Genomic DNA, 55396 nt, shown 5'->3' on the forward strand with positions numbered 1-55396 from the left:
ACGGCCAGCCGCTTTGTCGAGGCGATCCGCGCGGCCGGCCTGCTGCCGGGCGCGCGCAACCACGTACACTTGTCTGCCAGCCGTGAAACGGCCGTGGCCGTGGGCGCGCGCCACGGCAAGCCCGTCGTGCTGACGGTGGCTGCGGCCGCCATGCAGGCGCAGGGCCACGTGTTTTATGTGTCGGATAATGGCGTGTGGCTGACGCAGGCCGTGCCGCAGGCGTTCATCGGTTTTTCCTGAAGGCTGCTACGGTTGATGTACACGGGCGTAGTTGCAAGGCGCCTGTGTAGCGCTTTGTGAATAACACCAGGCAGGCGCGGTGTGCATCTTATAGTTCTTAGCTGAATGAAATATCGTCAGCTTGCCTTCCGTACAGATGTTTTTGACGCAAGGCCGCGATCTGTATCACAGCAGGAATCGTCACACGATATGCTGCACTTGCAATATCCACAGCTGTCCAAGCGCCGGTAATTGCCCACCCTATTGGCCCTGTTAGAACTGCAACACTCCGGGTCAAAGCGGCGTTTCCGGCAAAGCTGAGCCCGCGTCCAATCATTGCTTTCAGAATAGCATTAACAATGACCAGCGTCAGTTGGTAGGATTTGAATCCGCCTGCACGGAAAACGGCTTGAAACACGCCCAGCATGGATTCTGGTGTGAAAAGATGAATATTCTTCATGCCCACGGATTCTGCAAGCTTGCGCAACTCATCGGCCGGCATTTTGTCAAGTGCATCCTTTAAAACTTTCAGTAAAAGATTGTTTTCAATGACTTCGACAGAAGAGTCCTTGTTATAGTTGACTTTCATTTTGTCACATACGTCAATCAGTATCTCGCGATATTCGACTCCCTTGCCACCTCGGAACAAGGTCACGAAAGTATTTGCGCCAAAACACTGAATTTCAGCTGCGATCAGTTCCCAGTATTGATGATGATCTGGGTGATGTTTTTTAAACAATTCCGTGCCAGTCAGCTCTTCTGTTAGTCTAGCTGAGCCATCCTTGTCATGCGTCAGACACGAGACCAGATCGTTAAGGTCGACAGAATCAATTTTTTCGAGAAATTCCAGATCTGGATCATACCGATATGCCATAATTTTCCTTGTCAAAAAATGTCGATATGTGTAAAGCTATTCGTTGCGTAGGTAGACCAATAATCTGTAAACTGTCACCCGTTGCAACCCGGTATTTTACCTTGATAAATACTCTTGGGAGTATGCTTATCTCTACTTATTGATGCTGCCATTTTGTAGCGCTTACCTTGGGTAAGAAAATTACTGCTCAACGGACTTGAATTTATGAAAACCCCGAAAAGAAAGACATCATCCGGCAATCGATCAGATGCCATCGCGGAAGAGGTGCCATTGCAGGAGGATGCCGTACTCGTTATTGCAGACCAGTTCGATCATGCTCTTATCACTATTCAGTCCAGCGAGCAATTTTCCGTATTTGAGCAGGTTTTACGTGGTGGTATCTCAACGGGAGCGGCCACGGCTGCTCGCCTTGGCAGTATGCTTCAGGCATTGCCAGCGGTGCTTGCGGCGAAAGAAGTGAACGGCCGACAGTTAATGGAAGTTGTTGTGAATGGTGATCTGGTCCGCGCTTCTGATGGCAAAGGTTTCCGGGCTTTTACCATGGGTGGCAAAGGTGTAAGTGAGCATGCGCGACTGTTTACTACTGAAAAAATGCAGAACATGGTCAATGCCGGAGCCGTTTGGCAGATCGCATCTGTCGTGGTGGCGCAAAAACATCTTGCCGATATAAGCAAGAAGCTCGATAAGATTGGCGAAGGTGTCGAGCATCTCTCACGATTCTTGGACCAGGAGCGCACGTCACAGATACGGGGCACTTACCGTTATCTTGATCAGGCACGCCTTGCCTTGGAAGCAGGGGAAATTCCGGCAAGCGTAAGAACCGAACTTGAACGATGCGAAAGAGATCTACTTTCGATAAGCAATCATATGTACATGCAATTAATACAGGGCTTCGAAAAAGCGGTTCCGCACGCTGAAACAGTTGGAACAGAAGAACTGGCATTAAATATTTCCAAAAAAATCAGAGAGCAGGAAGATTTGCTACAACATCTGGCACTGTGCATCCGTACTCGCATCTGCGCTTGGCATGTTTTTTCCCTCTTTCCAGGAGAGCCAAAACTCAAGGAAGCCCGACATGCCGATCTTCAACAAGCGATTGAGGATTTCGGCGGATTGGCCCCCAGATTAAGCGCGTCGCTCAGCCTGGAAATTAAAAATATATCTTCGTTGTTTAATTCGCAAAATACACTCAAACGCAGGCGCGATGCCTTGAGCAAACAATTGGCCGATATGGTTTTGAAAATCAGACAGAGTCAGGCCGTTGTAAAAAATGCCGTTGATGAAAGTGCCGGACTTTTACTCAAGCACGATGAGCCGGTTCGTCTTCTTTTTCAGTATCAAGACGGTATTTTGGAGGGAGTAAGGCAATTGGATGTACAGGAAGCCAAGCTAGCTGGTGGCTCGTGATGATATAGCTGCACCGCCTGGCTTTCTTTTAAATCTCTAGTTTGCGTCCCGCCATCCATTGCACGATGGCGGGGTCGCGGTGGAAAAAGAAGCTGCTGGTACCCGTTTCCAGGGTGGCGATGGCGGCCATATCCGCCTCGTCCAGGTCAAAATGGTCAATCGCCAAATTTTCCGCCATGCGCTCGCGGCGCACGGTCTTTGCCAGCACGCCGATGGTGTGCCAGGAGTCGTGCATGTCGCCGAATGGCTGATGGATGAGGAACAGGTCCAGATAATCGAGCCGCAAGCGCCGCAGCGACTGCGCGATGGCGTCGCGCGTGCGCTCGTACCCCGTATCCTGCACCCACAGCTTGCTGGTGACGAACAGCTGTTCGCGCGCCACGCCGCCTTGCTGGATACCCTGGCCGATGGCCGCCTCGTTCATATAGGACGCCGCCGTGTCGATCAGGCAAGTAGCCCGCGGCGATGGCGTCGATCACGCTGCGCTCGCATTCGGCCGGATCGCGGATCTGGAAGACGCCGTAGCCGGCGACGGGCATGCTGATGTCGTTGTTCACGGTGACGTGGTGCATGACTAGCTCCTTCGGTAACTGACAGGAGCTACTCTAAGCCGCAATCGACTCTGTGATAAGCCGTTGAAATCGGCATGGTCTTATTAGCTGCGCTAATGAATCGGGCGCGCTCATGCGCTGATGAGCTTGATGTCGGCTATCCGTTCCACCAGCCACACGCACGCCACCAGGGCAATCGCCAGCGATCCCACGGTCAGCACCTGCCGGTACAGCCAGGTCTTGCGCAGCAGCCAGGCGACGGGTAAAAAGGCGGCGACGATGGCCAGCTGGCCGATTTCCACGCCGACGTTGAAGCCCAGCAGGCTGGCCAGCAGCGAGCCCTGCGGCAAGCCCAGGTCGCGCAGCACGCTGGCAAAGCCGAAACCGTGGATCAGGCCGAAGGCGAAGGCGGCCACGGGGCGCTTGCCCTGGAACAGGGGCAGCAGGTTGTTCAGCGCGGCCAGGATCACGGAGGCGGCGATGGCCGACTCCACCCAGCGCGAGGGCAGCGACACCACGGACAGGCTGGCCAGGCTCAGGGTGATGGAATGGGCGAGCGTGAACGCCGTGACGACTTTCAGCACGTCAAGGAAGGCCGCCTTCAGACCCTGCTGCTGTTCGCGCAAGCCGGGCAGCAGCACGGCCGGCAGCAGCAGCGACAGCAAAAACAGGATATGGTCGTAGCCGATCCAGATATGCCAGATGCCGTGTTTGACGTAGGCGCCGAACTGCGCCAGGCGGTCGGGCGCGGCCAGGGAGATGGTCTGGCGCGGGCTGTCCGGGTCGAAGATGGCCGTTTGCGTGGTGCCGTCGCTGTTAATCTTGAGCAACCCCTTGTGCTGCGGGTCGAGGTCGGCGAACAGGGTGTAGCCGATGTGTAAATTCGCCAGCGTGCCGCCCGGGCAAGTGGCCTGGAAGCGCAGCACGCTGTAGGCGCCGTCCGTGTGATGGTCGATCAGCTGTTCGACGGCTTGCAATGGGCAGGTGCCCTGGTCGCCGGCCACCTGCAGGCGCCGCAGCGCGTAGGCGGCAATGGCCGCGTGGCGCGCGCGGATTTCATCCCAGGTCAGCGCGCCGTCGCCATTGCCATCGAGGCCGATGGCGAAATCGAGGTCGCGCAGGGCGATATCCCATTGGCCTTCGATCCGCTGGCCGTGAATTGTCAAGCTCAGATAACTGTCGCTGGGTTTGTGGGCTTGCGCGGGGGCCAGCCAGGCGCACAGCAGCAGGATGAACAAACAGCGCTTTACAGCACACATCACAGTACCCCCGCTTTCCTGATAACACTGATTTTTTGCCCACCCTGCGGCCCCAGCTGCCTGACGAGCCGCTGCAGGGCCGCGTCTTCCACGCCATTCGCAGCGATCCAGGCCAGCACCGCTTGCGCGGCCCCGTCATTGCGGGCGGCCAGGGCCGCTTCGAGCACGATGCGCATGTCGGGCACTTCCTTCTGGATGGCCCAGTTCTGCTGCGCCAGTCGCAGGGCCGCCGGCGCATCCTGTTGCAAGAACAGGGCGAAACGCGCTTGTTCGCGCTGGTGCACGGTGTCGCCGCGCTGCATGGCGGCGGTAAAACGGGCCGACAGTTCCGCTTTGGCCGCCTGGAAGGCCGTCTGCCGGTCGGGCAGCGATTGCAGGGCCAGCGCGTAGCGCAGCAGCAGGGCGTCGATGCGCTGCAGGTCTTGCAATAACTTGACGACGTCCTGCGGGCGCTGCCGGTCGAGCAGGAAATCCGCGTAGGCGCCCAGCAGGTAGCTGTCGCGCGGCTGCCGCGCCAGCGCCGTCTTGTAGCGCGCTTCGGCCAGCGTGCTCTCGCCGCGCCGCGTGGCCATTTCCGCCAGCAGGGTGGCGGCCCAGCTTTCCAGCTCGGGCGCCGCGCCGGCACTCCTTTGCAACGTCAGGTCCAGCAAACGCTCGCTGGCGGCGGCACGGCCCGTGACGCTGGCGATATTCGCAATACAGGTGACGGTGACCAGCTGCGTGGTGAGCGCCGACAGCCGGGCGCAGGCCGCCGTGGCTTGCGGGTAATCGCCCTGTACGGTGAGCACGGTGGCGCGCGTCAGCCAGGCCTGGGCGTTGTGCGGCTGCTGCGCGATGACGGCATCGAGGTCTTGCAGGGCTGGACCGAACTGGTGGGTGCTTTGCAATATGGTGGCGCGCAGCAGGCGCACGGGCAGGGGCGGCGCCGCCTGCCGCCACCAGGGCGCCAAGGCCGCCTGTGCGTAGCCCAGGTAGCGCGGGTCCGTTTCGCTGCGCGCCAGGGCGATGTAGCGCTGCGCCAGGCCGGTTGCCAGCGCCAGGTCTTGCGGCGCGGCATTCAATTGCTGGCGCAGGCCGCGCAACTCGCTCTGCGTGGCGTCGGCGCGGCGCGGCAGCTGTTCGATGACGGCGCCGCCGTCTTTCGGCGTGTAGGGGGCGGCCAGGGCCAGCAGGGGCAGGCAGGCGCACAGCAGGGGGATCAGTGTTTTCATCATGGATGCCATCAACAGTTATTGATGTGGGCGCCGGAGAGCGGACTCCCCGGCGCCCGCAAGGGCCTTACAGCGGCACCGGTTCCGTGTCTTCCGGCGACGTCGCCATGATGGCGTCGATGGCGACGCCATCCTTGTCATCGCTGGTGGTCAGAATGACGTTGCTGACGGCCACATAAAACGCATCGAGCAAGACCACGGGGGGCGGCGTGGTGCCGCCGTTGCCGTTATCACCGTCGTGGCTGCTGCCGCCGCCACCGCAGCCGGCCAGCAGGGCCGCGAGCGCCAGGGCGCCGATCAGATAGAGCTTTTTCATCGCGTTCTCCTTGTTACTGCTGTGGCGAACCGGCCACGGGGGTTTTCAGGTAAGGGAAACCCGCCGTGAAGTAGGTTTCGTCGAGGAAAGCGCCATCCGTGAAGTGCAGGGCGCCGGCGGGCGCGTCGGCCGGGGCGCAGCCGATGTTCAAGGTGCACAGCTTGCCCATGGCCACGCGCAGCACCACGTCGACCACGTCGTCGCCGGGACGGCGGCCGTTCGGGAAGCCCGCGTTATCGCCATCGATCACCCCCAGGCGCTTTTGCGATCCCACGGCGGTGGGCGCGATGGAGGTATTCAGGCGCAGCATTTCAGAGGCGACGACCGTCGCTGGCTGGTTCACGCCCTTGATGCCCGTCAAGAAGGTGGCCACCAGGTCGTTGCGGGGGAAGTTGGTGGGCGCCTTGGCGCCTGCCGAGCCGAACAGTACTTCCACCAGCGCCGGCGCCGTCGGGTTGGTGACGTAGTCGGCAAACTGCGCGTCGCCGGACGGTTTGCTGGCGTTGAAGCGGTCCTTGTCCTTCAGGCCGATGACCAGTTCATTCACCAGCGGCATGCCAAGGCGCGACACTTGCACCCACGCGCCGCCTTCCTTCGACGCCGCGGTGCTGCCCGGTGCCGGGTTCAGCAGACGTCCCTGGCGCAGGCTGGCCGTGGTCCAGCCGCCGATGACGGGGTCGTTGCCGGCCGTCAGGCAGGCGGTCGGCACTTCCATTTCGATGGCCGTGACGTTTTTGCGTGCCAGGTCATCCCTGGCAGCCGATTCCGCATTCGCGGCAAACTCCGTGGCGGGCGCCTTGATGTTGATCAAGTCGAAGGTTTCGCCCAGGTTCACCACGAACGGGTCCTTGCGCTGGCCGACGAACATGCGCGCCGGCGTGGCGCAGCCGGGGATGTTGACCGTGTAGACGTGCTGCGCGGCATACGCGGCGTAGTTTGGGATGGACTTGGTGCCGATGTAGTCGACGGGCTTGTCGAAGGTCGTGCCGCCGCCCGTGGCGTTGGTCACGGCGCTGCGCGTGCCCGTGCGGCGGTCGCCACGCACCACCGTCACGCTGTAGGTTTCGCGCACGTTCAGGCCCGGCGGGTTGACGGAATCGATGGCGCCGCCATTGATGACGAGCGGAATCGACACTTTCTTGCCGCCCACGGTGAACTGGCCATCCTTGATGGTGTTGGTAAAGCGGAACTGGAAGGTGAGGTCTTCCTTGCCGTCGCCATTATTGTCGATGTGGATTTCGTACAAGGCGTTCGGGTCCATGGAGAAGTAGTTGGGCCCGCCGTAGGCGTCTTGCAGGGGAATATAGTCGGCCACCAGCGTGGTGTAGGCGCCGCGGCCCGCCTCATAGCTGCGGAACATATAAAAGTCGGTGCCGTCGACTTTGGGGTTTTGCGTGATGAACGGCGCTTCGCGGTGGCTGGAAGCGTAGGCCGCTGGCGCGATGGCCAGGGTGAAGAACAGGTTACCCAGGAGGGCGGCGCCCAGGGTGGTTTTTGACAGTGATAAAGACATTTCGATTCTCCCGATTTTGTTGGCGTTGACAGGCAAGTCCAAGGGAACAGCAGGCTGCCTGACTTATACGCACGACGGGAGAAAACGGATTCAGGTCTTTGACCAGGGCGGACCGGGTTTTACCAGGCCAGCACCTTTGGCCCGATGGCCGCGCCGATGGCGGTCGGCACCAGCATGCCCAGCACGTACCAGAAACCGACGAAGCTGGCCGCCAGCTCCGGGCAATGCAGGCAATACACGAGGGCCGCCATGGCGCCGGCGGCAAAACCGGCGGCGGCACCCGCCAGGCGCAGGCGCGTGGGCGCCAGCTGGCGCATCAGGCGCAGCACGGCGGCCAGGATGGGCAGCGAGAGCATGGCGATCAGCAAGGGGCAGCTGCGCCAGGTGGCGCCCCAGAACAGTTCGGCGCGCTGCTCGGGTGGCGCTTCCTGCACGATGATGGCGCCCAGGGTCCACATCAGCAGCAGGGGCAGGGCAAGCAGCAGGGGCAGGGCGCGCGTGCTGGCGCCCGGCAGGCACAGGCGGCGGCTGAGATGCCAGGCCGCCAGGCACAGGCACACGACAAAGCCCACCTTGATCCAGAAATCGGGCAGCAGGGCCAGCTGGTCCAGCTTGGGCCGCACGCCCAGCAGCATGGCCATCAAGGCCACGCTGGCCAGCAGGCCGGCGCCCAAGGTGCCAGCGGCGCGCCAGCGGGTGCCGGGCGGCGGCGCGGCGGCCACGTCGGGGCCGCTGGCCAGCATGGCGATCAGATCGTCGGTTTTCATGTTGCGCTTATCCTCAAGTTTGCAGCCAGTGCCTTCAAGCCGCGATGCACGGCCACTTTGACGCTGGCTTCCGAAATGGCCATGGCCGCGGCCGTGTCGCGCACGGACCAGCCGTCGAGCTTGGTATGCACGATGGCGTCGCGCTGCTGCGCCGGCAAGGTGGCCAGCAGCTTGCCCAGGTCGCGGCTGGCCTCGGCCGCCTCGGCATCGGCGCTGGAAAACAATTGCTGCGTGTCATCATCTTCGTCATACGGCAAGTGCTGCGCCTCGCGCCGCCCGTGCCGGCGCAGCCAGTCGATCATCTTGTAGCGCGCGATCGCATGGATCCACGACGTCAGCGGCACGCCCGTGTCATACGTCAATCGCTGGTTGTGGATGGCTAATAAACATTCCTGCACCAGGTCCTCCACTTCATCCGGCCAGCGCTGCAGGCGGCGCCGGAAAAACGCGCGCAAATGGCTGCTGCTTGCCTGCAAGAAACTGCGATACGCCGCCGCATCGCCATCGAGCCCGCGCAGCATCAAGCCATGCAGCCGCAATTCCGTGCCGTGCAACTGCTCGCTTACAGGTATTCGTTGCATGCAGGCCTTTGGTGACAGGCGTTGAAAAAAATAAATATCGAATTATTTGCTGGCGGCTGTAACCAATCCCCATGGTGCGGCGAATTGACAGGCAAGCACGTTTCTTAATTTAATATACCGGTGAAAGACCATGGACATCAAGCACCGCTTTGCAACACTGCTTTTACCCATGCTGAGCACGGCTGTGGCCGCCCCTGCCATGGCGCAGCTGGCGGCCGGCCAGCGCTGCGCCGTGCAGAGCGGTCCGCAGACGGCGGCGCTGGTGGAACTGTACAGCAGCGAAGGCTGCTCCAGCTGCCCGCCCGCCGACCAGCGCCTGAACGCCTTGCGCAAGGAGGCGGGGGCGGCCAGCCTGGTCGTGCCGCTGGCCCTGCACGTCACCTACTGGGACCAGATCGGCTGGGCGGACCCGCTGGCGCAACCGCAATTCGACGCGCGCCAGGCCGAACTGCTGCGCCACCAGCCGCGCCACGTGGCCTATACGCCGCAGTTTTTCGTGGGTGGCACGGAGTTGCGCGGCTGGGATACGCAGCTGCCGGCCGCCATCCGCCGCATCAACGCGACCACCGCGCCCGTCGCCATCGGCCTGTCCGCCACGCCGGCGCCGGGCGGAAAATTAGTGATTGAAGCCGATGCCAGCGCGCCGGACGCGCGCACCGGCGGCCAGCTGTATGTGGCCATCAGCGAAAGCGCCATCGTCTCGACCGTGCTGCGCGGCGAAAACCGGGGCGCCACCCTGCAGCACGACGCGGCCGTGCGTCTGTGGCTGGGGCCGGTTGCGCTGGCGCAAGGCCACGCGCGGCTGCGCCGCGAAGTGCACTTGCCCGCCAGTTGGCGCCCGGAAAACCTGCAAGTCGTCGCCTTCGTGCAGCGGGCCGACAGCAGCGCCATCTTGCAAGCCGTCAGCACGGCATCGTGCGCGAAGGGGGTGATGTGATGAACGGGCAAATGAGCGTGATCCACCCCGCCTGGCTGCGTCTGACGCACTGGCTCAACGCCGTGGCCGTGGTGGTGCTGGCCGCCAGCGGCTGGCGCATCTACAACGCGGCGCCATTCTTCCCCTTCGAGTTGCCGCGCGCGCTGACCCTGGGCGGCTGGCTGGGCGGTGCCCTGCAATGGCATTTCGCCGCCATGTGGCTGCTGGTGACGAATGGCTTGCTGTATCTGGTGATTAACATCGTCTCGGGACGGCTGCGGCGCCAGTTCTTTCCCCTGTCGCCGCGAGCGCTGCTGGCCGATTTCATCGCCGCGCTGAAAGGCAAGCTGGCCCATGCGGACCCGCGCCGCTACAACATGGTGCAGCGCGCCGCCTACCTGTTCGTCATGCTGGACTGCATCGTGCTGGTGCTGTCCGGTCTGGTGCTGTGGAAATCCGTGCAGTTTCCCATCTTGCGCGAACTGCTGGGCGGCTACGAGAGCGCGCGCAGGGTCCACTTCATCGCCATGGCGCTGCTGACGGGTTTTGTCGGCGTGCACCTGCTGATGGTGGCGCTGGTGCCGCGCACCCTGGTCGCCATGCTGCGGGGACGTTAAAGGAGACCATCATGAAAAAAACCATCCTCGTGCAAGCGCAGGGCCAGGCCATGCTGGCCGACGCCTTGCGCCAGATCAAACAGCCGTCGCGCCGGATGTTCCTGCAGCGCAGCCTGACCCTGGGCGGCCTGTCCTTGCTGACGGGCTGCAACGCCAGCGATCCGTCCAGCATCGAGACGGCGCTGACGGCCGTGTCGCGCTTCAACGACCGGGTGCAGGGCTGGCTGTTCGACCCGAACAAACTGGCGCCGACTTATCCCGACTCCATGATCAGGCGGCCGTTTCCCTTCAACGCCTATTACGGCGAGGATGAAGTGGAACAGGTCGACGGCGACGCCTGGCGCCTGGAACTGAGCGGCTTGATCGCCGACAAGAAGCCGTGGACCCTGCCGCAGCTGCGCGCCCTGCCGCAAGAAACGCAGGTGACGCGCCACATCTGCGTGGAAGGCTGGAGCGCCATCGGCAAGTGGGGCGGCGTGCCGTTTTCCCACTTCCTGAAGCGGGTTGGCGCCGACACGACAGCCAGATACGTGGGCTTCCAGTGCGCCGACGATTATTTCACGAGCATCGACATGGCCACGGCCCTGCATCCGCAAACCATCATGGCCTTGACCTACGACGGCCAGGAATTGCCACCGAAATATGGCTACCCGATGAAACTGCGCATGCCGACCAAGCTCGGTTACAAGAACCCCAAGCACATCCAGGCCATTTTTGTCACGAACACGTATCCGGGAGGGTATTGGGAGAATCAGGGCTACAACTGGTTCGGCGGTTCTTGAACACTTTTAGCAGCACCAGTAGCAAAACCAAGCAGCAGTATTTTGCAGTGCCGGGCACTTGCCCATTTAACCCAGAGACAAGGACATATCATGAAAACCACGATCACCACCTTCGCCGCCATCCTCGCTTCCGCCATCCTCATGTCGGGCGCCGCTTTCGCTCAGGATGCCATGAAGAAAGACGCCATGGCCAAGGACGCCTCGGCCGACGCCATGCACAAGGATGCGATGGACAAGGACGGCATGCACAAGCCGATGGCCAAGAAGCACATGAAGAAGGATCACATGGCCAAGGATGGCATGGCAAAAGACGCCATGGCGAAAGACGGCATGAAGAAGGATGAAATGAAGAAGGACGAGATGAAAAAGGATGCGATGGGCAAGTAAGGCCGGAGCAGATCGGGGCGTGGCGACTGCCGGTCACCACGCTGCCGGATCGATCACGCCGATGGCCATCAATGCGGGCTTGCAAAATAGATATCCCTGCATCAGGTCGATGCCCATCCCCTTCAGGCAATCGCGTTCGGCGACCGTTTCGATGCCCTCGGCCAGGACTTTAATGTTGAGTTCCTTGCAAATGGCGATGATGCCCTTGACGATCGCTTGCCTGGGGGCGCTGGCCTCGATGCCGCGTACCAGTTCCATGTCGATCTTGATGATGTGCGGCTGATATTCCGCCAGCAGGGTCAGTCCCGCGTAGCCGGCGCCGAAATCGTCGATGGCCGTCTGGAAGCCAAAGCGCCGGTACTCATGAAAAATGTTGACGAGGTGGGGCCGGTCGCGCACTTCTTCGCCCTCGGTCACCTCGAAGATAATGCGGCGGATGGGGAAGTTGTGCTCGCGCGCCGCCGCTAAAGTAGCCTGGATGCACGCTTCGGGGCGGTACACGGCATTCGGCAGAAAATTGATGGACAGATATTCCTCGATGCCCAGCCGGGCCGCGCCCTCGATGGCGCGCACGCGGCAGGCCTGGTCGAACACATAGCGGTTTTCGTCATTGACCTGCGACAAGACCGAGTAAGCCGACTCGCCATTGGGACCACGCACCAGTGCTTCATGGCCAAAGATCGAGCGCGTGGACAGGTCGACGATCGGTTGATAGGCAAAAGTGAAATCGAAGCCGAGTGGTCCGGCGTCCCGGCACTGGCTGCAGCCTGCCTTTTTCCCTGATGGGCCTGAGGTATCGGTGGAGGAGGTCATGCTTGCGCCGCTTCTGATGAAAAGTCTGCTCAGTTATACCACGGTATGGCGTCGGCGCAGCGTAAGTTGTGGCGCAACAACACAGAGGGAGGACCAAGTCAGGACTGGCAAGAAGCGGGCGGGGCGGCAAAGATGCTAATTTGCAATTTGTAGTAAGCTGATCGCCTCCTGATTTCCTGCATGCACAGTCATGACCGAACCGTCCGCCGCCGCGCTGTCCACCGAAGCAAACCCCTCCGACAAATCGATCCGCCGCCGCTCGCTGTTCGCCGCCTGCAGCGCGCATGCCGTGCATGACGGCTTGACGGACGTCATCTATGTGCTGCTGCCCATCTGGCAGGCGCAGTTTGCCATCAGTTACGCCATGGTGGGCCTGCTGCGCGGATCCTACTCGGGCATGATGGCCGGATTCCAGCTGTTGGCCAGCCGCATGGCCAGGCGCTGGGGACGCGAACGCATGCTGGTGGGCGGCACGGCGCTGGCCGGCATCGCTTACCTGATCGCGGGGCAGGCGGGCGGCCTGGCCGTGCTGCTGGTCGCCTTGCTGCTGGGCGGCCTGGGCGCCAGCACGCAGCATCCGTTGGCCTCGTCCATCGTCACCGACACGCACGAGGCGGGCGGCGGCGTGAAGGAGGCGCTGTCGCAATACAATTTCGCCGGCGATATCGGCAAGACCCTGATTCCTGCACTGATGGGTTTGCTGCTGCTCGTGTGCAGCTGGCAAACCGGCGTTTCCCTGCTGGGGCTGCTGGGCCTGGCGGCAGCCGGTTTGCTGTGGTGGCTGCTGCCCAAGCCCGGCGAACCGCAGGCCGGGGCGAAAAAGGCGGGCAAGACCATCACTGGCAGCGGCTCGAAAGGGGGCTTCCGCGCGCTGCTGGCCACGGGTACCCTGGACAGCGCCGTGCGCATGGGTTTTCTCACCTTTTTGCCATTTTTGCTGAAAAGCAAGGGAGCGGGCACGGCCGGCATCGGCGTGGCCTTGTCCCTGCTGTTCGTGGGCGGCGCCTTCGGCAAGCTGCTGTGCGGTTACCTGGGCGCGCGCATCGGCATGATGAAGACCGTGTGGCTGACGGAATCGATGACTTCCGTGCTGATCGTCGCCGCCCTGTGGCTGCCGCTGGCCGGCGTCATGGCCATGCTGCCCTTGCTGGGGCTGGCGCTGAACGGTACTTCGTCCGTGCTGTACGGCGTCGTGCCGGAACTGGCGGAGCCGGGCAAGCGCGAGCACGCGTTCGCCCTGTTCTACACGGGCACCATCGGCGGCGGGGCGCTGGCGCCCGTGCTGTTCGGTGCGCTGGGCGACCATACCAGCGTGCACACAGCCTTGCTGGTGCTGGCGGCCGTATTGCTGCTGACCTTGCCGTTGGCGTGGAAGGTGCAGCGGGGCCTGGCGCATGGCGGCGCCGCATGACAGGATACCTCGCATGAGTCTGCCATTGCCGCGCGATAAACACGATACGCAGAACGCGCAAGCCCTGACCGCCTTGCCATGGGAGGAAATCCGTCCCGCCATGCCGCAGATCCTCGAGTGGGTGCAGGATGCGAACTGGCCCGTGGCCGCCATCCTCCTGCCTTTTCTGGCCAGCATCGGCCCACGCCTGGCTCCGTATCTCAAGACGGTGCTGGCCAGTGACGATGAGCAATGGAAATATGTTGTTCTGCTGGGCATCGTGAGCCATTCCCCCAGGCTGGCTAGCGCCGTGGACGGCGAATTGACCCGCTTCGCCCTGGCGCCAACGGCTGGCGAGCTGGAAGAAGGCGTGGCCGAGGTGGCCCTGGAAATTTTGGCGCGCAGCGCTGCCGGTGCGGCGTGACTTGCCCGCCAGCACTCCCATCGTCTACACTCGCCGCATGAAAAATTTTGCAAAGCGGCGCGACCGCTACGACTTGTTCCGCGCGTTTGACAATCCCCTCGTCAACATCAATTTCCAGCTCGACGTGCCGGACTTCCGGCCGTACTGCAAGGCGCGGCAGATTCCCGTGTTTCACTTCTTTCTGTTTTGCCTGCTCAATACGGTCAGGGAGATCGACAACTTCATGTATCGCATCTGCCAGGGCGAAGTGATCAGGATCGACGATTTTCCCGCGTCCTACACCGTCATCAACGGCGACGAGAACCTCAATTACACGCGTTTCACGATGACGGACCAGCTTGACCTGTTCATCGCACGCAGCCTGGAAGCGAAACGCCTCGCCGAAGCCAGTTCCGCGCTGATCAACACGGGCGAGGGAGAGAGCGAGCGCGAGCAGCGCAACAATATCTTCATCACCTGCCTGCCATGGCTGGAGCTGGCGGCCATCGAGCACCCGATTTACCGCCACCGCGACGCCGACATCCCGACCTTTACTTGGGGCAAGTTCGGCTCCGCGCAGCCGGACGGCCGCATGCGGGTACCGTTTTCCGCGCAGGCGCATCACGGCTTTGTCGATGGCTACCATGTGCAGAAACTGGCGCAGGCGCTGGCGCGGCGCATTGCCACGATGATTTCCTAGTTTAAATAGTCGCTGGGCGCCCGGCCCAGCACGCGGCGGAAGGAGGCCGTGAAGGCGCTGGGGCTGGCATAACCGAGGTCGAGCGCGACGCGGGTGACGGCTTGCCCCTGGGCCAGCCGCGTGATGGCGGCCAGCAAACATGCTTGCTGGCGCCATTGGGCAAAGGCCAGGCCCGTCTGGGCGCGGAACTGCCGCGTAAAGGTGCGCCGGCTCATGCCCGCCTGCGCCGCCATCGCATCGAGGCTGTTGTCCAGGCTGGGATGTTCGAGCAATTCCATGCACAGCCGCGCCAGCCTGGTGTCCTGCGGCAGGGGCGCGTTCAGGGGCAGGGGCGCCATGGCGGCGATTTCATCGAGCAGCAAGGCCATCAATCGCCCGGCGCGCGACTGTTCCGCATACAGGGCCTCCACGGTCACGGCCTCGGCCAGCACCTGGCGCAGCAGCGGCGTGGCATCGAGCACCTGGCAATCGGGTGGCAAGCCCATCCTGGCGATGGCGTCCGGGGCGATAAACACGTTGTGCATGCTCACGGCGCCATGCATGCGCATGCCGTGGGATAGCTGGGCCGGGACCCAGCAAGCGCGTTGCGGCGGCACCAGCCAGTTGCCTTGCGGCGTATGCACGCTGATGACACCGCGCGCCGCATAGGCGAATTGCCCGCGCGCATGGCTGTGGCTGGGGAACATTGTGCCGGGGGCATGGTCGCGCGCCGTGGCGATCAGTTCGCGTGGCACTTCCGTATAAAAATCATCCATGGCCCGTACTCTACAGTATTTGACCTGGCGTCGAAAGCGGGCCGCTTGCTGGGCGCCTACCATGCACTCTTTTTCAGGAGAGTATATGCACAATAGCTATCATCGCGTGGGCCATGGCCCCCATGCCGTCATCGTCCTGCACGGCTGGTTTGGCGACGCGCACGCATTTGCACCGATGGAAACGGCCCTCGATGGCGGCGCTTTCAGCTATGTTTTCATGGACAATCGCGGTTATGGCGGCATGCGCGGCGCGGCGGGCGCGTATTCGATGGAAGAGGTCGCCCGCGACGCGCTGGCGCTGGCCGATGCGCTCGGTTTCGCCACCTTCAGCGTGGTCGGTCACTCGATGGGCGGCATGGCGCTGGAACGGCTGGCCTTGCTGGCCCCCCTGCGTTTGCGCAAACTGGTGGCCGTGGCGCCCGTGCCAAGCTGCGGCGTGGCGTTCGATGGAGCGGCGCGGCAACTGTTTCTCGATGCCAGCGGCGATGTGCAGGCGCGGCGCGCCATCATAGCCCGCAGCACGGGCGGGCGCTTGTCCGCTACCTGGCTGGACTGGAAGGCGCGGTATTCGTGGGAAAGTGCGGATCAGGCCGCGTTCGCCGCCTATTTTCTCGCGTGGAGCGGGACGGATTTCAGCGGCGAAGTGATCGGCGCGGCGTCGAAGCTGCCCTTGCTGGCGCTGGTGGGCGAGCACGACCCCCGTTTTAATGCGGACTTGATGCGCCGCACCTATCTGGCGTGGTACCCGCAAGCCCGGCTGGAGGTGCTGGGCAATGCGGGACACTATCCGATGAATGAAGCGCCGCTGGCCCTGGCGGCCAGCATCGAGGCGTTTCTATCGGCGCAGTGACCTTACGCCGTCTTGGCGCGCAGGCGCAGCAGGCTCAGGCCCAGCAGCACGAAGGCGCCGCCCGAAATGCGGTTGAACAGCTTGGCGCGGCCTGGCGTGGCCAGCTGGGTTTTCAGCAGGCGCGCCAGGTTGGCGTAGAACAAGTGGGCCAGCATGGCGCAGGCGACAAACGAGGTCGTCAGCACGGTGAACTGGATGGCCACCGGTTCACCCGGCGTGATGAATTGCGGGAACAGGGCCGAGAAGAACAGGATGGCCTTGGGATTGGTCAGCGCGACCGTCAAGCCCTGGCGGAAGAGTTTCCAGAACGAATTTGGATTCGCCGCGCCAAGCGCCACGGGCGCATCGGCCACGATGCTGGTCTTGCTGCGCCATTGCTTGATGCCCAGGTACACCAGGTACAGGGCGCCAGCCAGTTTCAGCAGCATGAAGGCCGTGGCCGAGGTGGCCAGCACGACGCCCATGCCGGCCATGGCCACGCCGGAAATGATGAACAGGCCAAAACCATTGCCCATGCTGCTGATCATCGCGCGGCGCGGGCCGACGGCGATGGCATTCGAGATGGCCAGCAGGACGGCCGGACCGGGAGAAAACGTGACGAGCAGGGCGACGCTGCAGAAAAGCAGCCAGTTCGAGAGGTGCATGGGTGTTCCTGAGTGGGGCCGAAGCCGGATTGAGAGTCAAAACACGCTTATTGTACGAAGTTTTCGACTTCCGCGTCAGCGGCCCCGGCCTGAATCAGGTTCGGCTTCAGGCAAACAGGCTGGCGACCACGTGGTTGATGGCCGCGCCACCGGCGATCAGCCAGCAGAACAGCAGACCGGCCAGCAGCAGGGGCTTGATGCCGGCGCGGCGGATGGCCGACATATGCGTCGTCAAGCCCAGGGCCGCCATTGCCATGGCCAGCAGTGCCGTGTCGAACTCGGTGATGGTGGCTACCGTGGCCGCTGGCAACAGGCCCAGCGAATTGAAGGCGACCACGCCGATAAAAATGAAGGCGAACCAGGGAATGGCCAGCTTGGCCGCCTTGTCGTGGCCACCGGCCTTGGCCGTGCCGCGCGCCAGCACCGCCGACAGGATGACGAGGAATGGTGCCAGCATCATCACGCGCACCATCTTGGCGATCACGGCCGCGTTCGCCGCTTCCTGCCCGATCGACTTGCCTGCCGCCACCACTTGCGCCACTTCGTGCACGGTCGAGCCGATGTACACGCCAAACGCCGTGGGCGTGGCGCCCAGCAACTGCCAGCCTTGATTCAACTGGTACAGCAGCGGATACAAAAAGATGGCGATGGTGCCAAACACGACGACGGTGGAGACGGCCACGGTAACGTCTTCGCTGCGTCCCTTGACGACGGGCTCGGTCGCCATCACGGCCGCCGCCCCGCAAATCGAGCTGCCCGCGCCGATCAGAATGGCGCTGTTGCGTTCCAGCTTGAACACCTTGGTGCCGAGGAACATGGCCAGGCCAAACGTGGAGGTCAGCACCAGCGCGTCGATGGCGATGCCGGCCAGGCCCACTTGCCCGATATCCTGGAACGTCAGACGGAAGCCGTAGAGGATGATGCCGAGTCGTAATAATGTCTGCTTGGAAAAGGCCACGCCCGCGCCGCAGGCGGGCGCCAGGCGGCCATACACGCTGTTGCCCAGCACAATGCCCAGCATGATGGCCAGGGTCAGCGCGCTCATGCCGTGGCTTTGCAGCCATTCCAGCTTGCCCAGCGCGATGGCGCTCCAGGCGATTGCGCCGCTCAGCATCAGGCCCGGCAGGAGGCGGCCATAGCGGTCGCTGAAACTTGTTGTAGTTGTGGTGGATAAGGAAGACATGCCGTACTCCATGTTTTTATGCGTATGGCATGACTGTACAGTTAGGCGATTAAATGGTAAAACGGATTGTTTTTGTATGTTTAACCTGAATAATAGGTAAATGAGATGGCTTTGACCTTGCGGCAACTGCAGATTTTCCTCGCTGTGGCGGACACGGGCAGCACCAGCGCGGCCGGCGAACAGATTGCACTGTCGCAATCGGCCACCAGCGCGGCCCTGAATGAACTGGAAACCTTGCTGGGTGCACAACTGTTCGACCGCGTGGGCAAGCGATTGCTGCTCAATGACAATGGCCGCCTGCTGTTGCCGCAGGCGCGGCAGATGCGCGACGGGGCCGCCAGCATCGAGCGCCAGTTCGCGGGCGCCGACCCGTCCGTGCCCGTCAGCCTGCAGATCGGTGCCAGCACGACGATAGGTATCTATCTGCTGCCGCAGATCCTGGCCCAGGCGGCGCAGCAGTACGGGCGCAGCATTCCGCAGGTGACGATTGCCAACACGGCCGACATCGCCGCCGCCGTGGCCGCCTTCCAGGTCGATATCGGCCTGATCGAAGGGCCGTGCCACGAGGCGGGCTTGCTGGTGGAACCGTGGCTGACGGACCAGATGCTGATCGTGGCCGCGCCCACGCACCCGCTGGCGCAGCTGCGCCATCTGCTCAGCTTTGCGGAACTGAACCAGGTGGGCTGGTTGCTGCGCGAAGCGGGCTCGGGCACGCGTGAAGCCGTGGAGCAGGCGCTGGTGCCGTATCTGCACTATCTGCGCCCCGCAGGCGAATTCAGCAACTCGGAAGCCATCAAGTATGGCGCGGCGGCGGGGCTGGGCATCGCCTGCCTGTCGCGGGTGGTGGTGGCCGATCTGCTGGCCAGCGGGCAACTGGTGGAACTGGACACCATGCTGCCGCCCCTGGAGCGCAATTTTTACCTGATCCGCCAATCGAAGAAAATCCTTTCGCCCCGCTTGACGGGATTTTTGGAACTGTGCCGTCACGCCTCGCGCATGGCTTGATGTTTTTCCATATATGGGATAAATTCTCTTATATGGAAAATTTGATACTCACCGAGAACGATACGGAACAGCGGCTGGCCGCGCGATTAAAACAGTTGCGCGTGGAGCGGGGCTGGTCGCTGGATCAGTTGGCGAACCTGAGCCAGGTCAGCCGCGCCACCCTGTCGCGCCTGGAAAATGGCGAAGTCAGCCCCACGACAGCCGTGCTGGGCAAGCTGTGCGCCGCGTATGGCCTGGCCATGTCGCGCCTGCTGCGCATGGTCGAGGACGATTTTCCGCCCTTGCTGCGGCGGGCTCAGCAAAGCGTGTGGACGGACCCGGACACCGGCTTTGTCCGCCGCTCCGTCTCGCCCCCTTCACGCGCCTTGGCCGGCGAAGCGCTCGAATGCGAACTGGGCGCGGGTGTGACGATCGCCTACGCGGCCTCGCCCCGGCCCGGCATGGAACACCATCTGTTGCTGCAGGACGGCAAGCTGAACGTGACGGTCGACGGCCGCTCGCACGATTTATTGCCGGGCGACTGCCTGCGCTACCAGTTGCATGGCGCCAGCGCGTTTGCGACGCCGCCGGACAGCGGCGCCCGCTATTTTCTCTTTCTCGTCTGAGGTCATCATGCCCGCATCGCTGCGCCATTTTTCGTCCGCTGATATTCGTGAACGCCTGCCGGAACTGGGCGCCTTGTTGCAAGACTGCGTGCACGACGGCGCCAGCATCGGTTTCATCTTGCCGTTCGACGTGGCGGCCAGCCAGGCGTTCTGGACGGAGAATGTCTTGCCGGCCGTGACGCATGGCGTGCGCCTGCTGCTGGTGGCCGAAGTGGAAGGCAAGGTAGCGGGCGCCGTGCAGCTGGACTGGGATACCAATCCCAACCAGGCGCACCGGGCCGAAGTGCGCAAGCTGCTGGTCGCGCCCGCTTACCGCCGCCTCGGCCTCGCGCGCCAGCTGATGCAGGCGCTGGAAGAACAGGCGCGCCGCTTGCCGCGCAGCCTGCTGACCCTGGACACGCGCAGCGGCGACCATGCCGAACCGCTGTATTTGTCGCTCGGTTACGCGGTGGCGGGCAGCATCCCCGCCTATGCGCTGGCGCCGGCCGGCGACCGGCTGGACGCCACCACCCTCATGTACAAGCAGTTATAGCGGGAAACTCAGGCGGGGAACTCAGGCTTTCAGGCGCGCTCTAACAGCAGGGGCGCGTGAGCGTGACAGGGCAGGTGTGCCCTTGTCATGCGTCGTGTCTTGCGTCGCGACAAGGCTGATGGCCGGCGCCGCGTGCCTGGACGCTGTCTCGTTGCCCAAGGTGAAGATGCCCACCGTGCCCGATAGCTGCTGGGCGCGCTGTTGCATGCTGGCCGCCGCCGTCGACGCCTGTTCCACCAGCGCGGCGTTTTGTTGTGTCACATGCTCCATCTGCACGATGGCGGCATTGACTTGCTCGATGCCGGACAATTGTTCGCCGCTGGCCATGCTGATTTCACCCATGATGTCTGTCACGCGGTGCACGCTGGCCACGATTTCGCGCATGGTGGCGCCCGCCGTATCGACCAGGCGCGCGCCCGCATCGACCCGCTCGACGGAGTCGCCGATCAGTTGCTTGATTTCCCGCGCCGCGCCGGCCGAACGCTGGGCCAGGGTGCGCACTTCGGCGGCCACGACGGCAAAGCCACGTCCCTGTTCGCCTGCGCGCGCCGCTTCCACGGCAGCATTCAGGGCCAGGATGTTCGTCTGGAAGGCGATGGCGTCGATCACGCCGATGATGTCGACGATCTTTTTCGACGAAGCATTGATCGAGCTCATGGTATCGACCACTTCTGCCACCACCTTGCCCCCTTTGCCGGCCACGTCGGCGGCCGATTGCGCCAGCTGGTTGGCTTGCCGCGCATTGTCCGCATTTTGCTTGACGGTGCCAGTCAGCTCTTCCATCGAGGCGGCCGTCTGCTCCAGCGAACTGGCTTGCGCCTGCGTGCGCTGCGACAAGTCCAGGTTGCCAGCGGCAATCTCGCCTGACGCGCCCGCGATGTCCTGCGTGCCGCCGCGCACGTCGCCCACGATATGGATCAAACTGGCATTCATGTCTTTCAGCGCCTGCAGCAACTGGCCCACCTCATCGCCGGATTCGACGCGGATATTGCCGCTCAGGTCGCCGCCAGCCACCTTGCGCGCCACCTTGACGGCGTGCCGCAGGGGCCGCACGATACCGCTGCTGATGAACCAGGCCGTGACCAGGCTCAACACACCGCCGATCAGGCCCAGCGCGATGATCAGCACGCTCGTATTGTGCGCGCGCGCCATGGCGGCCTCGGCCGCCGCGCGCATCTGCGCCGATTGCGTGGCGATTTGCTGGTCGATGTCGCGCAGGGCGGGCTGTTCCTGCGTACTGTTGCGCGTGGCCTGCAATTGCTCAATGCGCGCATAGCGCTGGTTCACGCTGCTGTCGATTTCCCCGCTTACCGTGGCCAGCTGCCACGTGCTGATGCCGACGACCACGGCCAGCAACAGCGATGCCAGCAAAAAACCCGTTGTCAGGCGTACACCGATGCGTGTGTTTGAAATATTCATGTCCCCTCAGCTGTTGTCTCATGGTGGCCGCACCCCATGCGGGCGGCACGGCGTGGCGCTGTTGCCCCTGATGTTGCTGGGGTGAAATGAGTGTAGCAGTGCAATACTAAGTAATCTATAAATATTTCCATATTGGAATTTGTCACTGCTTGTTTAGCAACAACGGGCAACCATTGTCGAAATTGTTGCCAGATAAAATCACCCGTCTTATTACAGAGTCTTCCTACTCCCATACCCGGCATCGTCCGACTGGCGCGTGCCGGTGCCGCGCCTACACTGTTCCTTGCACAGACCCGGCGGCGGGTCATTTTTATTATCCAAGGGAGGTTGAGATGGCGAATATCCAGGCAGGATCGGACGGGGCGGCAAACGAGGAAATGACGGCAAAGCGCCTGAACGTGGTCGACTGGATCTCCATGATCCTGCTGATCGTGGGCGGCTTGAACTGGGCGCTGGTGGGCTTGTTCGACATCGACATCGTGGCCCGCATCCTCGGCGCCATGACGACGGCGTCGCGCGGCGTGTACGTGCTGGTAGGGCTGGCGGCGGTGTATTCCATTTACCTGTGCGTGCGCAAGCTGCCAGCCAAGTCCTAGGGGAAGCCCCTGGCGCGTCAGCGCCAGACTTGCCCATCGCTGGCAGTTGTCAGGGTTTTGATGGGGCGGTGCCTGCTTGCATGTACGCGCATGTACGCGCATGTGGGGGCGGGCGGGCCTGTGCGTGGTCGCCTTGCCGGACGGCGCAAGCATCGGTGCATGCGTTGGTAATGCATGCTTTGCTGCCTGTGCTAATGCAGGTGCTTACTGCGTGCGCAGATAAGCCAGCAGATCGGCCACTTGCTGGGCATTGCCGATGCCCCAGAAGCGCATGTTATTGCCGGGAATGAAATCGCTGGGCGCCTTGAGGAAACCGGCCAGGTTTTGCTCGGTCCAGACGATGTTCGCGTTTTTCATGGCCGCCGAATACTTGTAGTCGGTGGTGGCACCGGCTTTGCGGCCAATCACGCCCGTCAGCTTGGGGCCGAAGCCGCCGCGCGCCGATGGCCCCACCTGATGGCAAGAGGCGCACTTGCGAAACGCGGCCTTGCCCGCTTCGGCATTGCCCATGAGGGGGGCGGGAACGGCGGCTGCGTGCGTGATGGCAGCGTGCGTCAGCAGCAAACCTGCGGAGGCAAGAGGCAAGAGAAAGCGAAAGGTGGATGTCACCGGTGAGGCGGGCATGCGATGTGTGGCAATGTGTGGCAAGCGATGACGCATTTTACAGGCGTACATCAAAACCTGCCGCCAGCACGGACATGGATGCGAGGAAGCGGCGCAGGATGGACGCAATACCGCTAGCGCTTGCCGCCCTGTGCGCCCAGCGCCGCCATGGCCGACGCAAACACGATGCAGGCGATGGCCAGCCACTGGGTCAGGCTCAACAGTTCTCCCAGCACCGCCATGGCGGCCAGTGCGCTGACGGCCGGCGCCGCGCTGCTGAACATGCCGAACACGCCTTGTGGCAAACGCCGCAAGGCAAAGATTTCCAGCGAATACGGCAGGGCGCTGGACAGCATGGCAATGGCCAGGCCCATCAGCGCAATCGATGGCGCCAGCAGGGCCGTGCCCGAGTACGCGACGCCGATGGGCACCGTCACCATGGCCGCCACCGCCATGCCCCAGGCCACGGCTTGCCCGCCCTGCAAGGTCGAGGCGCGCTTGCCGAAGATGATATACAGCGCCCAGCACAGCGCCGCCCCCAGCGCATACGCCACGCCGACGGGGTCCAGGCTGCCCGGGCTGCCTTGCAGCGGCAGCAATAAATACAAGCCAAACACGGCGCAGGCCACGGCCAGCAAATCGCGCGGCCGGCGCGACGACAGCATGGCCACGGCCAGCGGCCCCGTCACCTCGATGGCCACCGCAATACCGATCGGTATCAGCGCAAACGCCCGGTAAATCAGCAAGTTCATCAAGCCCAGCACGGAACCGTAGACCAGCAAGTTCAGCACATCCTTGCGCGTCAGCCGGAAACGCCAGGGCCGGAAGATGGCCAGCAGGATCAGCGCCGAAAAACCCACCCGGTACGCCGTAATCCCCTCGACGCCGATGACAGGAAACAGATTCTTCGCAATCGCGGCCCCCAGATTGACGGAAATCTGCCCTCCCAGGACGGCCAGGGACGGGAGCAAAATGCTGTCGGGAAGGGGGGAGGTCGAGGCGGGGGAGGTCATGGGGCGGTATTCTAATACGGCAGAGGCTGGCAGTCGCTGGCAGATTGGTAAGCTGGGGAGATTTAACTGGGCAGTTGCTGACATGACTGGTGTATCGCGGCTTCTTTTTCGATATCATGTTGCAAAAATGCGCTACAGTCGTGGAATTGTTTACTAGTGGCTAGAAGTAGTCGTTCCTAATCGAACAGCCTTTACCCTTTTGATTCTTAACACTTTCAGGAGTTGCCATGCAAATGGTTCGAGGAAATTCCAGCGCCATTGTTGCGATTGGTTACGACGAGCAAACAGCTCGCATGCGTATCCAATTCCAGCAAGGGCATAGTTATGATTTTTGCCGAGTACCTCCGAATGTGCATGCTGCTTTCATGCGTGCCAACTCCAAGGGGACTTACTACAATGAGCACATCAAAGATCGCTACCAATGTTAATCGGAATTTTGTTTAAAAGAGTCGGCAATAGGCCAGAAGTGGTCATTGGCAGGCTGTCAGCAACTTAGAGCGCTAATAGCGGAATCCGAGAAATCAAAACCTTTTCTCATCTCCTCTATGCTGCTTTCTTAGCTTCAGCTAATTCGCCTTGATAGAAGGCTAGGCCGCACGCCATGCTAATTGACAGATAGCATCTCACATCAATTTTAGGAAGAACACATGGACACACCCAACGATATTCGTGTAGAGCTCTATTTGACAGATCGACAGCTTTTCTCAAGCGAGCTAATACGTTACTACTTACAGAAAGTGGAGAAAGCAATTTATCGTGCTGAGCTAGTAGAGCTGAGGCTTCTCGAAAATACGTTGCCGGAAAAACTTGGTCCGATATTCGATGCGGTTCGATATCGAGCTGAGAGATTTCAATCGCGCACATTTTATGTCGATAAAGTTTCGACTGGCTCATTGTTGCTTTCAGGTGTTGCAGCCGGCGTTACCATGTGGGTATTTGACAAGACATTCGGTGAAGCTTTTAAAGAGGCTTGGAAAACGACAGATTTACACGCGAATATGGTAGAAATTTTGTCGCGCCGCGTCAATATTCGAGCGGAAAATATTGCTTCGGGAATTGATGGACGACGCGAGCCATTCTTAGGTCCGATTGATGACCGTGCATGGCCTGAAGCTGCGGAGCCCCATGGACGGCGTGACGACGTTCATACATTTGTCTCTGAAGAAAACGGATTTACCATTGTTCGGGTACATATATCTGTGAATGAAGGACGTTTTCCTACTGTTTCTGAGGCTATTGAGTAAAAGGCGAGAGCTGCCGTCCAGGCACGTAAGCACTCGGTCAAGAGCAGAAGTTTGTCTGCTTTGGGGCTGTTGTATTGAAAAACGCGGATACAGTGATATTTAGATAGAAATTCTGCCAGCCTAGGCTGGCCAGAACTGCCGCTAATGAACGATCACCGCCTGCTTGGAGGTCCGAGACCTCCCGAAATTGTTGCCGCTCGACTTTTTCAACATAATAGGGCGGAAGCGGACGTTACAGGTTTTGCCTGTTTTACGGAGTATGCGGCCTTTTCTTGCGTTCACCGGCACTATTAAAGGCGATGAACTTTGACGCCATTTCGGCGCGCGTTGACAATGATGGCACGAACATGGTCAAAAGGATAAAAATTGAGCATCAGAACGATCGCTGTAATTGCCGGATTTATCCTTCTGGTTTGCTGATCGATGAGGTTGCCCTGCACTCCTTGCTGCCTGTCGCACAGCATATTTACCTGTAACTCGGGAGTAGTATTGAATGACTGTTTTCAGTATCGGCGACACTAATTTTGAAGTGGATGTGGCGAAATCAAGCATTAGCCTGAAAGAAGATGGCACTGGCATGGTGGAACTAATCATCGATATCCATGGGAACGACGATGTGTTTATGTGCTTGATTGAGCCCGATGACGCGGAATGGTCGTGGGCGCTGTATCCGCCTGCGTTTTTCCTGCACGGCTTGCGTATACCGCAAGGGCAGGGAGGAGCGTTTTCGATCGGGATGCTAGATGCGCATCCCGAGGTGGAGGAGTCGGGTATGTATATGATGGAGCACGGTGACGTATCGGCCGTCAACATCATTGAATTGTCGGCACGGCGCCTGCTTGTGTCGGGCATGGTGGACTTATGCGGCAAGCGACTGCCATTTCATATTGATATGCCGCGTGCATAGTGCCGGGGCTGGTTCCTTCGGGAGCGGAATGCGCGCCACTGATGCGCATTCCCCGGCAGGCCCAACCTCGTTCTTGCCTGATTACTCCAGCCCCAACGCCTTCGCCACATCCCCCCACGCCACATACTTGAAGTTCTGCGGCCCATCGGGCAGGCGCTTGTAGCCGTCCTGGATCACCAGCATGCCTTGCGCATACGCGCCGCCCAGGTTGGCGGAGGTGACGTCGAGGCCATCCGTTTCCGAGGTGCCGTCTATGCCGGCGGGCAAGTTGAAGCCCACCTTGAAGCGCCCGCGCACTGTATACGGCGCTTGCGCGTCGAGCACCACGTAGCTGCTGTCGCCCTGGCTGGAGACGATCAGGTAGCCTGTGTTGGGCGCGCTGCCGGCCTTGCGGTAGATGGCCATGCCTTCCACGTCGGCTGTCAGGTGCTGGCCGACGGGCAAGACCATGGCGAGGGCATCGGGCTTGGCGGCGTCGGCCGAGGTGGTCCACACGCCGCGCGTTTCCTCGCCCAGGAACAGGCGGGCGTTGGCGTCGTCGGCCACGCAGCCTTCCGGTTGCGTGGCGACTTTGAAGCTGCGCAACAGGGTGGCGCTGAACTTGTTGCCGCTCCTTTCGATCTTGTACTGCTGGAAGGTGCCGTCCTTGTCGTTGATGAATGCTTGCACGCCGCCGCCGGCTGGCTGGTACAAGCACATGCCGTAGATGCTTTTCAGCCCGGTTGGAAAACGGCCCGCTTCCGCCACCTCGCCGCTGGCATTGATGGTAAATAGCATCATGCTGTTGTCGTCGCGCTGGGTGGCCACGGCCAGGTCGACCGTGCTGCCGCCCAACTGGATGTTCTGCCGCACGTCGACGTTGTTCAGGCGGCCCACTTCCAGCAGCTGCGTTTGCTTGCCTTTCAGGTCGTAGACGAGCAGTCCTTGCTTTTTGTTGGTGCCCAGGATGCGCGCATTGGCAGGATCGCTGGCCAGCCAGATGGCCGGGTCGTCGGCCGCGTCGCCTTGGCGCGCCATCGGTTCCGTTTGCGCTTGTGGGGCGATGATGGCCAACGCTGGCTGGGTTTCCGCCTTGCCCACCCATTTCAAGGGCCGTGCCTGCCAACCGTTCTTGCCGCGCAGTAGCAAGGAGTCCTTGTCCAGCGCCAGCTGGCTGTCGCCCTTGCGCACGTTCAAGGCGATCGCTTGGGCTGGCTGCGCCGTCCACTGCCCGCCTTGATGGGTGACCAGGTGCAGCTTTTCCGCCTTGCCGTCGAGCACGGCCACGCCACCGGGCAGTACGGCCAGCGCGCCGGCGCCGCCGTCCAGCTGGCCGTACGGCTTGCGCAGGGCCACCACTTCGCGCTTGCCCATGCCTTCGGATTCGGCGTCGTACGCCCACACGCCCATGTTCGCCTCGCTCACCAGCAGGCGCTGCGCGCCGTCGTCGACCCGGCAATGCTTCGCGTGCGGCGGCAAAGCCAGTTTGCGCACCAGGCTGCGCTGTTCGCCCTGCATCACCCACTGTTCTGCTAGCCCATCCTTGCCGATCAAGAACAGATGATCGAGCTGCTGCGCGTCGCGGTACAAACACGATGCTTCCACGGAAAACGTCGGCACGGGAAACGGCGCCAGCTTGACCAGCTTGCCGGCTTGCACATCGACCATCACGGGCAGCGGGCGCTGCGTGTCCGCTTCCAGGAACACGGCCAGCACGCGATTGCCATCGATGCGCGTGTCGAGCTGTTTGGCGCGCACGGCGATGCGGTCCAGTTCCTGGCCGGCAAGGTTGAACAAGCGCAAGCCATGCTTGTCCAGGGTCAACCAGCCGCCGCCGGGCAGGCGCGCCAGTTCTTCCGCTTCCTGCATTAATGAGGGTAAAGCATTGGCGGGAACAGCCAGCGCCAGGCTGCTGAAAGAAAAAGCAGCCAGCAAAGCGCTGCAGAGTACGGTTTTTTTCATGGCATTTACAATCATCATCAGAAGGCGCTGGCTTTCAGGCTCACTTTGAAAGTGCGGCCGTATTGTTCGTTCTGCACGTTGTATTGCTTCGTGCCCTGGTAGACATAGTATTTCTCGTTGTTCAGGTTGGCCGCTTCAAAGACCACCTGGAACTGCTTGTTGATCTGGTAGGACAGCGAGAAATCGAGCTGCTTCTGGCTGTCGACGATGTGGTCCTGGCTTGGATCGAGGATGTCGTTGCCCATTTCCAGCAGATACGGCGACTTGTAGTTGAGGGCCAGGCGGGCGCTCACAGGCCCTGTTTCATAACCGAGCATCAAGTTCATCACCTGGTTCGACTGGCCAGGCAGGCGGATATCGCGGGTGAGCTGCTGCTTGCTCGCCTTGTCGTAGCGGCCGATTTGCGCGCTCGAGGTGCTCAGGGTGCCGTTGACGCCCACGAGGAACTTGTTGAATGGCGCCGGCAGCATGCGCAGCGGCTGCATGTAGGCCAGTTCGATGCCTTTCACCTTGGCCGCGTCGCCATTCGCATACGAGGTGGCCGTCGTGTAGCCCGTCCATTGTCCCGTGCCGGCCAGGTTCGTCGTGTAGGTGAAATTCTTGATGTCCTTGTAGAAACCGTAGGCCGACATCACGCCGTCGTTGCCCAGCACTCTTTCGATGCCGAGGTCCAGGTTGTTTGCTTTCAAGGGCTTCAAGTCCGGATTGCCGATCACGGCTTCCGTGTTGCTGGCCAGGCTGATGCCCGGTGCCAGCTGACTGAAGTTGGCGCGCACCACGGCTTGCGTCCAGGCGGCGCGCACGCTGGTCTTTTGATCGACGTCATACCGGGTTTGCAGGTTCGGCAGCCAGTTGGTGTACGAGCGTTCGCGCGTCAATGCCTTGGCAACCCCGGTGCTGTCCACCTGCGAGCCGGCAGCCTCGAAACTGGTGCGTTCGGCGCGCACGCCGCCCAGGATGTGCCAAGCGTCGAAGTCGTAGCTGTTTTGCACATACATGGCGTTGATGTCTTCATGCATGCGGTAATCGTTGATGATGGACTCGGTGGCCAGGCGCGCCTTGGCGCGGTCCAGGCCGGCGACCCTGGCGCGTATCAGCGCGGGGTCCAGCGCCACGCCGATGTTGCCCAGGTCGTAGTCGAGATTGTGGCCTTGCACGAAGGCGCTCATCGAGGTCGAGCCGGCGCCCCAGTAATTGCCGCTGGTGGCCTTGCTGCTGTTATACGCCCATTGATCCGTGTCATTGGACTTTTCGCGGCGGCTGATTTTGGCGCCGAATTTCAGGGTGGCGATGTCGAACTTGCGCGCCAGGTCGATGCGCGCGTGGTGTTCATTGTCCTTCGAGTAGCGCTTTTGCAGGGTGATGGCGTTGAGCGCATAGCTGGCCGGGTCGTACAGCGAGGCGGGGCCGCTCAACAATGGTTGCTCGGTGCCATTGAAGCTGATGCCGTTAAAGTTGCTGACGCCGCGGAAACGGCCGTCGTTCAAGGACTCGGGCGTGTCTTCCGTGGCGCGGCTCATGCCGCCTTTCACGTCCAGCGTCCAGTCGCCCGATTTCTGCTGCGTGCCCAGCACCAGCGAGCGTACTTGCTGCGTGTACTTGCGCTGGCGGATGCGGCGCTCGGCGCGCGCGCTGGCCGTGGCGCCTTCGGCCAGGCTGCCGCCCGCGATATTGCTGATGGTCAGGCGGTCGCGCACTTCATCGTCGGAAAATTCGCTGACGAACGAGCGCAAGAACCAGCTGTTGCCCGCTTCCGGGCGGTAATCGAGGTTGACTGCCAGCGCGCCGCGCTTGCGCACGGGCAGGTAGTCGCGCAATTCCAGGCCCGATAATTTGCCCTTGCTCCAGGCGCCGCCCGTTTCCACGTCATCGGAACCGAACGAGCGCTTTTCCGCGCTCAGGCCGGCGGCCACGCCCAGCTTGCCGTCGAGGAAGCGCTGGGCCCACAGGGCGCCGCCGCTGGGGCTGGTCTTGCCCGTCTTTTCATCATGGCTGGCACCCACGTTGGCCGACAGCAGCTTGCCCGGCAAGTCGAAGGCGGACAGCGATTTGACTTCGATGGTGGCGCCCAGCGAATTGGCGTCCATTTCAGGGAGTAAGGTTTTCGAGACTTCCAGAGTGCGGATCAGGCCGGCAGGCAGGATATCGAGCGCCACGGCGCGGCGGCCCGCTTCCGGCGACGGCACCAGCGCGCCGTTGATGGTCACGGCATTCAAGTCTGGCCCCAGGCCGCGCACCGTGATGTAGCGGCCTTCGCCCTGGTCGCGCTGCACGGACACGCCCGGCAAGCGGGCCAGCGCCTCGGCCGCGTTTTTATCGGGCAAGCCGCCGATATCGTCGCTGCTGATGACACTGATGATGTTGTCGGCTTTCTCCTGTGCGGCGATGGCGTTGCGCAGGCTGGCGCGCTGGCCGCTGACGACGACGACGGTGGCGGCCGGCAAGCCATCCGCATCTTGCGCTTGCGCATGGCTTGGACCGCTGAAGACGGCCATGATGCCGAGGGCCAGGGCCGTCAGGCGCAGCGGAGAGGGGGGCGAAGTGTGCATGGTTTTCATGAAGAGCTCGGTTAGGGAGGAAGGAACCGGGCGGATTCTAGGCAGCAAATATGACGGTTGCGTGACAGGGGCGGGCTTGCCACCCTGAAAACAACGGCGGGTGAACGCTTTCCGGCCGGAAATGAAGCGTGGTGAGCTGAAATGACCTGCCGGCGCAGGGCGCACGGGCAATGGCTTGCCGGATTTGCATCAGTTGCGTTGCGCATGTTGAGCCGTTTGCACCTGCCGCACGGGCTTGGCGTATGTCATCGTGGCGTCATGGGCGGGCGCTATCGTGGCGGCAGCACCACTTTTAAAGGTCCCCCACATGCTGCCGTTGCACCGTAACAGTCTGATTGCCGCCGCGCTGGCATTGCCCCTGTTCTTTTTCCTGTACGCCACACTTGGGCACCTTAAACCGTTTGCCATCTGGAAGTGGATGGATATCGTCTGCGAAGGCGGCACGGCCGTCATGGCGGGCATCTGGTTTTTGTTCACCCTCAGCAGCCGTCCACGGGGACGGGTGACGAGCCTGATCGCCGGCGGCCTGTGCGCCATCATGCTGGGGTCCTGGGCCGATTGCCTCGACGAATTCTTCGCCATCGACAAGCAGGAAGTGTGGGATAACTGGCTGGAAGCGCTGATTCCGTTTGGCATGCTGGTGCTGACGATCGGCATGTACTACTGGCGCCAGGAACAGTTCCGCCTGAACGAGCACCTGCAAAAGCGCGAACGCCTGTTCCGCGACCACCGCGCCTTCGACCGCATCACGCAGCTGGCCGACGCCAGCTACCTGCGCACGCAGATGCGCCTGGAGCAGGAACGCCGGCCCGGCCTCGATTGCGCGCTGGTCTTGCTCGACATCGACAGCTTTCATCTGATTAACCGCGAATACGGCCACCGCGAAGGCGACCGCGTGCTGCAAGCCGTGGGTCATATGCTGCTGCTGAACTTGCGCAATGACGATTTGCTGTGCCGCTATGCGGGCGACCGCTTTGCCGTGCTGATGCCGGGCGTGTCGCGCGAGGATGCTGCCGTGAAGGCGCGCCACCTGTGCGCCATGGTGGGGCAGATGCGCCACCACGCCAACGACAACCGTGAAATCCGCTTGAGCCTGCGACATGCGTGCTCGCTCACCGATGGCGTGCCGGAAGTGGTGTTGGCCGAGCTGAGCCGTGCCGTGGAAACGCCGCGCTCCGGTGCCGGGATCAGTTCCGCCGCGCCTGCCTGATGCCGCTGAACCAGCAAGGCGACCCCAGCATCGCGGCCCATCACCAGCCGGCGCTGGTGCTCGACTACGCGCGCAGCCGCGAACTGGCCGTAGCGCCGCTGCTCAAGGGCACGGGCCTCGACGGCGGTGCGCTGCCATGTGCGGAAAGCCAGGTCAGCGCCGCGCAATACCTGCAATTGCTGGCCAACGTGGCGCGCGGCCTGGACAGTGCCGACACCAGCTTCATGCTGGGCCAGCAAATGCTGCCCGGCCATTACGGCGCGGCCAGCCATGCCTTGCTGCAGGCGCAGAATCTGCGCCAGGCCTTGACCATCCTGTGCGGTTTTCATACCTTGCTGTGTCCGCTGCTGCAACCGCGCTTGCGCGAGGCGGGCGAGCTGCATGTGCTGTACTGGACAGATGCGTTCGGCGCGCCGAGCCAGCTGCCGTTTCTGGTGGAAATGCACATGACGGCGCTGGCGGCCATGTGCCGCTGGCTGGCCGGCGAAGCGCTGCCGTGGCGCTTCTGCTTCAACCGCGCGCGGCCCCGTCACGTGGAGCAGCACGAGGTGCACCTGGGCCAGGCGCTGCGCTTCGATTGCCAGGTCGACGCCATGCTCATCGATTCTAGCTGGCTCGATAAACCCTGGCCGCGCGGCAATGCCACGGCGGCCGCGCTGGCCTTGCGCGCGGCGGCGCTGGCGCCCGTGCCGGCTGCGAGCCTGCTCGGCGCGCTGTACGACTATCTGCTGGCGAACATCCGCTGCGCGCCCACGCTGGAGCGCACGGCGCAGGAATTCGGCGTCAGTCCGGCCACGCTGAAACGCCACCTGGCGCGCCATGGCACGCATTTCCAGGCCGAGCTGGACCAGGTGCGCGCACACAAGGCCATCTACCTGTTCCAGGCGCATGGCTACGACAACGACGCCGTGGCCGCCTACCTCGGCTTTCATGATGCCACCAACTTTCGCCGCTCGTTCAAGCGCTGGACGGGGCAAACGCCGCAGCTGTTGCGTCATGCGCTGGCGTTGTTCGTGGCCGGTTGAATGGCGGCGTTGCGCGCCAGCGCCATGATGGGTCGTTCCAGAGGGAACAATTGCCCATTCTGCCACATCCATAGTACACTCGATCAGAGAGCGAACAGACGCGCTTTGAGGCGCTCCGGTATGGCAGCGACGACCGGTGTGCCGTGCCTTAACCCAGCCTGGAAACTGGCGCGCCCAACGTGGTGCGCCGGCAGCCGGGCAACTTGATAATGCTCAATCGTGTATTCACAATCGCAGATCGATCCAGTCGTCAGTTTCCGTAACACCCAGGGTGAGGCGGTGCGTGGCACGATTTTCAACTTGCAGCGCAATTCGCTGGTCATGGAAATCTACAATCCCTACTCGATTGTGCAGGTCAGCGAGGTGCTCAACGACCTGACGGTGCGCATGGGAACGAAGAACGCCTATGTCGGCAAGGCCGTCGTCATCAGCAGCGTCAACACGGGCCTGACCGCCATCGTTTCCGTCACCCTGATCGACGAGTGGCGCGAGCTCAGCGACGTGGTGGTGGTCAAGGGCGCCGTGGCGAGAGAGTCCAGCGCCTTTGTCGCGGGCTGGGGCGAGCGCTTCCGCATCCGCCGCGATTACCAGATCGTCGTCAACGAAATGCGCGCCTTTTTGTCGGAAGTGGCGCGCTGGGTCGAGCAGGTCGACTTGTCCGATTCGCTGCCGAAGGAAAACGGTCGCCTGCGCGCCGATATCTTCGACGAGCTGGCCTTGCCGCTGATGGAGCAAACCCAGCTGTACTTGCGCCAGCTCGAGGTGGAAGCTTCCCTCGTCGAGGAAGAACGGGCGCCGGCCCACCGCGCGTTCGCCCAGGCGGCCTTGCACCCGCTGATCCTGCGCGCGCCGTTCGTCTTCCGCACGTTTACCAAACCGCTCGGCTACGCGGGCGATTACCAGATGGTCAACCAGCTGCTCGACGACCCGCGCCAGGGCCCGAGCACGTATTTTCAGATCGTCAATGCGGCCTTTTTGCAGGCCGCCGTGGCGACGGCGCACCGCAACCGCATCGATATCCTGACGGAATTTTTGGCGCACAAGGCGGCCGAGGCGCGGGCGGCAGGGCGCGTGTATAACGTGCTCAACGTGGGCTGCGGCCCCGCCATCGAGGTGCAGCGTTTCCTGGAAACCTGCCCCGATGCGCAATGGCTGGCCTTCGAACTGGTCGACTTCAGCGGCGAGACCCTGGACTGGACGCGCGCGCGCCTGACCACCATCATGCAGCGCACGGGAAGAGTGGTGGAAATCGATTATGTGCACGACTCCGTGCACAACCTGCTCAAGCGCCGCCACGGCTCGGGTACCACGGGCTTGCCCGGCAGTTTCGACGCCGTGTATTGCGCCGGCCTGTTCGACTACCTGTCCGACAAGGTGTGCGCGCGCCTGCTGCTGCACTTCGCCTCGCGCGTGGGGCCGGGCGGGCGCCTGCTGGTGACGAATGTGCACGCCGACAATCCGGGCAAGTTCGGCATGGAGCATTTGCTGGAGTGGCATTTGATCTATCGCAATGAAGCGGGCTTGTCGGCCTTGCTGCCCGAACATGCGACGGCGCCGAAAATCTATGTCGACGTCACGGGCGTGAATGTGTTCGCGGAAGTGAGCATTCCTTGATGGATACCCCAGGCTTGCACGCCGGCTACACGGCCGTTTTGCGCGACTTCCGCCTGGAATTCAGCCGCGGCGGGGCTTACACGGGCATCGTGCTGATCCTGCTGGGCATGGGCCTCGATTCGGCCCTGTATCCTGATAAACAGTCGGCATTTACCAGCGCCCGCATCGTCGTGTCCGTGCTGATCTTTTGCGTCGTGCTGGCCATGCGCACGCGCTGGGCGCAAGACCGCATCCAGGGACTGACTTTTGTGTGGCTGATCCTGCCGCAGATCATGATCGCCTGGATGATCGCCGTCACGGAAGGCGCCACCTCGATCTATTACGTGGGCATGACCCTGGCCATCTATTCCTCGGGCATCGTGCTGGCCTTCGGCCTGTGGCAAAACATGGTTTTCGGCGCCATTTCCTGCCTGCTGTACGTGGCCGCCTGCGCCTGGCATGCGGGCGGCTTCGACTTGCCGGCCACGTTTGTCGTCAACTGCCTGTTCCTCATCATGTCGGCCAGCATCAGCGCCGTGTTTACCTATTTCAATGAGCGCGCCCGCTTCATGCTGTTCCAGCTGAAGGCGGAAGTGGCGCAAAAGAACACGCAGCTGGAAGAAACGAATAGAAGCCTGGCCGATATCAAGGGGCAGATGCTGCAGCAGGAGAAAATGGCCGCCATCGGCACCCTGGCCGCCGGCATGCTGCATGAAGTCAACAATCCCGTGAATTTCTGCATGATGGCCATCGAGGTGGCCATCGAAGACCCGGCCGCCAGGCAAAGCGCGCTGGTGAGCGAATGTCTGGCCGACGCCAAGCAGGGCATGCTGCGCGTGCAGCACATCGTGTCCGATTTAAAAACCTTTGCCTACCGCAAGAGCGGCAACCAGCTGGAAACGGGGCACTTCCAGTTCCGCAGCGCGCTCGATGCGGCCATCCGCCTGGTGGGGCATGAAACGAAGAATGTCAGCATCAGCCACGACTTGCCGGTCGACACCCTGGTGCGCGGCGACGAGGCGGCCGTCGTGGGCGTGCTGATCAACTTGCTGGGCAATGCCGTGCTGTCCATGCGCAAGGGCAATGCGCCGCCGTTCGAGATCCGCATCACGGCCCATTGGGACGAGAACCGCCTGCGCATCAGCGTGCGCGACAACGGCCCCGGCATCGCCCCGGAAAACCTGGCGCGCGTGTTCGAACCGTTCTTCACCACGCGCGAAGTGGGGCAGGGGCTGGGCCTGGGCCTGAGCATCAGCTATGGCGTGATCGAGCGCCACGGCGGCACCCTCTCCGCCGAAAGCGAGCTGGGTGTATGGGCCAGCATGAATTTCGACTTGCAGCGCTCCGACTGGGAGGGCCGTTAATGGACAACGATAGCCGCGCCAGCGTGCTGTACGTGGACGACGAAGCGCTCGCTTGCAAGTATTTCGAGCGCGCCGTCGGTGCGCGCTACCGCGTGCTGACGGCGCACAGCGTCGATGCGGCGCTGGCCTTGCTGAAAGACGAGGCCGCCCAGATTGACGTGCTCGTCACCGATTACCGCATGCCGGACCGCCTGGGCAGCGAGCTGCTGCAGGAAGTGGCGCAGCGCTATCCGCACATCGTCTGCATGCTGGTGACGGCCTATGCGGACAAGGACGTGCTGTTGGAACTGATCAACGGCGGCTCGCTGTTCCGCCTGCTGGAAAAGCCGCTCGACCTGGCCGCCATGCAAACGGCGCTGCAGCTGGCCGTGCAGACGGGACGCGAGCGCGCCGCGCGCCGCCAGGGTCTGGTGGCGATGGAGGAGTCGCTGGCCTTCCTGGCGCACGAATTGAACACGCCGCTGGCGGCCATCGCCAATTTTGCGCGCGGCATCGCGCGGCGCGCGCAGGCGGATTCCGCACCGCAGGCCGAGATCGGCGAAGCGGCCGCCTTGATGCACGACAATGCGCGCTATTGTTTGTCCGTGCTGGCCAGCTTTGTCGACACGGTGCGCCTGGCCAGCGCCGGGCCGGGCATGCAGGGCGGACGCAGCGCCGGCAGCGCGCGCCAGCTGCTGGCCGCCTTGCTCGACAGTTACCCCTTGAGCACGGCCCAGCGCGCCGCCATCTCGGTCGAAGTGGGCGAGGATTTCTCCATTGCCGAGTCGCCCAACTGCGTTGCGCTGATTGTATCGTCCGTGCTGGCGAACGCCTTGCGCTCGGCCGGTGAGCAAGACCATCCGGCGATCGGCATCCGCATCGATGCGGGCCGCATCACGGTGCGCGATAATGGCGCCGGCATCGCCCCCGAGATTGTGGCCCAGCTGTTGCTCGACCCCGTGAGTGCCAGCGGTGACGAAGGCAAGGGCTGGGGCATGGTGTTTTGCCACCGCATGATGCAATCGTTCGGCGGCAACCTCGATATCGCCACCGAATTTGGCAGTGCCACCACGGTCACCCTGAATTTTCCAGTACATATAAGGAACGAGCATGATTGACGCCAATCTGCGTTTACCGGCTCAGCTTGAGCCGGCGCAAGGCTTGCCGACGATACTCTATGTCGATGACGAGGCCAACGCCCTCAAATATTTCCAACGTGCCATCGCGCCGCTGGCCGACGTGCTGACGGCCACCTCGGTCGAGGAGGGCAAGCGCATCCTCGACGCGCAGGCCGACCGCATCGCCGTGCTGGTGTCGGATCAGCGCATGCCGGGTGCCTACGGCAACGAGTTGCTGTCGTATTGCTGGGACCGCCATCCGCACATCGTGCGCATTTTGACCACCGCGTACTCCGAACTGGAGCACACGGTGGAAGCCGTCAACCAGGGGCAGATCCACCGCTACATCCAGAAGCCGTGGGATATCGCGGCGCTGCGCATGGAACTCAAGCAGGCGTTGGAACTGGCGCGGCTGCGCAATGAACACGCCCAGCTGCTGCGCGAAAAGCTGATGGTGCGGCAGCGGCAAGCCGTCGCCAACCGCATCGGCACCCTGTACGCCTTGTGCGCCAGCCTGGCCGGTCCGGAACAGCAGCTGCCCGTGGAAGCGTATCTGTCGGCGGCCCTGACGGCTGGCGTCACGCCGCCCGAGCCGGACTGGCTGCTGATGGATTATGCCGACCTGGTCAGTTCGGAAGCCTTCCGCGGCACCGCCTTTGCCGCCGCCGTGCGCCAGCAGCTCGACACGCTCGAGCGCGAGCATCCGGGGCGTGGCGTGGAGCAGGCGATCGACATGCTGTTGCCCGTGTTTGGCGCGGCGCTGCAAAACCAGGGCGGCACGGCGCTGTTCCTCGATGGCCGCCTGCTGACGGAATTCCTGGAAACGCCGACCACCACGCCCGTCTCGTCCATCCACGCATTCTGGCTGGCCAGCCTGCTGTGGCTGGCGCGGCGCGGCTGGTCCCTGCAGCTGAGCAAGACGGAACAAGGCTTGCAAGGCAAGGTGGTGCAGGCTGAACCGGCGCTCACGCCCGACCATCTGGCGGCCTGGATCGAGCAGTTCTGAGCCGGCTTGCCCGCAAGGGGCAGCGCAAAATAAAACAGGGCCGCGCGGGCCCTGTTTCTGTTTGCTGCGAGCAGAGCTTAGCGCTCTGACGCCGCCTTCAGGTTGTTCAAGCCCTTTTCAAAATCCTTGCCGATCATCCGGTCCATGCTGACAAACACGGTCATCACTTTGCTGACGTAAGGGCTGGGACCCGTCATGGTCCAGTTTACCTTGGTGCCGTCACCCTCGGGTGTCATGGTGAACGCGGTGGTGTTATGGCTTTCGAACGGTTTCAGGAAGTCCAGCTTGATGACGGTGCGCTCGGGCCGGGCCGCTTCCGTGATTTCCATGCGGCCGGCGCCCACCTTGTCATTGCCTTGCCACGCATATTGCGCGCCCAGGCCATTGGCCGGGCCCGCAAAGGTGCGGCGCATGGCCGGATCGAGCTTTTCCCACGGCGACCAGGCGGCCCAGTAATGGAAGTCCGTGATCAGGGCGGCGATTTTTTCGGGCGGGGCCTTGATGGTGATTTCGCGCTGGACACTGAAGGTGTCGGGCTTGGTGGTGGCATAGCCGAGGATGGCGGCGACGACGACGGCGATCAGCAGCAGGGTTTTTTTGATCATATGCTCTCCAGATCTTGAATGGTCGATGCGAACGAATCAAGGCAATCTTAGCAGATATGAATGGCTGTGCGCGGCCGCCTGGCCTTTATTTGCGCCAGGTTTGTGGCAGGAGCGCGCGTCCGCTAGAATGCTGGCCTGCAAAGATTTCAGAGGGAAATATGATTCAACGATCGATCGCCAGGCTGACCCTGGCGTGCGGCTTGCTGGCTTGCGCCTTTGCCGCGAACCTGGCGCATGCCGATGCCTGTCCCGCCCATTACGTCGATGGCCGCAAGCCGGAAATCACCAACCCCAAGCTGGACGTGGCGACCAAAGAGCTGTGCTACAACGTGTTTGGCGTGATGCATTCGGGGATCACCCGCACGCCCCTGTGGTCGGCTGAGCACTTGACGGTGAACAATCTGGAAGCGGCGCAGGACTTGTCGCGCGAAAACTCCTTCCACGCTGAACGCAAGCTGCCCGCCGCCCAGCGCGCGGAGTTGGCCGACTATGCGCGCAGCGGCTTCGACCGTGGCCACATGGCGCCGAACGGCGACATGCCGGACCGCCAGAGCCAGCGCGACAGCTTTACCCTGGCGAACATGGTGCCGCAGGATGCGCGCAACAACCGCTATGTATGGGCCGGCATCGAGGGCGCCGTGCGCAAGATGGCGAAGAAGGAGGGCGATTTGTACGTGATCACGGGGCCGGCCTTCATTGGCGGCAACCTGCGCAAGGTGGGCAGAGTCATCGTGCCCAGCCACCTGTACAAGGCCGTGTACAGCCCGCGCCAGCGCGCCGGCGCCGCCTACTTTATCGAAAACGTCGATACCAAGGCGTATGAAGTGCTGAGCATTGCACAGCTGGAAGACAAGATAGGCATCGATCTGTTACCGTCGCTGACGCGGCAGCAGAAACTGCGCATGCTGAGTTTGCCCAAGATCAATAGCAAATCCAAGAAATAACCAGACCGTCGAAAAGGAAATCCCATGTGCGCAAAGAAATTCGTCCCGTATGCCAATGAAAGCGATGTGCTGGAAATCGGCAATCTGAGCATCGAAAACCGGGTCGACCGCATCAGCCTCAGCGGCGACATCGACCTGACCCTGGACAAGCCGGGCCTGGCTCTGGCGAAACAGCTGCAAAAGCTGCTGGCCGACGTGGTGGCCCAGCTGGAAAAGCAGGAACTGCCCGACCAGCTGCCGCCGCCCGAGGTGACGTCGGTGGCCAATCCCTTCGAGTGACGCTGGCGCGGGCGTCTACTGTACCGCTTTGGCGGCGCGATAATAACCGTTCCGGCTGATCTCCTCCGGCGCATTCGCCACTTCATACGCGCTCAAGGCGATGGCGATGGCCGAGTATTGCTGCGCCGCGCTGAAAGGCAGCACCTTGTCATACGTGTCCTGCACCGTGTGATGCACGCGCGCATAGTCGAAATCGCCGAGCACGGTAAATTTCGGCGTCGGCACGCCATGCAGGCTGAAGACGGCGTCATCGCTGCCGCTGCGCGCGTTCATCGCCTTGCTGGCGTCGCGCGGCACATCGTTGATGGTCGCGGCGAAGCCGAACACGGGGTGGATGTCTTGCAGGGCCTGTTCCACCCGGCCAAACGCGGGCCGCCAGGCCGTGGGAATGGCGATGCCGTCGATGGCGCCGGGCCGGCCGTCGCGGTTGAGCATCATGACGATATGCTTCAATTCCCCCGCATGCCGCTCGGCGAACGCGAATGAACCCTTGCGGCCGATTTCTTCCGCGCCGAAGGCCACCAGCATGATGCTGCGGCGCGGCTTCGCTTCGGACAGCGCCAGCAGGCGCATCGCTTCCAGCATGGTGGCCACGCCGCCGCCATTGTCGGCCGCGCCCGTGCCGCCATCGTAGCTGTCGAGGTGGGCGCCGATCAGCACGATTTCCTCCGGTTTTTCCGTGCCGGGAATGCGGGCGACGACGTTGTGATACGTGACCGGACCCGGATAGAACCAGTTGCGGATATCAAACTCCAGCGTGACGGCTTCACCGCGCGCCAGGCGCTGGCGGATGTCGGCGTAGTGTGGCGCGGCCAGCTTGATGTCCGGCAAGGTCGGCAGGGTCGCCCAGGTAGCCGGCGCCGCGCTGGCGGCATACAAGGGTTCTTCGCCGGACTGGATGGTGCCCAGAGCGCCGGCCTGCATCAGCAGCCGGGTGATGGCTCCGGGCTTGTGGATGGTCTTGCCATCGCGCCCGCCACCGCCGTTTTCACCACCGGTCAGCACCCATTTGCCCTTGAATTGCGCGGAACGCTGTTGCGCCTCTTCCAGCGTGGCCGGCCCCAGAATTGCCAGGCCTTGCTGCACGCCACGCGTGCCGGCCGAGTAGGCAGGCGTCGCCATGCGCAGGGGCAGGTCCTGGGGCGCCAGCATCTTGCCCGACCAGGGGCCGCGGTTGAAGCCGGCGGGCATCTGGCCCGCTTCTTCCAGTTCGGCCTGCACGCCCCATTGCTGCAGTTGCATGCGCGCCCATTGCGCCGCATGTGTGTAGGCGTCACTGCCGGCCATGCGGCCGCCGAAGCGGTTGCTCAGGATGTCGAGCCAGTCCATCGCGCGCGGGTCGCTCGTGCCCAGCGCCACGATCCGGCGCGCCGTGGCGTCGCCGGACGGCGACGACGTGGCCTTGATGCCGGCCTCGATGCTGGCATCCCTGCCGGACAGCGTAGCCAGGAAGGCGGGCAGCCTGTCTTGCCGGCGCGCCGCCAGCGCCGCGTCCAGCTTGGCGGAGCGGTTCAGCTTATCCTGGCGCAGCAGTGTTACGTAGGCGCACAGCACGCCCTGCATGCCCGCCAGGTCGCGCCCCCCTTGCTGCCGGGCCTGCTCCGGGTGTTCGATCTGGAACGCCATCACGCTGGCCAGGTACTGGAAGCGCAGCGCCGCGCGGGTCGCTGGCGCGGGGGCGGTGCTGAGCCAGTCATCGGGCATGCTGGCGTCGAACGTGAGGTCGGGAATGGCCTCGATCCATGCGCCCAGCCAGGCGCCGTCGCGCTGCTGCACGGCCAGCGGGTCGCCCTGCGCCTCGTTCGCCATCCGCACCACGCGCGCGCGTTCTGCTGGTGTAGAAGGGCCGCGCGCGGTGGCGCTTGCCGCAGTTCCCGGCGGCGCGGCCTGCAACACCGGCGGCACATAGCGCTCCCTGAGCCGCGTTCCCGTCACCGGCTTGGGTTCGTTCTCATCGGTTTCGACCAGGCGTTCGCCGCTCAGCGCATCGCCCTTGGCTTGCAAGGTCCAGCGTATCGTCACGTCGGTGCTCACTTCCTTGCCGTTGCGCCCGGTACTGACGCGCTTGCCGCCATGCCGGAAGACGGTGCCGGCCGGGCCGTTTGTTCCGTTGACTGTGCGCGGCGGCGTGAGCTGGCCCCGTTCGTCGAGCCAGGATATCGTCGCGCGCAAGCTACCCTGGTCTTCGGTGATGTCGAGTATGCCCGTGTCGATCAGGTCGACTTCGACGCCATTCGTCGTGGTCGTGCCCGTCGCCGTCTGGAATTGCCACTGTCCGGCAAGGGCCGGTGTCTGGGCGTACAGGGTAGCGGGTAGTGCGGCAGCGGCGAGGACGTAACTGGCGTAAAGGTGGGGAGGGAACAGCTGCATGGTTATCCTTGTCATGGTTTTCACTCGGGAAGAGTCGAAAAACAGTATGGGGAAAACCAAGTTGCCAGGATGCTACTTTCCGACCAAGGCCGGGATTTGCGGGTTGAAGCCGGGTTTGGCCGCGCCGAAGAACAGATCAAGCGCATCCGGCAAGCTGCGCCGGATGCGCTTGATCTGGCACAAACTTATTTGGCGAATGCCTGCGCGGCCGGCGTCACGGTGACGGCTGCTGGTTTGATGTGCAGCTGCATCGCGCCGATGACCTTGTCTTCATCGAGCAAGGCCTGCGGCTTGTTGCCGTCGTACTTGATAGGGGAAAACGCATCGCTGACGAGCTTTTCCTTCAAGCCGGCCGCATCCTTGGCGACGATCACCACGGACAGGTTCTTTGCCGACAGATGCTGTTTGATGGCGCGGTTGACATCTTGTACCGTCAGTTTCGACAAGCCATCACGCATCAGCTTGGTGAACTCGGGCGTGCCATACCATTGCGAATCGAGCGCGTAACCGAGTTGCTGGTCTTGCGTCGAGGTCATGACGAAGACGTTCTTCATCAGGTAGTCGCGCGTGGTGGCGAAATCGTCCTGCGTCAGGCCGTTGTCGACGAGCTTGCCCAGTTCCGTCAGGGCCACGCGCAGGGCGAAGTGGGCGTTGTCCGGCGCCACGGGGCGGATCCAGATCTCGAACAGCTGCGCCTTGCGGCCCAGGTTCGGGTTCGGGAAGAACTGGTACATGCCGCGCGGGAACGCTTCGATGTACGCGTAATCGCCATAGTTCATGCCGCGCAGTTCACGGATGCGCTGGTACAGGTAGGAGTTCGAGGCGCGGTGTTCGCCCAGCCACGTCTTTGCCAGCCACAGGGCGGGGAAGTCCGGGTGCGTGCGCGTCACCTCCAGAGGCAGGCCGAAGGAAATCGCCGTGGCGCGCGTGTTTTTCTCGATGATTTCCACTTCCAGCCCTTGCGCCTTGCGGCCCGCGGGTTTCACCGTGGCCGGCAAGCCTGGGCCGGCCGGCAAGCTTGCCAGCGCCTGCGTCAGCGAGGCCGTCATGGCGTCGGACACGTCGCCGGAAATGCCGACCTTGACGGCGCCTTGCGCATACGCGCTCTTCCAGAACTGTTTCACGTCGTCCAGGGTGATGGCGTCGATGCCGGCGAGCGTGCCCAGCACCGGGTGGCCATATGGCGTGCCCGCATACACATTGGTTTGCAGCCGTTCCTTGGCGAATTCCTCTTCGTTGTTGTCCTTCAGGTCCAGCAGCAGCGCGTTCTTTTGCGCATCCTTCAGGCGGCGGAAGTCGTCTTCGCGGAAACCGGGCGACAGCAGCAGCGGCAGGGCGATGGCGTTGAACTGGGTCCAGTTATCCCTGTGGATGGAGCCCGTAAACGTCGTCATTTCCTTGTCCGTCTGCTGGCTGAAACTGCCGGCCAGCGGGAACAGGGCCTGGTTGACTTCGTCGATCTTGCGTTCGGACGACCCGCCGGACGCCACCATGGCGGCCGTCAGCGCGGCCAGGCCTTCCTTGCCTTGCGGGTCTTGCGCGGAACCGGCCGTAAACAGCAGCTTGTAGCGGATTTGCGGCAGCGCCGATTTTTGCACCAGCACGTCGAACTTCGCGTTCGAGGCGGCCGGCAGCAGGCTGGCCAGCTTCGGCGTGGTGGCGATGGCGGCGGCCATCGGCTGATTTGACAGGGTGGTCACCACCAGGCCGTCGTCCGTCAGGTATTTGCGCGCGGCAGCCTGCAGGTCGGCCGGCGTGAGCGTGTCGATCAGGCGGTAGTACTGGTTGATGGTGGCGTAGGAACGGTCGAAATGCACGAAGGACGCCAGGGTGCCGGCGATCTGCTCCGTGTTGTCGAGCGAGCGGATCAAGCCGTATTTTTCGGCCGACTTGGCGTCCGCCAGGTCTTTTTCGCTCACTGGCGTGTCGCGCAGCCGCGCCACGGTGGCCAATATGGCATCGCGCACGTAGACGGCGTCATCGATGTTTTTCACGCGCGCGCCCAGCACGGCCAGGGTCGGGTCGACCCGGTCCGGCGTCATCTCGAACAACTGGTCGACCTTTTGCTCGTTCTGCACCAGGCGTTTATACAGCGGCGAGGTACGGCCGAACGACAGCGACAGCAAGGTTGCCAGCGCCGCCTGGTCCTTGTCCTTCACGGAAAACGCGGGCGCGTGGAAGCCGACGGCCACCCATGGCAGGGTCGGCGTGGGCCAGGTCACGTGCTTGTAGACGGGGCCATGCGGCGCGGGTTCCACGGGCACGGCCGCCTGCTGCTTGCCGCGCTGCCAGGCGCTCCAGTATTTTTCCACCAGCGCGATGGCTTGCTGCGGCTCCACGTCGCCGGCGATGATGATGGTGGTGCGCTCGGGACGGTACCAGCGGTCGAAGAAGAGCTTCGAATACGCGTACTGGTTCGGCATGTCTTCGATGTCCTGGATAAAGCCCATCGTCGTGTGCTTGTAGGTGTGCGTCGTATAGGCGCTGTCGCGCATCACTTCGAACAGTTTCGAGACGGGATTGGCGCTGTTCTTGTTGTATTCGCCCAGCACGGCCCGCGATTCCGTCTTGAACGCGTCTTCCGCGTAGTCGAGGTGCTGGAAGCGGTCCGCTTCCACCTTCAGCACGGTTTCCAGGTCCTGCTTGGCAAACGTCGTGTGGTAATTGGTCAGGTCGTCGCTGGTATACGCATTCTGGCGCGCGCCGGCGCGGGTGATGACTTTCTGGTATTTTTCGGGCGGATAAGCCTTGGTGCCGCGGAACATCATGTGTTCGAAGAAGTGGGCAAAGCCGGACTTGCCCGGCTCGACTTCATTGCGCGAGCCCGTCTGCACGGGAATCTGCAAGGAAACCAGGTTGGGGAAGCCGGTCGGCACGATGATGATCTTCAAGCCATTGGCCAGGGTCTTTTCCGTGGCCTTGAACGGCAGCAAATCCGCCTTGCTGGCGGTGGCGCTGTGGGCAGCGGCCGGTTGGACGGGCGCGGCGCCCAGGTTCGACGCGGCCATGGCCGACAGGGCCAGGGCGAAAGCGGGTAATAAAGCGGGCATGATTCTTGACACGGGGGCTCCTTCTTTTTTGGACGTTATGAAAGTGCAACGCCGCAGCATAGAATATTCGTGCCGCCGTGCATAGGGGCGAGATTAAAAGTCGGGCCGCAGGATGCGTGCCGTCAGATGGCTGAGGAAGTCGCGCCGGGTCGGCAGGAACATGCGGATATACACGATGCCGTGTGCGCGCTCATGCTGGTACACGACGCGGATGTCGTGGCACAGGCGCTGCCGCACGTCCAGGCCGAGGTCGCGGGCTTCTTCGATGGGTGCGCCGCTGTCGGGAAAGGTCTTGAGATCTGCCAAAAGTTGCCGAAAGTCCGCAGTGAACTGCTCGCAGGCCGCCGCCGCATGGCGCGCCTGGAAGTCGCTGCGCAATTCCCTGAAATCGGCTGCTGCGCTGTTCAGCACGACGATGCGCGTCATCTCAAGCCTGGTCGAGGCTGGACAGGAAGTCTTCTTCGGACACCACGTCGCCGCGCGCGATGTCCTGGTTGCCCATGGCGATCAGTTTCATGAACGCGTGCTGTTCCTGCATCTGCCGCGCCTGCCGCTTGCCTGCCTGGTAGGCGTGCATGGACAGCACGACCATCTTCGCTTCGCCATTTTGCGTGATGATGATGGGCTCGTCCTGGCCCGCGTCAAAGCTGTTGACGATCTCGGTCGTATTGGCCTTGAGGTAGGAGATTGGCTTGATGCGTTCCTTGAGGTTCATGGCGGCTCCGAATGCGTAAAACTGTGACAGGACTAAATATACACCAAATTTGGTCGTGTCTCCTGATGCTCGCACTTGCCGCTTACGTGAGCGTGGTTTCTGGCAGGCTGATGCGGTTGCGGCCCAGGTGCTTGGCGCGGTACAGGGCGCAGTCGGCCGTGTGGATCAATTGTCCCAGTTCCGTGCCGGGGCCGGGCAGGGCCGTGGCGGCGCCGATGCTGACAGTGACGCAGGCACCGCCGGAGCGCTTGCGCGGCAGTTGCAGCCGCTCCACGCGCTGGCGGATGCGTTCGGCCACGATGGCCGCGCCCTTGAGCGACTGGTTCGGCAGGATGACGGCAAATTCCTCGCCGCCATAGCGGGCCACCAGGTCGTTCGTGCGCATTTCGCTGGCCACGGCGCCGGCCACCTTGCGCAGGCACAGGTCGCCGCCCTGGTGGCCGTGGCTGTCGTTGTACTCCTTGAAATTGTCGACATCGACCATCAGCAGCGACAGGGGCTGGCCCTGCCGCTGGGCGCGCTGCCACTCGGCCAGGATGGTGTCGTCGAAGCAGCGCCGGTTTGCCAGGCCCGTCAGGCCATCGCGCGTGGCCAGACGTTCCAGTTCCACCTGCGCGCGCTTTTCATCGGTCATGTCGCGCAGGGTTTCGACCACGGCGATCAGTTCGTCGCCATTGCCGTAGATGGGGCTGGCATCGACGGCCAGGTAGCGGCGCCGTCCCGTGCGCGGCATGTCGCACCAGTTTTCCGCACACAGATTGTTGCCGGTGCTGTTGCGGTATTGCTGCTGCGCGTGCAGCGCGCGCATGTCGCCGCCGCGTCCGGCCAGCAGCAGGTCGGCCAGAGTGGGGCGCTCGTCATTGTAAAAACAGCGGCCCGGCTCGCACGTGCCCAGTACTTCGCTGGCCGGCACGCCCGTCAGCTGCTCGCAGGCGCGGTTCCAGATCATCACCCGCCCATGCACATCGAGGACAAAGGTGGGCACCACCAGCAATTCCATCATCTTGACGGCGAAACTCTGGGCTTCGCCATACGGCGATGCGCTGGCATGTGCGTGACTATCCGGCATGAATGCATCCTTCCTGGGCGTGAATGGGGGGGAGCTGGCTCCTTGGCCATGATGCAGCGTGGAGTAGCGATGGTGTTGATATAGAGCAATATTTTCAGCGATGGACCATCGCTTCATCGTGGCGGCAGTCTGGCAGGGGCAGCGACAGGTGCAAGGTGGTGCCGGCGCCGCTGTGGCTGGCGATGTGCAGGCTGCCGCCGGCGGCGGCCACGCGCTCATGCATGCCGGACAGGCCGCAACCGAGGCGCGGCGGCGAACCTGTCAGTCCGACGCCGTCGTCGCTGATGCGGCAGGCGAGGGTGTCGCCCGCCTGTTGCAGGCATAGCTGGACATGCGTGGCGCGCGCATGGCGGGCGATATTGGCCAGCGCTTCCTGCAGCGCGTGGTATAGCAGGGGGCCGTGCGCGCTGCCTGCGGCGGCGTCGAGCCGGTAATCGCAGCTGCAATCGATGCCCGTGCTGCGCTGGAAGTCCGCCAGCAAGCCGTCGCACGCCGCTTGCAGGCCGGCATCGAGGGCGGGCGGGCGCAGGTCGTGGATGACGCGGCGCAGCGCCGCGATGCTGAGGTCGACATTGCGCGCCATCACGGCCAGTTGCCGCGCCAGCTGGGGCGTCGCGCCCTGCGTGCTGGCCTGCAGCATGGACAGGTCGATTTTCAGGGTCAGCAAATGCTGGCCCAGGTCGTCGTGGATGTCGCGCCCGATGCGCAGGCGTTCCTGTTCGCGCGCCTTGCGTTGCCCGCTGGCCAGGCGCGTCTGCTCGGCGTCGGCGCGCAGCTGCTCCAGCGCCCGCTGGTGCTGGAGCAACCGGTGCTGGCGCCACAGCAGCAGTGCCAGCGCGCCTGGCACGAGGGCGCAGGCCGCCATCAGGGGCCAGGGCAGGCTGGCTTGCGCCAGTGACCCGGCGGCATGGCCGGCATACAAGGATGCGAGTGCGCCGGCCGTCAGGCAGGCCAGAATGCTCAGGCGATACGGCAGGCGTATCCAGCGTTGCAGCATGACCTTGCTCCCTAAATGTTTTCCAACAAGCAATGTTCTTACAGAAAATATATTAACTTTGGGTTATTTATATTGTCTAAACGCAAAAGCTACGCAGTTATGCCTGCCGCTGTGGCTTTCTTGCCCGTTGACACCTTGGCGCCAGGTGGCGGGCACGGCATTTGCACGGGAAGTGTCGCGGCGACATATAATAGAGGGTTGTCAATCGGCATTTGCGGTTCCGGCGCTGTGCGCGGGCATCGCGGCGGTCGCCCTGCGCGAGGACGCCAGCCAGCTCTTAGGAAATACAGTGACTTATAGCATCAAAGAGATTTTTTATACCCTGCAGGGCGAAGGTGCGCACGCGGGCCGTCCGGCCGTGTTTTGCCGCTTTTCCGGCTGCAATCTGTGGACGGGCCGCGAAAGCGACCGCGCCACGGCCGTGTGCCAGTTCTGCGACACGGATTTCGTCGGCACCGATGGCGAACGGGGCGGCAAGTTCAAGACGCCGCAGGAACTGGCCGCGCTGATCGACAGCCTGTGGCCGGCCAGCTACGCACCGAGCAAATACGTGGTGTTTACGGGCGGCGAACCGCTGCTGCAACTGGACACGGCCCTGATCGACGCCATGCACGCGGTGGGCTTTACCATCGCCATCGAAACCAACGGCACCTTGCCCGTGCCGCCCGGTGTGGACTGGATCTGCGTCAGCCCGAAGATGGGTTCGACGCTGGTCGTACACAAAGGCAATGAAATCAAGGTGGTCATTCCCCAGTTCCAGCAAGACCTGGCCGCCTACGAACAACTGGACTTCGAGAACTTCTTCGTGCAGGCGATGGACGGCCCCCTGGCCGCGCACAACCTGCAGCTGGCCATCGAGACGTGCAAAAGCAACCCGAAGTGGAAGCTGAGCCTGCAAACCCATAAACTCCTGCAAATACCTTAACAAAACAATATGCTGACTATCACACGCAAGCTCGAATTCGACGCGGGCCACCGCATTCCCGATCACAAAAGCCAGTGCCGCAACCTGCACGGTCACCGCTACACGGTGGAAATCACGCTGGTCGGCAAGGTCATCGAAGCGGAAGGCAATTCCGACAACGGCATGATCATGGACTTTTCCGACGTGAAAACCCTGGCCAAGCAGCACCTGGTCGACGTGTGGGACCACGCCTTCCTCGTGTATGAAAAAGACACGGCCGTGCGCGACTTCCTGGCCAGCCTGCCCGACCATAAAACCGTCGTCATCGACCGCATCCCGACCGTGGAAAACCTGGCGCGCATCGCCTTCGAGATCCTGAAAGCGGCATTTACCGACCATTTCGGCACCGGCTTGCACCTGCATAAACTGGTGCTGCATGAAACGCCGAATTGCTGGGCAGAAGTGACCGATGACTGAAACGCACGCTGGCGCGCAGGACGCGCGCTACATGCAGCTGGCCCTGGAACAGGCCCAGCACGCGTGGGACCTGGGCGAAGTGCCCGTGGGCGCTGTCGTCGTCAAGGATGGCGAAGTCATCGCCGTGGGTTACAACCAGCCCATCGGCCGCCACGACCCCACGGCGCACGCGGAAGTGATGGCCTTGCGCGCCGCCGCTGAAAAGCTGGGCAACTACCGCTTACCCGGCTGCGAGCTGTACGTGACCCTGGAGCCGTGCGTGATGTGCTCGGGCGCCATGCTGCATGCACGCCTGGCGCGCGTGGTGTATGGCGCGGGCGACCCGAAGACGGGCGCCTGCGGTTCCGTGCTGAATCTGTTCGAGCAGCCGGCGCTGAATCACCAGACGGCGATCGTTGGCGGCGTGCTGGCCGACGAGTGCGGCGCCTTCCTCAAGCGTTTCTTTGTCGAGCGCCGCCGCGTGCAGGCGGAAGCGCGCAAGCTGGCCCATCCGCCGGCCTGACAGGGCAGAGCCGCGATGGCCTTGTCGTGTTTGCCATCCTTGCCAGCCATCGGGGCTGGCATTTTTTGTAACTGTTGCGAAATAACATCTGTCTAGACCACTTTGCCATTCTCAAATGAGAATGATTCGTGTTACAGTATTGTTTTCGCCAGCAAACTTCCCTTGCGCATCGTTATCGATCCGGGTTCAAGAGCCAGCCTCCACTCTTAAACCGGATCATCATGACTACAGTGCTTCTGCAGCGCTCCGCTGCGCCCATCGTATCTCCCGTTCCTGCCCGCCGCCACAACCTGGTGCTGCGCGCCGCCTTGCTGGGCCTGTTCGCCGCGCCGCTGCTGCCGGTTTGCGCGCAAAATACCGCCATCAACGCGGGTACGGCGGCGCAGGAACCGGCCAGGCTGCCTGTCTTCCCGGAAATCGTCGTCAACGCCAAGCAGGATTACGAACGCCGCGCCGGCACCAGGACGGTCGTCACGGCGGACGACCTGGAGCGCCGCAATGTCACGGACATGGGCGGCATCGTGCGCTACCTGCCTTTGATTACCGCGCCAGCGGCGGCCTCGGGCAGCGGCAGCGTGTGGGATGGCTCGGGCAACACCGGTTACAACATCCGCGGCCTGGAAGGCAACCGGGTCAGCCTGGAGCTCGACGGCATTGCGCTGCCCGACGCGGCACCGAAGCCGGATGGCAACACCCTCAACGCCTTCGCCACGGGCCGTGATTATTTTGACCCTGAAACCTTCCGCGAAGTGCGCATCGATTCGGGCACGACGGCTGCCAGCGGCGCCAATCCCGGCCTGGGCGGCGGCGTGGCTTTCATCACCAAGTCGCCCGAGGATTATCTGGGCGAGGGGCGGGATCACTATGTCGCCTATAAATACGGCCGCGCCACGGCCGACCGCAGCAATGCGCACACCCTGACGGGCGCCGCCAAAATCGGCGCCAATCTGCAGGGCCTGGCCGTCTACGTGCACCGCGACGGCGAGCAGACGGACAGCCGCGGCACCACCCCCGTCAATCCGGACGACTGGCATTCGAACGCCTTGCTGTCGAAGCTCGTGTGGGCCTTGCCGGGCGAACAGAAGCTCGACTTGACGGTCGACATGTTCGAGCGCAAGAACAAGCGCGATCTGCGCAGCAAGGTCAGCACGTATTATCCGACGGGCGTGCAGCAGGATTCCACCACGAAACGTACGCGCGTCAGCCTGGGCCACGACGTGGTGCTCGAGGATTTCGCCCTGTTCGACCGACTGACGTCGAAAGTCTATGTCCAGAACGCGAAAACGCAAGACAAGACCAACGGACGCTACACGTACCGCGGCAACTATTTGCGCTCCATCGACACCAGCTTCAAGAATGACAGCATCGGCGTCACGTCGGAAGCGTTCAAGCAGCTCAATGCGGACAACGCGCTGCTGTACGGCGTGCAGCTGGAACAGCTGAAAACCCGGCGTCCGTGGCGTGAAGACCGCACCGTCGTCGCCACGGGCCAGCATCAGATCACCAACAAGAACCGCATGGCCGACATGGACACGAGCAAGCTGGCCCTGTACGTGCGCGACGATCTCAGCTTTGATCTGGCTGGCAAGAAGGCCGTGCTGACACCGGGCTTGCGTGCCGATTACCGCAAGGACGCGCCGAAAAACCTGCAAAGTTACGCCATCGGCGTGCCTGGCGCAGCCAAGGAAGTGCGCAAGCAGAGCGACACGTATTTCACGCCGAGCCTGAGCCTGTCCGTGGAAGTCTTGCCGCAAATGAACGCCTACGCCACCGTGACGCGCGGCACGCGCCTGCCGACGGCGGCCGAACGCACGGGCACCTATGATTCCATCAGCTATACGGGCGCGGGTACGGGCTATGCCGTGCTGGGCAATGCGAATTTGCGCAAGGAAACCAGCCAGGCCTATGAACTGGGCTTGAAGGGCGACATCGTCAAGGGCTTGAGCATGCATGCGTCCGTCTACCAGACGGAATACAAGAACATGATCGAGTATGTGGCGCAGGAAGATGATCCGGTGAACTATCCGACCATTGTGCAGGGCCTGTTCCGCCCGGAAAACATCGGCAATGCGCGCACCTGGGGCGCCGAGCTGACCCTGCGCGCGGAGCTGGGCGCCTGGGCGCCAGCCATGCAGGGTTACCACGTCGACCTGGCAACGGGCGTGGCCAAGGGCCGCTCCTTCAATAGCCTGACGGGCGACAGCGGCGGCCTGGCCTCGGTGGCACCGGCCAAGTCGGCCTTGACCTTCGGCTACGACCATGCGAACGAGCTGTTCGGCCTGGCCCTGACGGCCGTGCATGCGGGCGAAAAACAGGCGCCGAACGACTTGCTGACGGGCACGACCGCGCCCCGTTTCAGCGTGCCGTCGTACACGATTTTCGACCTGTCGAGCTACTGGAACGTGCACAAGAACGCGAAGATCGTCGTCGGCGTGTACAACGTGACGGATCGCAAGTATTGGGACTACGCCGCCGCGCGCAGCCTGTCCGCCGGCACCACGGCCGCCAATCGCGCCGAGATCGAGCGCTACGCCAAGCCGGGCCGCAACGTGGCCGCCAGCCTCAGCGTCAATTTCTAAATTTTTACCGGGGAGGGGCGCCTGCCCCTCTTATTTTCCATGTTTGATTGAATGGTCTCTCTATGAAGTTATCCAAACTCGTTCTATCCCTGCTAGGCAGCCTGCTGATTGCAAACGCATACGCGGCCCCAGCCACCTTGGCGGAACGCTGGTCCACCTTGCGCACCGAGCAGCCGAAGCTGCAGATCCGCGACGCGGCGCGCGCGCTGGGCGCGTCGGAAGCACAATTGCTGGCAACCAACATCGGCAAGGGCGTCACGCGCCTGCAGGCCGATGGCAACCAGCCGCGCGAAATCATGCGCGCCGCGCTGGACCTGGGCCTCGTGCAAGCGATCACGCGCAATGAAAACGGCGTCATCGAGACGACGGGCGTGGCCAGCAAGTTCAAGCAGGCGGGCGACAAGTCCGAGCAGGCCGACGCCAAGGACCCGGAAACGGAAGCACGCCAGCGCAATATCGCCGGCGGCTACCTGGGCGGTCAGATCGACCTGCGTTTCCACTTTGAAAACTGGAAATATGCATTTGCTGTGGAGCAAGCGGGCCGCGACGGCAAGCCCACGCGCAGCCTGCAATTCTTTGACGCCAACGGCACGGCCGTGCACAAGATTTATGTACGCAGCGACGCGGGCGTGGCCGTCTACGATAAATTGGTGGCGACCTTCCGCATGCCCCAGCAAAGCGCCGAATTGAACGTGCTGGCCGTGGCACCGAAAGCGGCGGAAAAGCCGGACAGCGAAATCGACGTCAAGGAATTCCAGCTGGCCTGGAAAGACATGACGGACGTGCACCAGTTTGCGCAAATCATGCGCGAATTCCACCTGACGCGCGAACAGGCGCTGCGCCTGGCACCGGCCGGCGTGGTCGAGCGCGTGACGCCGCAAGCGCTGCGCACCCTGCTGGAAAACGCGGCGAAGGACAAGGTCGCCATCATGGTCTTCCTGGGCAATGAAGGCTTGACGCAGATCTACAGCGGCAAGATCGAGAAAACCATGGCCGCCGGCGGCTTCTTCAACGTGCTGGACCCGGATTTTAACTTGCACATCCGCGACACGGCCCTGCGCAGCGGCTGGGTCGTCAAGCGCGGCGGCGTCACTTCCGTCGAATTCTTCGACAACGACGGCACGCAAGTGGTCTCCTTCTTCGGCGTGCGCGAGCGCGGCAAACCGCAGCCGCAAGCGTGGGTGGATCTGGCTGATTCCTTGCCTAAGGCTAAGTAAGTAGCAGCACCGTTGCCGCGCGCCGTACCGGCGCGGCAACACTTCAGTTTGAGTGCCGCGTGCCGGTCTCATGTCTGAAGCACGATAGTGGTATGCTGATTGCAAGGCCGCAGCGATCGTGCCTGCGTGCTGGTTCCTGGAAGAGAGGCAATCATGGCAACCATCATGGCGAACGGCCTCAACATAGCTTATGAGAGCCACGGCAATCCCAACGATCCGTGCGTGCTGCTGGTCATGGGCCTGGGCATGCAACTGATCGCCTGGCCGGCGGACTTCGTCGAAGGCATCGTCGAGCAAGGTTTTCGCGTCGTGCGTTTCGACAACCGCGACAGCGGCCTGTCGAGCAAGATGGCGCTGGCGGGTAAACCGTATCTGCCGCTGGCCTACGTAAAAAACCTCATCGGCTGGCCCCTGAAAACATCCTACACCCTCAATGACATGGCGGACGACGCGCTGGGTTTGCTGGCGGCCCTGCGCATTGCGCAGGCGCACGTGATCGGCGTGTCGATGGGCGGCATGATCGCGCAAGTGATGGCGGCGCGCGCGCCGCGGCAAGTGCTCAGCCTGACTTCCATCATGTCGAGCAGCGGCCGGCGCGGCTTGCCCGGCCCCACGCGGGCGGCGCGCAACGCCTTGTTGCAACGTCCGAAACGCAATGCCAGCCGCGCCGAACTGATGGCGCACATGGCCGCCACCGTGCGCGTCATCGGCAGTCCCGCCTATCCCGTGTCGGAAAAATTGCTGTACCAGCGCATCGACGCGGCGCTGCAGCGGGGCACCTGCCCCGAAGGCGTGGCGCGGCAAATGGTGGCGATCGCCGCCTCGGGCGAACGCACGGCCTTGCTGCCCAGCATCAGCTGTCCGGCGCTGGTGATCCATGGCGCGGCCGACCCCCTGATTCCCGTTGCCTGCGGCATCGATACGGCGGCGCTGATTCCGGGCGCCCGGCTGGAAGTGATCGAAGGCATGGGACACGACATGCCGCCCCAGCTGATCGAGCGCCTGCTCGCCTTGATCGATGTGCATCTGCAAGGTAAGATGGCGCCCCAGATGCGCTCCCAGCCAGCCTAGGCGCGCCCACCATTTTTGAAGGCACGGGCATTTTGAAGACACCTGAAATTGGCATCGCCATCGTGGCGCCCGGCGGTTGCGCGCCCGATGAGGCGGCCGTGGCGCGCGGCATCGCCCGCTTGCAGGCGCAAGGCGCCACCGTCCACAATTACTACGACCCCGAGCACACCTTCCAGCGCTTCGGCGGCACGGATGCGGGTCGCCTGGCGCAGCTGAACGCGGCCGCCGCCGATCCGGACGTGCAGGTGGTGCTCGCCCTGCGCGGCAGCTACGGCATCAGCCGCATCCTGCCCGACATCGATTTCGAGCGCATGGCGGCCAGCCGCAAACTGTTTGTCGGTTACAGCGATTTCACCGCCTTCCACATGGGCTTGCTGGCCAAGACGGGCCGCGCCAGCTTTGCCGGCCCCATGGTCTGCGACGATTTTACGCGCGACGAGCCCGAGCAGTTTACGCTCGATCAGCTGTGGTCGTGCCTGGCCGGTCCCACGCACACGGTCATGGGCGTGTCTGCCGGCAATCCGCAGGTCGAATTGCAAGGCAAGCTGTGGGGCGGCAACCTGGCCATGCTGGTCCACTTGCTGGGCACGCCATATTTCCCCCAGGTCGACGGCGGCATTTTGTTCCTGGAAGACGTCAACGAACACCCGTACCGGGTCGAGCGCATGCTGCTGCAATTGCTGCACGCGGGCGTGATTGGGCGCCAGCAAGCCGTGGTGCTCGGTGACTTTTCCGGCTATAAATTGAGCCCGATGGACAAG

56 protein-coding genes (1 of these 56 only partly in view) are annotated in these 55396 nt (G+C 62.8%); 32 read left to right on the top strand and 24 right to left on the bottom strand.

What is annotated here, in order from left to right; all coding sequences use genetic code 11:
• The coding region (locus K0F86_RS27455) for an RNA 2'-phosphotransferase (protein ID WP_257572080.1) at nt 1-240 on the top strand (240 nt) is incomplete at its 5' end.
• 97 nt (nt 241-337) lie between these two features.
• Here the strand turns inward: K0F86_RS27455 and K0F86_RS10145 are convergent.
• Nucleotides 338-1093, bottom strand: a complete 756-nt coding sequence (locus tag K0F86_RS10145) for a DUF3944 domain-containing protein (protein WP_219134280.1) — start codon at nt 1091-1093, stop codon at nt 338-340.
• Between the two features lie 204 nt (nt 1094-1297).
• On the opposite strand from K0F86_RS10145, the gene K0F86_RS10150 reads away from it, so the two are divergent.
• Complete coding sequence (locus K0F86_RS10150; protein WP_219134281.1) at nt 1298-2500, top strand: hypothetical protein; 1203 nt, start codon at nt 1298-1300, stop codon at nt 2498-2500.
• 28 nt (nt 2501-2528) lie between these two features.
• Here K0F86_RS10150 and K0F86_RS10155 read toward each other — a convergent pair whose 3' ends face one another.
• The 7 genes from K0F86_RS10155 to K0F86_RS10185 all read right to left on the bottom strand — a co-directional run bounded on the left by K0F86_RS10155 (nt 2529) and on the right by K0F86_RS10185 (nt 8698).
• Complete coding sequence (locus K0F86_RS10155) at nt 2529-2924, bottom strand: aldo/keto reductase (RefSeq protein WP_374197274.1); 396 nt, start codon at nt 2922-2924, stop codon at nt 2529-2531.
• Nucleotides 2925-3182: 258 nt separating this feature from the next.
• Nucleotides 3183-4310 (bottom strand): HupE/UreJ family protein, encoded by a 1128-nt coding sequence (locus K0F86_RS10160; protein WP_219134497.1) that lies wholly within the window; start codon nt 4308-4310, stop codon nt 3183-3185.
• Nucleotides 4310-5524, bottom strand: a complete 1215-nt coding sequence (locus K0F86_RS10165) for a hypothetical protein (RefSeq protein WP_219134282.1) — start codon at nt 5522-5524, stop codon at nt 4310-4312. The genes K0F86_RS10160 and K0F86_RS10165 overlap by 1 nt, the downstream gene beginning before the upstream one ends.
• 64 nt (nt 5525-5588) lie before the next feature.
• Nucleotides 5589-5837 (bottom strand): hypothetical protein, encoded by a 249-nt coding sequence (locus K0F86_RS10170; RefSeq protein WP_219134283.1) that lies wholly within the window; start codon nt 5835-5837, stop codon nt 5589-5591.
• A 13-nt stretch (nt 5838-5850) separates the two neighbouring features.
• Entirely contained in the window at nt 5851-7350 is a 1500-nt protein-coding gene (locus tag K0F86_RS10175) for a DUF4331 domain-containing protein (protein ID WP_219134284.1), read from the bottom strand.
• A gap of 119 nt (nt 7351-7469) precedes the next feature.
• Nucleotides 7470-8117, bottom strand: a complete 648-nt coding sequence (locus tag K0F86_RS10180; protein ID WP_219134285.1) for an NrsF family protein — start codon at nt 8115-8117, stop codon at nt 7470-7472.
• Nucleotides 8114-8698, bottom strand: coding sequence for a sigma-70 family RNA polymerase sigma factor (locus tag K0F86_RS10185; RefSeq protein ID WP_219134286.1), 585 nt, complete (start codon nt 8696-8698; stop codon nt 8114-8116). The genes K0F86_RS10180 and K0F86_RS10185 overlap by 4 nt, the downstream gene beginning before the upstream one ends.
• A gap of 130 nt (nt 8699-8828) precedes the next feature.
• Between K0F86_RS10185 and K0F86_RS10190 the strand changes: the two genes are divergently transcribed.
• The 4 genes from K0F86_RS10190 (at nt 8829) to K0F86_RS10205 (ending at nt 11400) form a co-directional block, all read left to right on the top strand.
• Complete coding sequence (locus K0F86_RS10190) at nt 8829-9635, top strand: DUF1223 domain-containing protein (RefSeq protein WP_257572081.1); 807 nt, start codon at nt 8829-8831, stop codon at nt 9633-9635.
• An 11-nt stretch (nt 9636-9646) separates the two neighbouring features.
• Nucleotides 9647-10231 (top strand): cytochrome b/b6 domain-containing protein, encoded by a 585-nt coding sequence (locus tag K0F86_RS10195; RefSeq protein WP_257572082.1) that lies wholly within the window; start codon nt 9647-9649, stop codon nt 10229-10231.
• Between the two features lie 50 nt (nt 10232-10281).
• The gene (locus K0F86_RS10200) at nt 10282-11013 is read left to right on the top strand and encodes a molybdopterin-dependent oxidoreductase (RefSeq protein ID WP_374197278.1); all 732 of its coding nucleotides are present in this window, start codon (nt 10282-10284) and stop codon (nt 11011-11013) included.
• A gap of 90 nt (nt 11014-11103) precedes the next feature.
• On the top strand, nt 11104-11400 hold the full coding sequence (locus K0F86_RS10205; protein WP_219134289.1) for a pentapeptide MXKDX repeat protein: 297 nt from the start codon (nt 11104-11106) through the stop codon (nt 11398-11400).
• Nucleotides 11401-11433: 33 nt separating this feature from the next.
• On the opposite strand, the gene K0F86_RS10210 is transcribed toward K0F86_RS10205, so the two are convergent.
• On the bottom strand, nt 11434-12213 hold the full coding sequence (locus K0F86_RS10210) for an EAL domain-containing protein (protein WP_219134290.1): 780 nt from the start codon (nt 12211-12213) through the stop codon (nt 11434-11436).
• A gap of 190 nt (nt 12214-12403) precedes the next feature.
• Here K0F86_RS10210 and K0F86_RS10215 point away from each other — a divergent pair, with 190 nt between their 5' ends.
• From K0F86_RS10215 to K0F86_RS10225, 3 genes are read left to right on the top strand one after another with little or no spacing between them, the layout of a single operon-like run.
• Nucleotides 12404-13624 carry an MFS transporter gene (locus tag K0F86_RS10215; protein WP_219134291.1) on the top strand — a complete coding sequence of 407 codons (1221 nt, stop codon included), beginning with the start codon at nt 12404-12406 and terminating at the stop codon, nt 13622-13624.
• A gap of 13 nt (nt 13625-13637) precedes the next feature.
• Complete coding sequence (locus K0F86_RS10220; RefSeq protein ID WP_219134292.1) at nt 13638-14027, top strand: DUF5071 domain-containing protein; 390 nt, start codon at nt 13638-13640, stop codon at nt 14025-14027.
• A 37-nt stretch (nt 14028-14064) separates the two neighbouring features.
• Complete coding sequence (locus K0F86_RS10225) at nt 14065-14706, top strand: CatA-like O-acetyltransferase (RefSeq protein ID WP_219134293.1); 642 nt, start codon at nt 14065-14067, stop codon at nt 14704-14706.
• Here the strand turns inward: K0F86_RS10225 and K0F86_RS10230 are convergent.
• Nucleotides 14703-15461 carry a helix-turn-helix domain-containing protein gene (locus K0F86_RS10230; protein WP_219134294.1) on the bottom strand — a complete coding sequence of 253 codons (759 nt, stop codon included), beginning with the start codon at nt 15459-15461 and terminating at the stop codon, nt 14703-14705. The genes K0F86_RS10225 and K0F86_RS10230 overlap by 4 nt on opposite strands.
• An 85-nt stretch (nt 15462-15546) precedes the next feature.
• Between K0F86_RS10230 and K0F86_RS10235 the strand changes: the two genes are divergently transcribed.
• Entirely contained in the window at nt 15547-16311 is a 765-nt protein-coding gene (locus K0F86_RS10235) for an alpha/beta fold hydrolase (RefSeq protein ID WP_219134295.1), read from the top strand.
• Nucleotides 16312-16313: 2 nt separating this feature from the next.
• On the opposite strand, the gene K0F86_RS10240 is transcribed toward K0F86_RS10235, so the two are convergent.
• Both K0F86_RS10240 and K0F86_RS10245 read right to left on the bottom strand, forming a co-directional pair.
• Nucleotides 16314-16955 carry a LysE family translocator gene (locus K0F86_RS10240; protein WP_096235620.1) on the bottom strand — a complete coding sequence of 214 codons (642 nt, stop codon included), beginning with the start codon at nt 16953-16955 and terminating at the stop codon, nt 16314-16316.
• Nucleotides 16956-17061: 106 nt separating this feature from the next.
• Nucleotides 17062-18138 (bottom strand): YeiH family protein, encoded by a 1077-nt coding sequence (locus K0F86_RS10245; protein ID WP_257572083.1) that lies wholly within the window; start codon nt 18136-18138, stop codon nt 17062-17064.
• A gap of 105 nt (nt 18139-18243) precedes the next feature.
• Here K0F86_RS10245 and K0F86_RS10250 point away from each other — a divergent pair, with 105 nt between their 5' ends.
• From K0F86_RS10250 to K0F86_RS10260, 3 genes are read left to right on the top strand one after another with little or no spacing between them, the layout of a single operon-like run.
• Nucleotides 18244-19143: a LysR family transcriptional regulator gene (locus tag K0F86_RS10250; protein WP_219134297.1), complete on the top strand. Its 900-nt coding sequence runs from the start codon at nt 18244-18246 to the stop codon at nt 19141-19143.
• 32 nt (nt 19144-19175) lie between these two features.
• Nucleotides 19176-19748: a helix-turn-helix domain-containing protein gene (locus K0F86_RS10255; protein WP_219134298.1), complete on the top strand. Its 573-nt coding sequence runs from the start codon at nt 19176-19178 to the stop codon at nt 19746-19748.
• A gap of 7 nt (nt 19749-19755) precedes the next feature.
• Nucleotides 19756-20280 carry a GNAT family N-acetyltransferase gene (locus K0F86_RS10260; RefSeq protein ID WP_219134299.1) on the top strand — a complete coding sequence of 175 codons (525 nt, stop codon included), beginning with the start codon at nt 19756-19758 and terminating at the stop codon, nt 20278-20280.
• 21 nt (nt 20281-20301) lie between these two features.
• Here K0F86_RS10260 and K0F86_RS10265 read toward each other — a convergent pair whose 3' ends face one another.
• Entirely contained in the window at nt 20302-21699 is a 1398-nt protein-coding gene (locus K0F86_RS10265) for a methyl-accepting chemotaxis protein (protein ID WP_219134300.1), read from the bottom strand.
• Nucleotides 21700-22031: 332 nt separating this feature from the next.
• Between K0F86_RS10265 and K0F86_RS10270 the strand changes: the two genes are divergently transcribed.
• A complete protein-coding gene (locus K0F86_RS10270; RefSeq protein ID WP_197678713.1) occupies nt 22032-22295 on the top strand; it encodes a DUF378 domain-containing protein in 264 nt (87 codons plus the stop codon).
• Nucleotides 22296-22499: 204 nt separating this feature from the next.
• On the opposite strand, the gene K0F86_RS10275 is transcribed toward K0F86_RS10270, so the two are convergent.
• Entirely contained in the window at nt 22500-22805 is a 306-nt protein-coding gene (locus K0F86_RS10275; protein WP_257572105.1) for a cytochrome c family protein, read from the bottom strand.
• Nucleotides 22806-23032: 227 nt separating this feature from the next.
• Nucleotides 23033-23911 carry an EamA family transporter gene (locus K0F86_RS10280; RefSeq protein ID WP_219134302.1) on the bottom strand — a complete coding sequence of 293 codons (879 nt, stop codon included), beginning with the start codon at nt 23909-23911 and terminating at the stop codon, nt 23033-23035.
• Between the two features lie 227 nt (nt 23912-24138).
• Here K0F86_RS10280 and K0F86_RS10285 point away from each other — a divergent pair, with 227 nt between their 5' ends.
• The 3 genes from K0F86_RS10285 (at nt 24139) to K0F86_RS10295 (ending at nt 26062) form a co-directional block, all read left to right on the top strand.
• Nucleotides 24139-24339, top strand: coding sequence for a KTSC domain-containing protein (locus K0F86_RS10285; RefSeq protein ID WP_219134303.1), 201 nt, complete (start codon nt 24139-24141; stop codon nt 24337-24339).
• A 219-nt stretch (nt 24340-24558) separates the two neighbouring features.
• Complete coding sequence (locus K0F86_RS10290; protein WP_219134304.1) at nt 24559-25155, top strand: hypothetical protein; 597 nt, start codon at nt 24559-24561, stop codon at nt 25153-25155.
• Between the two features lie 493 nt (nt 25156-25648).
• Nucleotides 25649-26062, top strand: coding sequence for a hypothetical protein (locus tag K0F86_RS10295; RefSeq protein ID WP_219134305.1), 414 nt, complete (start codon nt 25649-25651; stop codon nt 26060-26062).
• A gap of 81 nt (nt 26063-26143) precedes the next feature.
• Here K0F86_RS10295 and K0F86_RS10300 read toward each other — a convergent pair whose 3' ends face one another.
• Nucleotides 26144-28003, bottom strand: coding sequence for a phytase (locus K0F86_RS10300; RefSeq protein WP_257572084.1), 1860 nt, complete (start codon nt 28001-28003; stop codon nt 26144-26146).
• 17 nt (nt 28004-28020) lie between these two features.
• A complete protein-coding gene (locus K0F86_RS10305) occupies nt 28021-30552 on the bottom strand; it encodes a TonB-dependent receptor (protein WP_257572085.1) in 2532 nt (843 codons plus the stop codon).
• A gap of 316 nt (nt 30553-30868) precedes the next feature.
• Between K0F86_RS10305 and K0F86_RS10310 the strand changes: the two genes are divergently transcribed.
• The 6 genes from K0F86_RS10310 (at nt 30869) to K0F86_RS10335 (ending at nt 37856) form a co-directional block, all read left to right on the top strand.
• Nucleotides 30869-31771 carry a GGDEF domain-containing protein gene (locus tag K0F86_RS10310; RefSeq protein ID WP_219134307.1) on the top strand — a complete coding sequence of 301 codons (903 nt, stop codon included), beginning with the start codon at nt 30869-30871 and terminating at the stop codon, nt 31769-31771.
• Nucleotides 31771-32796, top strand: coding sequence for an AraC family transcriptional regulator (locus K0F86_RS10315; RefSeq protein WP_257572086.1), 1026 nt, complete (start codon nt 31771-31773; stop codon nt 32794-32796). Before K0F86_RS10310 ends, K0F86_RS10315 begins: the two co-directional genes overlap by 1 nt.
• 219 nt (nt 32797-33015) lie before the next feature.
• Nucleotides 33016-34410 carry a class I SAM-dependent methyltransferase gene (locus K0F86_RS10320; protein WP_219134308.1) on the top strand — a complete coding sequence of 465 codons (1395 nt, stop codon included), beginning with the start codon at nt 33016-33018 and terminating at the stop codon, nt 34408-34410.
• Nucleotides 34410-35753 carry a sensor histidine kinase gene (locus tag K0F86_RS10325; RefSeq protein WP_219134309.1) on the top strand — a complete coding sequence of 448 codons (1344 nt, stop codon included), beginning with the start codon at nt 34410-34412 and terminating at the stop codon, nt 35751-35753. The genes K0F86_RS10320 and K0F86_RS10325 overlap by 1 nt, the downstream gene beginning before the upstream one ends.
• Nucleotides 35753-36850 (top strand): hybrid sensor histidine kinase/response regulator, encoded by a 1098-nt coding sequence (locus K0F86_RS10330; RefSeq protein ID WP_219134310.1) that lies wholly within the window; start codon nt 35753-35755, stop codon nt 36848-36850. Before K0F86_RS10325 ends, K0F86_RS10330 begins: the two co-directional genes overlap by 1 nt.
• Complete coding sequence (locus K0F86_RS10335) at nt 36843-37856, top strand: response regulator (RefSeq protein ID WP_219134311.1); 1014 nt, start codon at nt 36843-36845, stop codon at nt 37854-37856. Before K0F86_RS10330 ends, K0F86_RS10335 begins: the two co-directional genes overlap by 8 nt.
• Before the next feature lie 77 nt (nt 37857-37933).
• On the opposite strand, the gene K0F86_RS10340 is transcribed toward K0F86_RS10335, so the two are convergent.
• On the bottom strand, nt 37934-38461 hold the full coding sequence (locus tag K0F86_RS10340; RefSeq protein WP_219134312.1) for an SRPBCC family protein: 528 nt from the start codon (nt 38459-38461) through the stop codon (nt 37934-37936).
• Nucleotides 38462-38619: 158 nt separating this feature from the next.
• On the opposite strand from K0F86_RS10340, the gene K0F86_RS10345 reads away from it, so the two are divergent.
• Nucleotides 38620-39405 (top strand): DNA/RNA non-specific endonuclease, encoded by a 786-nt coding sequence (locus K0F86_RS10345; protein ID WP_219134313.1) that lies wholly within the window; start codon nt 38620-38622, stop codon nt 39403-39405.
• 24 nt (nt 39406-39429) lie between these two features.
• Nucleotides 39430-39684, top strand: a complete 255-nt coding sequence (locus K0F86_RS10350; protein ID WP_219134314.1) for a hypothetical protein — start codon at nt 39430-39432, stop codon at nt 39682-39684.
• A 15-nt stretch (nt 39685-39699) separates the two neighbouring features.
• Here K0F86_RS10350 and K0F86_RS10355 read toward each other — a convergent pair whose 3' ends face one another.
• The 6 genes from K0F86_RS10355 to K0F86_RS10380 all read right to left on the bottom strand — a co-directional run bounded on the left by K0F86_RS10355 (nt 39700) and on the right by K0F86_RS10380 (nt 47885).
• Nucleotides 39700-42054 (bottom strand): M28 family metallopeptidase, encoded by a 2355-nt coding sequence (locus K0F86_RS10355; RefSeq protein ID WP_219134315.1) that lies wholly within the window; start codon nt 42052-42054, stop codon nt 39700-39702.
• 185 nt (nt 42055-42239) lie between these two features.
• Nucleotides 42240-45116, bottom strand: a complete 2877-nt coding sequence (locus tag K0F86_RS10360; RefSeq protein ID WP_219134316.1) for a pitrilysin family protein — start codon at nt 45114-45116, stop codon at nt 42240-42242.
• Between the two features lie 81 nt (nt 45117-45197).
• The gene (locus K0F86_RS10365; RefSeq protein WP_219134317.1) at nt 45198-45530 is read right to left on the bottom strand and encodes a type II toxin-antitoxin system RelE/ParE family toxin; all 333 of its coding nucleotides are present in this window, start codon (nt 45528-45530) and stop codon (nt 45198-45200) included.
• Nucleotide 45531: 1 nt separating this feature from the next.
• The gene (locus tag K0F86_RS10370) at nt 45532-45819 is read right to left on the bottom strand and encodes a type II toxin-antitoxin system Phd/YefM family antitoxin (RefSeq protein WP_219134318.1); all 288 of its coding nucleotides are present in this window, start codon (nt 45817-45819) and stop codon (nt 45532-45534) included.
• Nucleotides 45820-45901: 82 nt separating this feature from the next.
• Nucleotides 45902-46888, bottom strand: coding sequence for a diguanylate cyclase (locus K0F86_RS10375; protein WP_257572087.1), 987 nt, complete (start codon nt 46886-46888; stop codon nt 45902-45904).
• A gap of 94 nt (nt 46889-46982) precedes the next feature.
• On the bottom strand, nt 46983-47885 hold the full coding sequence (locus K0F86_RS10380) for a sensor histidine kinase (RefSeq protein ID WP_219134319.1): 903 nt from the start codon (nt 47883-47885) through the stop codon (nt 46983-46985).
• 289 nt (nt 47886-48174) lie between these two features.
• Here K0F86_RS10380 and queE point away from each other — a divergent pair, with 289 nt between their 5' ends.
• From queE to ldcA, 7 genes are all read left to right on the top strand, one after another.
• On the top strand, nt 48175-48810 hold the full coding sequence (queE, locus tag K0F86_RS10385; protein WP_219134320.1) for a 7-carboxy-7-deazaguanine synthase: 636 nt from the start codon (nt 48175-48177) through the stop codon (nt 48808-48810).
• Nucleotides 48811-48819: 9 nt separating this feature from the next.
• Nucleotides 48820-49266, top strand: a complete 447-nt coding sequence (queD, locus tag K0F86_RS10390; RefSeq protein ID WP_035819191.1) for a 6-carboxytetrahydropterin synthase QueD — start codon at nt 48820-48822, stop codon at nt 49264-49266.
• Nucleotides 49259-49768 (top strand): tRNA adenosine(34) deaminase TadA, encoded by a 510-nt coding sequence (tadA, locus tag K0F86_RS10395; RefSeq protein ID WP_219134321.1) that lies wholly within the window; start codon nt 49259-49261, stop codon nt 49766-49768. Before queD ends, tadA begins: the two co-directional genes overlap by 8 nt.
• A 221-nt stretch (nt 49769-49989) precedes the next feature.
• Complete coding sequence (locus tag K0F86_RS10400; RefSeq protein WP_219134322.1) at nt 49990-52347, top strand: TonB-dependent hemoglobin/transferrin/lactoferrin family receptor; 2358 nt, start codon at nt 49990-49992, stop codon at nt 52345-52347.
• Between the two features lie 62 nt (nt 52348-52409).
• On the top strand, nt 52410-53564 hold the full coding sequence (locus K0F86_RS10405; RefSeq protein ID WP_219134323.1) for a hemin-degrading factor: 1155 nt from the start codon (nt 52410-52412) through the stop codon (nt 53562-53564).
• 153 nt (nt 53565-53717) lie between these two features.
• Complete coding sequence (locus K0F86_RS10410) at nt 53718-54635, top strand: alpha/beta fold hydrolase (RefSeq protein ID WP_219134324.1); 918 nt, start codon at nt 53718-53720, stop codon at nt 54633-54635.
• A 32-nt stretch (nt 54636-54667) separates the two neighbouring features.
• On the top strand, nt 54668-55396 hold the 5' portion of the coding sequence (gene ldcA, locus K0F86_RS10415) for a muramoyltetrapeptide carboxypeptidase (RefSeq protein ID WP_219134325.1). 189 nt of this gene lie beyond the right edge of the window; the window shows 729 of its 918 coding nt (coding positions 1-729); it begins with the start codon at nt 54668-54670; its stop codon lies off the right edge, out of view.

It is taken from the genome of Janthinobacterium sp. UMAB-60 (assembly GCF_900095235.1).
GTDB lineage: Bacteria > Pseudomonadota > Gammaproteobacteria > Burkholderiales > Burkholderiaceae_D > Janthinobacterium.

Coding starts and splice junctions, on each gene's coding strand:
- K0F86_RS10145 (WP_219134280.1), bottom strand. CDS start 1,093: ATGGCATATCGGTATGATCCAGATCTGGAATTTCTCGAAAAAATTGAT.
- K0F86_RS10150 (WP_219134281.1), top strand. CDS start 1,298: ATGAAAACCCCGAAAAGAAAGACATCATCCGGCAATCGATCAGATGCC.
- K0F86_RS10155 (WP_374197274.1), bottom strand. CDS start 2,924: ATGAACGAGGCGGCCATCGGCCAGGGTATCCAGCAAGGCGGCGTGGCG.
- K0F86_RS10160 (WP_219134497.1), bottom strand. CDS start 4,310: ATGTGTGCTGTAAAGCGCTGTTTGTTCATCCTGCTGCTGTGCGCCTGG.
- K0F86_RS10165 (WP_219134282.1), bottom strand. CDS start 5,524: ATGATGAAAACACTGATCCCCCTGCTGTGCGCCTGCCTGCCCCTGCTG.
- K0F86_RS10170 (WP_219134283.1), bottom strand. CDS start 5,837: ATGAAAAAGCTCTATCTGATCGGCGCCCTGGCGCTCGCGGCCCTGCTG.
- K0F86_RS10175 (WP_219134284.1), bottom strand. CDS start 7,350: ATGTCTTTATCACTGTCAAAAACCACCCTGGGCGCCGCCCTCCTGGGT.
- K0F86_RS10180 (WP_219134285.1), bottom strand. CDS start 8,117: ATGAAAACCGACGATCTGATCGCCATGCTGGCCAGCGGCCCCGACGTG.
- K0F86_RS10185 (WP_219134286.1), bottom strand. CDS start 8,698: ATGCAACGAATACCTGTAAGCGAGCAGTTGCACGGCACGGAATTGCGG.
- K0F86_RS10190 (WP_257572081.1), top strand. CDS start 8,829: ATGGACATCAAGCACCGCTTTGCAACACTGCTTTTACCCATGCTGAGC.
- K0F86_RS10195 (WP_257572082.1), top strand. CDS start 9,647: ATGAGCGTGATCCACCCCGCCTGGCTGCGTCTGACGCACTGGCTCAAC.
- K0F86_RS10200 (WP_374197278.1), top strand. CDS start 10,282: ATGCTGGCCGACGCCTTGCGCCAGATCAAACAGCCGTCGCGCCGGATG.
- K0F86_RS10205 (WP_219134289.1), top strand. CDS start 11,104: ATGAAAACCACGATCACCACCTTCGCCGCCATCCTCGCTTCCGCCATC.
- K0F86_RS10210 (WP_219134290.1), bottom strand. CDS start 12,213: ATGACCTCCTCCACCGATACCTCAGGCCCATCAGGGAAAAAGGCAGGC.
- K0F86_RS10215 (WP_219134291.1), top strand. CDS start 12,404: ATGACCGAACCGTCCGCCGCCGCGCTGTCCACCGAAGCAAACCCCTCC.
- K0F86_RS10220 (WP_219134292.1), top strand. CDS start 13,638: ATGAGTCTGCCATTGCCGCGCGATAAACACGATACGCAGAACGCGCAA.
- K0F86_RS10225 (WP_219134293.1), top strand. CDS start 14,065: ATGAAAAATTTTGCAAAGCGGCGCGACCGCTACGACTTGTTCCGCGCG.
- K0F86_RS10230 (WP_219134294.1), bottom strand. CDS start 15,461: ATGGATGATTTTTATACGGAAGTGCCACGCGAACTGATCGCCACGGCG.
- K0F86_RS10235 (WP_219134295.1), top strand. CDS start 15,547: ATGCACAATAGCTATCATCGCGTGGGCCATGGCCCCCATGCCGTCATC.
- K0F86_RS10240 (WP_096235620.1), bottom strand. CDS start 16,955: ATGCACCTCTCGAACTGGCTGCTTTTCTGCAGCGTCGCCCTGCTCGTC.
- K0F86_RS10245 (WP_257572083.1), bottom strand. CDS start 18,138: ATGTCTTCCTTATCCACCACAACTACAACAAGTTTCAGCGACCGCTAT.
- K0F86_RS10250 (WP_219134297.1), top strand. CDS start 18,244: ATGGCTTTGACCTTGCGGCAACTGCAGATTTTCCTCGCTGTGGCGGAC.
- K0F86_RS10255 (WP_219134298.1), top strand. CDS start 19,176: ATGGAAAATTTGATACTCACCGAGAACGATACGGAACAGCGGCTGGCC.
- K0F86_RS10260 (WP_219134299.1), top strand. CDS start 19,756: ATGCCCGCATCGCTGCGCCATTTTTCGTCCGCTGATATTCGTGAACGC.
- K0F86_RS10265 (WP_219134300.1), bottom strand. CDS start 21,699: ATGAATATTTCAAACACACGCATCGGTGTACGCCTGACAACGGGTTTT.
- K0F86_RS10270 (WP_197678713.1), top strand. CDS start 22,032: ATGGCGAATATCCAGGCAGGATCGGACGGGGCGGCAAACGAGGAAATG.
- K0F86_RS10275 (WP_257572105.1), bottom strand. CDS start 22,805: ATGGGCAATGCCGAAGCGGGCAAGGCCGCGTTTCGCAAGTGCGCCTCT.
- K0F86_RS10280 (WP_219134302.1), bottom strand. CDS start 23,911: ATGACCTCCCCCGCCTCGACCTCCCCCCTTCCCGACAGCATTTTGCTC.
- K0F86_RS10285 (WP_219134303.1), top strand. CDS start 24,139: ATGCAAATGGTTCGAGGAAATTCCAGCGCCATTGTTGCGATTGGTTAC.
- K0F86_RS10290 (WP_219134304.1), top strand. CDS start 24,559: ATGGACACACCCAACGATATTCGTGTAGAGCTCTATTTGACAGATCGA.
- K0F86_RS10295 (WP_219134305.1), top strand. CDS start 25,649: ATGACTGTTTTCAGTATCGGCGACACTAATTTTGAAGTGGATGTGGCG.
- K0F86_RS10300 (WP_257572084.1), bottom strand. CDS start 28,003: ATGAAAAAAACCGTACTCTGCAGCGCTTTGCTGGCTGCTTTTTCTTTC.
- K0F86_RS10305 (WP_257572085.1), bottom strand. CDS start 30,552: ATGCACACTTCGCCCCCCTCTCCGCTGCGCCTGACGGCCCTGGCCCTC.
- K0F86_RS10310 (WP_219134307.1), top strand. CDS start 30,869: ATGCTGCCGTTGCACCGTAACAGTCTGATTGCCGCCGCGCTGGCATTG.
- K0F86_RS10315 (WP_257572086.1), top strand. CDS start 31,771: ATGCCGCTGAACCAGCAAGGCGACCCCAGCATCGCGGCCCATCACCAG.
- K0F86_RS10325 (WP_219134309.1), top strand. CDS start 34,410: ATGGATACCCCAGGCTTGCACGCCGGCTACACGGCCGTTTTGCGCGAC.
- K0F86_RS10330 (WP_219134310.1), top strand. CDS start 35,753: ATGGACAACGATAGCCGCGCCAGCGTGCTGTACGTGGACGACGAAGCG.
- K0F86_RS10335 (WP_219134311.1), top strand. CDS start 36,843: ATGATTGACGCCAATCTGCGTTTACCGGCTCAGCTTGAGCCGGCGCAA.
- K0F86_RS10340 (WP_219134312.1), bottom strand. CDS start 38,461: ATGATCAAAAAAACCCTGCTGCTGATCGCCGTCGTCGTCGCCGCCATC.
- K0F86_RS10345 (WP_219134313.1), top strand. CDS start 38,620: ATGATTCAACGATCGATCGCCAGGCTGACCCTGGCGTGCGGCTTGCTG.
- K0F86_RS10350 (WP_219134314.1), top strand. CDS start 39,430: ATGTGCGCAAAGAAATTCGTCCCGTATGCCAATGAAAGCGATGTGCTG.
- K0F86_RS10355 (WP_219134315.1), bottom strand. CDS start 42,054: ATGCAGCTGTTCCCTCCCCACCTTTACGCCAGTTACGTCCTCGCCGCT.
- K0F86_RS10365 (WP_219134317.1), bottom strand. CDS start 45,530: ATGACGCGCATCGTCGTGCTGAACAGCGCAGCAGCCGATTTCAGGGAA.
- K0F86_RS10370 (WP_219134318.1), bottom strand. CDS start 45,819: ATGAACCTCAAGGAACGCATCAAGCCAATCTCCTACCTCAAGGCCAAT.
- K0F86_RS10375 (WP_257572087.1), bottom strand. CDS start 46,888: ATGCCGGATAGTCACGCACATGCCAGCGCATCGCCGTATGGCGAAGCC.
- K0F86_RS10380 (WP_219134319.1), bottom strand. CDS start 47,885: ATGCTGCAACGCTGGATACGCCTGCCGTATCGCCTGAGCATTCTGGCC.
- queD (WP_035819191.1), top strand. CDS start 48,820: ATGCTGACTATCACACGCAAGCTCGAATTCGACGCGGGCCACCGCATT.
- tadA (WP_219134321.1), top strand. CDS start 49,259: ATGACTGAAACGCACGCTGGCGCGCAGGACGCGCGCTACATGCAGCTG.
- K0F86_RS10400 (WP_219134322.1), top strand. CDS start 49,990: ATGACTACAGTGCTTCTGCAGCGCTCCGCTGCGCCCATCGTATCTCCC.
- K0F86_RS10405 (WP_219134323.1), top strand. CDS start 52,410: ATGAAGTTATCCAAACTCGTTCTATCCCTGCTAGGCAGCCTGCTGATT.
- K0F86_RS10410 (WP_219134324.1), top strand. CDS start 53,718: ATGGCAACCATCATGGCGAACGGCCTCAACATAGCTTATGAGAGCCAC.